The sequence below is a fragment of the Enterobacter sp. UPMP2052 genome, assembly GCF_053709675.1.
Genome location: NZ_JBSKJR010000016.1, coordinates 1 through 57,671 on the forward strand (window position 1 = coordinate 1; position 57,671 = coordinate 57,671).

The 57,671-nt window shown below is 47.3% G+C and carries 57 protein-coding genes, 1 other RNA gene, 1 pseudogene and 1 other annotated feature (1 of these 60 running past the window's edge); of the genes and pseudogenes, 29 read left to right on the forward strand and 30 right to left on the reverse strand.

Annotated features, from left to right (window positions below; translation table 11 throughout):
• Nucleotides 1-411: 411 nt before the first annotated feature.
• The 3 genes from clpB to rluD form a co-directional block, all read right to left on the reverse strand.
• Nucleotides 412-2,985 carry an ATP-dependent chaperone ClpB gene (gene clpB / locus ACWKX3_RS22335; RefSeq protein WP_058608431.1) on the reverse strand — a complete coding sequence of 858 codons (2,574 nt, stop codon included), beginning with the start codon at nt 2,983-2,985 and terminating at the stop codon, nt 412-414.
• Between the two features lie 129 nt (nt 2,986-3,114).
• On the reverse strand, nt 3,115-3,846 hold the full coding sequence (gene yfiH / locus ACWKX3_RS22340) for a purine nucleoside phosphorylase YfiH (RefSeq protein ID WP_454542496.1): 732 nt from the start codon (nt 3,844-3,846) through the stop codon (nt 3,115-3,117).
• Nucleotides 3,843-4,823 (reverse strand): 23S rRNA pseudouridine(1911/1915/1917) synthase RluD, encoded by a 981-nt coding sequence (gene rluD / locus ACWKX3_RS22345; protein WP_006178038.1) that lies wholly within the window; start codon nt 4,821-4,823, stop codon nt 3,843-3,845. The genes yfiH and rluD overlap by 4 nt, the downstream gene beginning before the upstream one ends.
• A 131-nt stretch (nt 4,824-4,954) precedes the next feature.
• On the opposite strand from rluD, the gene bamD reads away from it, so the two are divergent.
• The 4 genes from bamD (at nt 4,955) to pheA (ending at nt 7,721) form a co-directional block, all read left to right on the forward strand.
• On the forward strand, nt 4,955-5,692 hold the full coding sequence (gene bamD / locus ACWKX3_RS22350; RefSeq protein WP_006178039.1) for an outer membrane protein assembly factor BamD: 738 nt from the start codon (nt 4,955-4,957) through the stop codon (nt 5,690-5,692).
• 269 nt (nt 5,693-5,961) lie between these two features.
• Entirely contained in the window at nt 5,962-6,303 is a 342-nt protein-coding gene (gene raiA / locus ACWKX3_RS22355) for a ribosome-associated translation inhibitor RaiA (protein ID WP_042321693.1), read from the forward strand.
• 103 nt (nt 6,304-6,406) lie between these two features.
• Nucleotides 6,407-6,531, forward strand: a sequence feature (Phe leader region).
• Entirely contained in the window at nt 6,408-6,455 is a 48-nt protein-coding gene (gene pheL, locus ACWKX3_RS22360; protein WP_001386991.1) for a pheA operon leader peptide PheL, read from the forward strand. (Overlaps the previous feature by 48 nt.)
• 29 nt (nt 6,532-6,560) lie before the next feature.
• Nucleotides 6,561-7,721, forward strand: coding sequence for a bifunctional chorismate mutase/prephenate dehydratase (gene pheA, locus ACWKX3_RS22365; protein WP_006178041.1), 1,161 nt, complete (start codon nt 6,561-6,563; stop codon nt 7,719-7,721).
• On the opposite strand, the gene ACWKX3_RS22370 is transcribed toward pheA, so the two are convergent.
• The 3 genes from ACWKX3_RS22370 to aroF are packed head-to-tail and all read right to left on the reverse strand — an operon-like array spanning nt 7,718 to nt 10,853.
• The gene (locus ACWKX3_RS22370; RefSeq protein WP_454542497.1) at nt 7,718-8,590 is read right to left on the reverse strand and encodes an SMP-30/gluconolactonase/LRE family protein; all 873 of its coding nucleotides are present in this window, start codon (nt 8,588-8,590) and stop codon (nt 7,718-7,720) included. The genes pheA and ACWKX3_RS22370 overlap by 4 nt on opposite strands.
• Nucleotides 8,591-8,650: 60 nt before the next feature.
• Nucleotides 8,651-9,772, reverse strand: coding sequence for a bifunctional chorismate mutase/prephenate dehydrogenase (gene tyrA, locus ACWKX3_RS22375; protein WP_088209387.1), 1,122 nt, complete (start codon nt 9,770-9,772; stop codon nt 8,651-8,653).
• Between the two features lie 10 nt (nt 9,773-9,782).
• A complete protein-coding gene (gene aroF, locus ACWKX3_RS22380) occupies nt 9,783-10,853 on the reverse strand; it encodes a 3-deoxy-7-phosphoheptulonate synthase AroF (protein WP_042321696.1) in 1,071 nt (356 codons plus the stop codon).
• Nucleotides 10,854-11,065: 212 nt separating this feature from the next.
• Between aroF and ACWKX3_RS22385 the strand changes: the two genes are divergently transcribed.
• The 4 genes from ACWKX3_RS22385 (at nt 11,066) to ACWKX3_RS22400 (ending at nt 13,840) form a co-directional block, all read left to right on the forward strand.
• On the forward strand, nt 11,066-11,440 hold the full coding sequence (locus ACWKX3_RS22385; RefSeq protein ID WP_454542498.1) for a DUF2799 domain-containing protein: 375 nt from the start codon (nt 11,066-11,068) through the stop codon (nt 11,438-11,440).
• A gap of 148 nt (nt 11,441-11,588) precedes the next feature.
• Nucleotides 11,589-12,128, forward strand: coding sequence for a YfiR family protein (locus ACWKX3_RS22390; protein ID WP_058608436.1), 540 nt, complete (start codon nt 11,589-11,591; stop codon nt 12,126-12,128).
• Nucleotides 12,121-13,341: a diguanylate cyclase DgcN gene (gene dgcN, locus ACWKX3_RS22395; RefSeq protein WP_137273489.1), complete on the forward strand. Its 1,221-nt coding sequence runs from the start codon at nt 12,121-12,123 to the stop codon at nt 13,339-13,341. The genes ACWKX3_RS22390 and dgcN overlap by 8 nt, the downstream gene beginning before the upstream one ends.
• 13 nt (nt 13,342-13,354) lie before the next feature.
• Nucleotides 13,355-13,840: an OmpA family protein gene (locus ACWKX3_RS22400; protein WP_006178048.1), complete on the forward strand. Its 486-nt coding sequence runs from the start codon at nt 13,355-13,357 to the stop codon at nt 13,838-13,840.
• 2 nt (nt 13,841-13,842) lie between these two features.
• Here ACWKX3_RS22400 and ACWKX3_RS22405 read toward each other — a convergent pair whose 3' ends face one another.
• From ACWKX3_RS22405 to ffh, 7 genes are all read right to left on the reverse strand, one after another.
• Nucleotides 13,843-15,213: a PepSY-associated TM helix domain-containing protein gene (locus ACWKX3_RS22405; protein WP_454542499.1), complete on the reverse strand. Its 1,371-nt coding sequence runs from the start codon at nt 15,211-15,213 to the stop codon at nt 13,843-13,845.
• Between the two features lie 40 nt (nt 15,214-15,253).
• Nucleotides 15,254-15,658, reverse strand: a complete 405-nt coding sequence (locus ACWKX3_RS22410; RefSeq protein WP_088209391.1) for a DUF2946 domain-containing protein — start codon at nt 15,656-15,658, stop codon at nt 15,254-15,256.
• A gap of 130 nt (nt 15,659-15,788) precedes the next feature.
• Nucleotides 15,789-16,136, reverse strand: coding sequence for a 50S ribosomal protein L19 (gene rplS, locus ACWKX3_RS22415; RefSeq protein WP_006178051.1), 348 nt, complete (start codon nt 16,134-16,136; stop codon nt 15,789-15,791).
• A 43-nt stretch (nt 16,137-16,179) separates the two neighbouring features.
• Nucleotides 16,180-16,947 carry a tRNA (guanosine(37)-N1)-methyltransferase TrmD gene (trmD, locus tag ACWKX3_RS22420; protein ID WP_006178052.1) on the reverse strand — a complete coding sequence of 256 codons (768 nt, stop codon included), beginning with the start codon at nt 16,945-16,947 and terminating at the stop codon, nt 16,180-16,182.
• Between the two features lie 31 nt (nt 16,948-16,978).
• The gene (gene rimM, locus ACWKX3_RS22425) at nt 16,979-17,518 is read right to left on the reverse strand and encodes a ribosome maturation factor RimM (RefSeq protein WP_006178053.1); all 540 of its coding nucleotides are present in this window, start codon (nt 17,516-17,518) and stop codon (nt 16,979-16,981) included.
• A gap of 15 nt (nt 17,519-17,533) precedes the next feature.
• Nucleotides 17,534-17,782, reverse strand: a complete 249-nt coding sequence (gene rpsP / locus ACWKX3_RS22430) for a 30S ribosomal protein S16 (protein WP_003863133.1) — start codon at nt 17,780-17,782, stop codon at nt 17,534-17,536.
• A 254-nt stretch (nt 17,783-18,036) separates the two neighbouring features.
• Nucleotides 18,037-19,398 carry a signal recognition particle protein gene (gene ffh, locus ACWKX3_RS22435; RefSeq protein WP_006178054.1) on the reverse strand — a complete coding sequence of 454 codons (1,362 nt, stop codon included), beginning with the start codon at nt 19,396-19,398 and terminating at the stop codon, nt 18,037-18,039.
• 165 nt (nt 19,399-19,563) lie between these two features.
• On the opposite strand from ffh, the gene ACWKX3_RS22440 reads away from it, so the two are divergent.
• Nucleotides 19,564-20,355, forward strand: a complete 792-nt coding sequence (locus ACWKX3_RS22440) for a cytochrome C assembly family protein (protein ID WP_220710464.1) — start codon at nt 19,564-19,566, stop codon at nt 20,353-20,355.
• A gap of 18 nt (nt 20,356-20,373) precedes the next feature.
• Entirely contained in the window at nt 20,374-21,660 is a 1,287-nt protein-coding gene (locus ACWKX3_RS22445) for an HlyC/CorC family transporter (protein WP_042321706.1), read from the forward strand.
• A gap of 52 nt (nt 21,661-21,712) precedes the next feature.
• On the opposite strand, the gene grpE is transcribed toward ACWKX3_RS22445, so the two are convergent.
• The gene (gene grpE, locus ACWKX3_RS22450; protein WP_042321711.1) at nt 21,713-22,306 is read right to left on the reverse strand and encodes a nucleotide exchange factor GrpE; all 594 of its coding nucleotides are present in this window, start codon (nt 22,304-22,306) and stop codon (nt 21,713-21,715) included.
• A 122-nt stretch (nt 22,307-22,428) separates the two neighbouring features.
• On the opposite strand from grpE, the gene nadK reads away from it, so the two are divergent.
• From nadK to bamE, 3 genes are all read left to right on the forward strand, one after another.
• The gene (gene nadK / locus ACWKX3_RS22455; RefSeq protein ID WP_042321716.1) at nt 22,429-23,307 is read left to right on the forward strand and encodes an NAD(+) kinase; all 879 of its coding nucleotides are present in this window, start codon (nt 22,429-22,431) and stop codon (nt 23,305-23,307) included.
• Between the two features lie 85 nt (nt 23,308-23,392).
• A complete protein-coding gene (gene recN / locus ACWKX3_RS22460) occupies nt 23,393-25,054 on the forward strand; it encodes a DNA repair protein RecN (protein ID WP_368748049.1) in 1,662 nt (553 codons plus the stop codon).
• Between the two features lie 138 nt (nt 25,055-25,192).
• On the forward strand, nt 25,193-25,531 hold the full coding sequence (bamE, locus tag ACWKX3_RS22465; protein ID WP_006178060.1) for an outer membrane protein assembly factor BamE: 339 nt from the start codon (nt 25,193-25,195) through the stop codon (nt 25,529-25,531).
• 94 nt (nt 25,532-25,625) lie between these two features.
• Here bamE and ACWKX3_RS22470 read toward each other — a convergent pair whose 3' ends face one another.
• Nucleotides 25,626-25,913: an RnfH family protein gene (locus tag ACWKX3_RS22470; protein ID WP_006178061.1), complete on the reverse strand. Its 288-nt coding sequence runs from the start codon at nt 25,911-25,913 to the stop codon at nt 25,626-25,628.
• Nucleotides 25,903-26,340: a type II toxin-antitoxin system RatA family toxin gene (locus ACWKX3_RS22475; RefSeq protein ID WP_199559838.1), complete on the reverse strand. Its 438-nt coding sequence runs from the start codon at nt 26,338-26,340 to the stop codon at nt 25,903-25,905. Before ACWKX3_RS22475 ends, ACWKX3_RS22470 begins: the two co-directional genes overlap by 11 nt.
• A 156-nt stretch (nt 26,341-26,496) precedes the next feature.
• Between ACWKX3_RS22475 and smpB the strand changes: the two genes are divergently transcribed.
• The 13 genes from smpB to ACWKX3_RS22540 all read left to right on the forward strand — a co-directional run bounded on the left by smpB (nt 26,497) and on the right by ACWKX3_RS22540 (nt 38,319).
• Entirely contained in the window at nt 26,497-26,979 is a 483-nt protein-coding gene (gene smpB / locus ACWKX3_RS22480) for an SsrA-binding protein SmpB (RefSeq protein ID WP_006178063.1), read from the forward strand.
• A gap of 89 nt (nt 26,980-27,068) precedes the next feature.
• Nucleotides 27,069-27,431: a transfer-messenger RNA gene (gene ssrA / locus ACWKX3_RS22485) on the forward strand.
• 165 nt (nt 27,432-27,596) lie between these two features.
• Nucleotides 27,597-28,826 carry an integrase arm-type DNA-binding domain-containing protein gene (locus tag ACWKX3_RS22490; protein ID WP_454542500.1) on the forward strand — a complete coding sequence of 410 codons (1,230 nt, stop codon included), beginning with the start codon at nt 27,597-27,599 and terminating at the stop codon, nt 28,824-28,826.
• 227 nt (nt 28,827-29,053) lie between these two features.
• Complete coding sequence (locus tag ACWKX3_RS22495; RefSeq protein WP_454542501.1) at nt 29,054-29,854, forward strand: hypothetical protein; 801 nt, start codon at nt 29,054-29,056, stop codon at nt 29,852-29,854.
• A gap of 510 nt (nt 29,855-30,364) precedes the next feature.
• On the forward strand, nt 30,365-31,459 hold the full coding sequence (locus tag ACWKX3_RS22500; protein ID WP_454542502.1) for a nucleoid-associated protein: 1,095 nt from the start codon (nt 30,365-30,367) through the stop codon (nt 31,457-31,459).
• Entirely contained in the window at nt 31,452-32,711 is a 1,260-nt protein-coding gene (locus tag ACWKX3_RS22505) for a hypothetical protein (protein ID WP_454542503.1), read from the forward strand. The genes ACWKX3_RS22500 and ACWKX3_RS22505 overlap by 8 nt, the downstream gene beginning before the upstream one ends.
• Nucleotides 32,712-33,011: 300 nt before the next feature.
• Nucleotides 33,012-34,616: an AAA family ATPase gene (locus ACWKX3_RS22510; protein WP_454542504.1), complete on the forward strand. Its 1,605-nt coding sequence runs from the start codon at nt 33,012-33,014 to the stop codon at nt 34,614-34,616.
• A complete protein-coding gene (locus ACWKX3_RS22515; RefSeq protein ID WP_252016073.1) occupies nt 34,594-35,466 on the forward strand; it encodes an HNH endonuclease signature motif containing protein in 873 nt (290 codons plus the stop codon). Before ACWKX3_RS22510 ends, ACWKX3_RS22515 begins: the two co-directional genes overlap by 23 nt.
• A gap of 120 nt (nt 35,467-35,586) precedes the next feature.
• Nucleotides 35,587-35,955, forward strand: coding sequence for a hypothetical protein (locus tag ACWKX3_RS22520; protein WP_454542505.1), 369 nt, complete (start codon nt 35,587-35,589; stop codon nt 35,953-35,955).
• The gene (locus ACWKX3_RS22525; protein ID WP_454542506.1) at nt 35,924-37,111 is read left to right on the forward strand and encodes a relaxase/mobilization nuclease domain-containing protein; all 1,188 of its coding nucleotides are present in this window, start codon (nt 35,924-35,926) and stop codon (nt 37,109-37,111) included. The genes ACWKX3_RS22520 and ACWKX3_RS22525 overlap by 32 nt, the downstream gene beginning before the upstream one ends.
• 223 nt (nt 37,112-37,334) lie before the next feature.
• Nucleotides 37,335-37,613, forward strand: a complete 279-nt coding sequence (locus tag ACWKX3_RS22530) for a hypothetical protein (RefSeq protein ID WP_079987280.1) — start codon at nt 37,335-37,337, stop codon at nt 37,611-37,613.
• Between the two features lie 32 nt (nt 37,614-37,645).
• Nucleotides 37,646-38,032 (forward strand): hypothetical protein, encoded by a 387-nt coding sequence (locus tag ACWKX3_RS22535; protein ID WP_454542507.1) that lies wholly within the window; start codon nt 37,646-37,648, stop codon nt 38,030-38,032.
• Nucleotides 38,033-38,052: 20 nt separating this feature from the next.
• Complete coding sequence (locus ACWKX3_RS22540; RefSeq protein WP_009484054.1) at nt 38,053-38,319, forward strand: hypothetical protein; 267 nt, start codon at nt 38,053-38,055, stop codon at nt 38,317-38,319.
• 36 nt (nt 38,320-38,355) lie between these two features.
• Here the strand turns inward: ACWKX3_RS22540 and ACWKX3_RS22545 are convergent, their stop codons facing one another.
• The 8 genes from ACWKX3_RS22545 to ACWKX3_RS22580 all read right to left on the reverse strand — a co-directional run bounded on the left by ACWKX3_RS22545 (nt 38,356) and on the right by ACWKX3_RS22580 (nt 45,606).
• Nucleotides 38,356-38,793: a hypothetical protein gene (locus tag ACWKX3_RS22545; RefSeq protein ID WP_200025798.1), complete on the reverse strand. Its 438-nt coding sequence runs from the start codon at nt 38,791-38,793 to the stop codon at nt 38,356-38,358.
• An 87-nt stretch (nt 38,794-38,880) separates the two neighbouring features.
• Entirely contained in the window at nt 38,881-39,267 is a 387-nt protein-coding gene (locus tag ACWKX3_RS22550; RefSeq protein WP_047746555.1) for a hypothetical protein, read from the reverse strand.
• A gap of 14 nt (nt 39,268-39,281) precedes the next feature.
• Nucleotides 39,282-41,156: a DNA-binding protein gene (locus ACWKX3_RS22555; protein ID WP_454542508.1), complete on the reverse strand. Its 1,875-nt coding sequence runs from the start codon at nt 41,154-41,156 to the stop codon at nt 39,282-39,284.
• Nucleotides 41,153-42,463, reverse strand: a complete 1,311-nt coding sequence (locus ACWKX3_RS22560) for a tyrosine-type recombinase/integrase (RefSeq protein ID WP_454542509.1) — start codon at nt 42,461-42,463, stop codon at nt 41,153-41,155. Before ACWKX3_RS22560 ends, ACWKX3_RS22555 begins: the two co-directional genes overlap by 4 nt.
• Nucleotides 42,456-43,658, reverse strand: coding sequence for a tyrosine-type recombinase/integrase (locus tag ACWKX3_RS22565; RefSeq protein ID WP_454542510.1), 1,203 nt, complete (start codon nt 43,656-43,658; stop codon nt 42,456-42,458). The genes ACWKX3_RS22560 and ACWKX3_RS22565 overlap by 8 nt, the downstream gene beginning before the upstream one ends.
• 294 nt (nt 43,659-43,952) lie before the next feature.
• Nucleotides 43,953-44,252, reverse strand: coding sequence for a hypothetical protein (locus ACWKX3_RS22570; RefSeq protein WP_001019190.1), 300 nt, complete (start codon nt 44,250-44,252; stop codon nt 43,953-43,955).
• Nucleotides 44,253-44,272: 20 nt separating this feature from the next.
• Nucleotides 44,273-44,479 carry a helix-turn-helix transcriptional regulator gene (locus ACWKX3_RS22575; RefSeq protein ID WP_000795663.1) on the reverse strand — a complete coding sequence of 69 codons (207 nt, stop codon included), beginning with the start codon at nt 44,477-44,479 and terminating at the stop codon, nt 44,273-44,275.
• Between the two features lie 281 nt (nt 44,480-44,760).
• Complete coding sequence (locus ACWKX3_RS22580; RefSeq protein WP_454542511.1) at nt 44,761-45,606, reverse strand: DUF6387 family protein; 846 nt, start codon at nt 45,604-45,606, stop codon at nt 44,761-44,763.
• A 376-nt stretch (nt 45,607-45,982) separates the two neighbouring features.
• On the opposite strand from ACWKX3_RS22580, the pseudogene ACWKX3_RS22585 reads away from it, so the two are divergent.
• Nucleotides 45,983-46,598: pseudogene (locus tag ACWKX3_RS22585) on the forward strand (Gfo/Idh/MocA family protein); the annotation flags it as partial.
• Nucleotides 46,599-46,842: 244 nt separating this feature from the next.
• Complete coding sequence (locus tag ACWKX3_RS22590; protein WP_071599704.1) at nt 46,843-47,385, forward strand: DUF3916 domain-containing protein; 543 nt, start codon at nt 46,843-46,845, stop codon at nt 47,383-47,385.
• Nucleotides 47,386-47,564: 179 nt separating this feature from the next.
• Here the strand turns inward: ACWKX3_RS22590 and ACWKX3_RS22595 are convergent, their stop codons facing one another.
• Together ACWKX3_RS22595 and ACWKX3_RS22600 are read right to left on the reverse strand one after the other, a co-directional pair.
• Nucleotides 47,565-47,756: a DUF1272 domain-containing protein gene (locus ACWKX3_RS22595; protein WP_252077820.1), complete on the reverse strand. Its 192-nt coding sequence runs from the start codon at nt 47,754-47,756 to the stop codon at nt 47,565-47,567.
• A gap of 738 nt (nt 47,757-48,494) precedes the next feature.
• The gene (locus ACWKX3_RS22600; RefSeq protein WP_454542512.1) at nt 48,495-49,244 is read right to left on the reverse strand and encodes an SDR family NAD(P)-dependent oxidoreductase; all 750 of its coding nucleotides are present in this window, start codon (nt 49,242-49,244) and stop codon (nt 48,495-48,497) included.
• A 146-nt stretch (nt 49,245-49,390) separates the two neighbouring features.
• On the opposite strand from ACWKX3_RS22600, the gene ACWKX3_RS22605 reads away from it, so the two are divergent.
• A complete protein-coding gene (locus ACWKX3_RS22605) occupies nt 49,391-50,296 on the forward strand; it encodes a LysR substrate-binding domain-containing protein (RefSeq protein ID WP_141114291.1) in 906 nt (301 codons plus the stop codon).
• A gap of 415 nt (nt 50,297-50,711) precedes the next feature.
• On the opposite strand, the gene ACWKX3_RS22610 is transcribed toward ACWKX3_RS22605, so the two are convergent.
• The 4 genes from ACWKX3_RS22610 to hisD all read right to left on the reverse strand — a co-directional run.
• Nucleotides 50,712-54,593 carry an inverse autotransporter beta domain-containing protein gene (locus ACWKX3_RS22610; RefSeq protein ID WP_454542513.1) on the reverse strand — a complete coding sequence of 1,294 codons (3,882 nt, stop codon included), beginning with the start codon at nt 54,591-54,593 and terminating at the stop codon, nt 50,712-50,714.
• A gap of 188 nt (nt 54,594-54,781) precedes the next feature.
• Nucleotides 54,782-55,699 (reverse strand): bifunctional helix-turn-helix transcriptional regulator/GNAT family N-acetyltransferase, encoded by a 918-nt coding sequence (locus tag ACWKX3_RS22615; protein WP_088209442.1) that lies wholly within the window; start codon nt 55,697-55,699, stop codon nt 54,782-54,784.
• A 162-nt stretch (nt 55,700-55,861) separates the two neighbouring features.
• The gene (locus tag ACWKX3_RS22620) at nt 55,862-57,181 is read right to left on the reverse strand and encodes an amidase family protein (protein WP_368748096.1); all 1,320 of its coding nucleotides are present in this window, start codon (nt 57,179-57,181) and stop codon (nt 55,862-55,864) included.
• A gap of 62 nt (nt 57,182-57,243) precedes the next feature.
• A protein-coding gene (gene hisD / locus ACWKX3_RS22625; RefSeq protein WP_006178070.1) for a histidinol dehydrogenase crosses the window boundary here: on the reverse strand, nt 57,244-57,671 show its final stretch. The gene runs 868 nt beyond the window's last position; 428 of the gene's 1,296 nt are visible here — the last part of the coding sequence; the start codon falls outside the window, past its right edge; the stop codon is at nt 57,244-57,246.

Sequence of the window (57,671 nt, forward strand, 5' to 3'; positions counted from 1 at the left end):
AATTAAACTTCGTAATGAATTACGTATGTTCACTCAGAGACTTGGTATTCATTTATTGTCCGGAGACATTAAGAATCCATGTCACTTTGAGTGCCCACACAGATTGTCTGATAAATTGTTAAAGAGCAGTGCCGCTTCGCTTTTCTCAGCGGCGCGGGGTGTGCATATTACGCTTCCCCGCTTCAGAGTCAAGCGTTTAATTTGCTTTTCTCTGCTGACCCGGCGGCGTGTGTGCCGTTGTTCCGTGTCAGTGGAGGCGCATTATAGGGAGTTATTCTGAGGCTGCAAGTGCAAAGTGAAAATTATTTACTGACTGCTCACTTTCCAGGCAAAACACATCTCAGAACTTAATTCTTGCCTGGTTTTTAAACAAAAACGAGCCGCAAGCGGCCCGTTTTTGCGTTTTGTGACTTACTGCACTGCCACAATTCGGTCTTCGTTGGCTTCCAGGCGGATAGCTTTACCCGGAATCAACTCGCCTGACAGTATCTGCTGTGCCAGCGGGTTTTCAATCTGCTGCTGGATAGCACGTTTCAACGGACGCGCCCCGTATACCGGATCGTACCCGTTCTCGCTCAGCAGTTTCAGCGCATCGTCAGAGATGTGAATTTCATATCCACGCTCTTCCAGACGTTTGTACAGTCGCTGCAGCTGGATCTGCGCAATCGAAGCAATATGTTTCTCACCCAGAGGATGGAACACAACCACTTCATCGATACGGTTGATGAATTCCGGACGGAAGCTATGGCTCACCACGCCCATCACCAGTTCTTTCATATGACCGTAATCCAGTTCGCCAAAGCGTTCCTGAATCAAATCTGAACCCAGGTTCGAGGTCATGATGACAACCGTGTTGCGGAAATCGACCGTTCTCCCCTGCCCGTCCGTAAGACGACCATCGTCCAGAACCTGCAGCAGGATGTTGAAGACATCCGGGTGCGCTTTTTCCACTTCATCCAGCAGGATGACGGAGTAAGGACGACGACGCACCGCTTCCGTCAGATAGCCCCCTTCTTCATAACCCACGTATCCTGGAGGCGCACCGACCAGACGCGAGACGGAGTGTTTCTCCATAAACTCGGACATATCAATTCGAACCATCGCGTCATCGCTATCGAACATAAAGTTCGCCAGCGCCTTACACAGCTCGGTTTTACCCACACCGGTCGGCCCCAGGAACAGGAACGAGCCGATTGGACGATTCGGATCGGATAACCCCGCGCGGCTACGACGAATGGCATTAGAGACCGCTTCAACCGCCTCGTTTTGACCAATAACGCGATGATGCAGATCCTGTTCCATACGGAGCAGTTTTTCGCGTTCGCTCTCCAGCATGCGAGCGACCGGAATACCCGTCCAGCGCGCAAGCACTTCGGCAATCTCCGCATCCGTCACTTTATTACGTAACAGACGCATCGTTTTGCCTTCGGACTGCGTAGCAATCTCGAGCTGTTTTTCAAGCTCAGGGATTTTGCCGTACTGCAGTTCAGACATCCGCGCAAGATCGCCAACGCGTCGCGCCTGCTCAATAGCGATTTTCGCCTGTTCCAGTTCCGCCTTTATTGTCTGCGTCCCGGAGAGTGAGGCTTTCTCCGCCTTCCACTCTTCTTCTAACTCTGAATACTGGCGTTCTTTCTCGTCCAGCTCCTCGTTGAGCATATCCAGGCGTTTCTTGCTGGCCTCATCAGACTCTTTTTTCAGCGCCTGCTGTTCCAGCTTGAGCTGAATAATTCGGCGATCGAGTCGGTCCAGTTCTTCCGGTTTCGAGTCGATCTGCATACGGATGCTGGACGCCGCTTCATCGATAAGGTCGATCGCTTTATCCGGCAACTGACGGTCAGCAATATAACGATGCGAAAGCGTCGCCGCCGCCACGATGGCCGGGTCAGTGATCTGCACATGGTGGTGCAGCTCATAACGCTCTTTCAGGCCACGCAGGATCGCTATGGTATCTTCGACGCTTGGTTCGGCCACAAATACTTTCTGGAAGCGACGTTCCAGCGCGGCATCTTTCTCAATGTACTGGCGATACTCATCAAGCGTGGTCGCGCCCACACAGTGAAGTTCACCGCGCGCCAGCGCAGGTTTCAGCATGTTCCCGGCATCCATCGCACCGTCGGCCTTACCGGCACCCACCATAGTATGCAGTTCGTCGATAAACAGAATGACGTTACCTTCCTGCTTCGCCAGATCGTTGAGCACGCCTTTCAGGCGTTCTTCGAACTCCCCGCGGTACTTCGCACCGGCCACCAGCGCGCCCATATCCAGCGCCAGTACGCGGCGGCCCTTCAGCCCTTCCGGCACTTCGCCATTCACGATACGCTGCGCCAGCCCTTCAACGATGGCGGTTTTACCGACACCCGGCTCACCGATCAGCACCGGGTTGTTTTTGGTACGGCGCTGCAGAACCTGGATGGTACGGCGAATTTCTTCATCACGGCCGATAACCGGGTCCAGTTTGCCCTGCTCAGCACGCTCGGTCAGATCGACCGTAAATTTTTTCAAAGCCTGACGTTGGTCTTCGGCTCCCTGATCGTTCACGCTTTCACCTCCGCGCATTGTCTCAATCGCCTGAGTCACGTTGGCGGTGGTTGCGCCGGCAGATTTCAACAGGTCGGTCAACGTCCCGCGTGATTCAAGCGCCGCCAGAACAAACAGCTCTGACGAAATAAAGTTGTCCCCACGTTTTTGCGCCAGCTTGTCGCAAAGGTTCAGCACGCGTACCAGATCCTGCGAAGGCTGTACGTCACCACCGGTCCCTTCGACCTGCGGTAAACGGCTCAACGCCTGATCAATTGCCGTGCGTAACTGGCCAGCGTTAATGCCAGCAGAGGTTAATAATGGACGTACCGATCCCCCTTCCTGATTCAGTAAGGCGCTCATTAAATGAAGAGGTTCGATGAATTGGTTGTCGTGCCCGAGTGCGAGAGACTGGGCATCGGCGAGAGCAAGCTGGAATTTATTAGTAAGACGATCCAGACGCATAACTCCTCCCATAACAGGTCAAATTTGCTACTGGAGATTAAATGAGGTCATCCCTCAATTATTCAAGGTTAATGACCTGAATTATGCGAAAAGAAAACGGCGCGTACCGGATCGTCTTGATTCTTTAGGTTATATCAGCCAAATGAAACTTGCCATACGCCCTGTCGTCTTGTCGCGACGCCAGGAGAAAAAATCACCCGTTTCGGTGACCGTACAGCGATCGCCGCCGAAGGTCTGCGTCACCCCGATATTATTGAGGCGCTGGCGTGCAAGCTGATAAATATCGGCCAGATATTTATCGCCCACGGGCGTAAACGCCTCGACCGCCTGCGGATCTTTCTCCATAAATGCTTCGCGAACTTCAGGCCCGACTTCAAACGCGCGTGGGCCGATTGCCGGACCGAGCCAGGCAAGGATATTGGCAGGGTTATCTTCGAAACAGGCGACGGTCTCTTCCAGCACGCCCTGACACAGGCCACGCCAGCCCGCATGCGCAGCCGCGACCTCTGTACCCGCACGGTTACAAAACAGAACGGGCAGGCAATCGGCCGTCATAACGGCACAGACTGTTCCCGGAGTATTGCTGTAAGAGGCATCGGCGCGTTTTGAAGCATAAGGTTCCCCTGTTAACTTCAGAACGCCCGTACCGTGAACCTGCTCCAGCCAGACCGGTTTTGAAGGCAAATTCCCCGCAGCAAACAGACGACGGCGGTTCTCTTCGACATGCTCCGGGCTGTCGCCACAATGGGCACCGAGGTTCAACGACGCCCAAGGCCCCTGGCTGACGCCACCGATACGGGTCGAACTACAGGCAGCCACGCCTTCAGGCAACGGCCACTCCGGAACAATCAGTTTGGTCATAACCAGTCCACGTGATCCTTATGTTCTTCAAAATCGGCACGCATCGCGTCGATAAGTTCCACCATATCCTGTGGGATAGGCGCATGCCACTCCATTTGAATACCGGTGACAGGATGGTAAAGACGCAGCATTGTGGCGTGCAGCGCCTGGCGGTCAAATTTACGCAGTACGCTGATAAACTCCTCGGATGCGCCCTTTGGCGGACGCGGGCGACCACCGTAGACCGGATCACCCACCAGCGGATGAGTAATGTGCGCCATATGGACACGGATCTGGTGCGTACGCCCCGTTTCCAGACGCAGACGCAGGCGCGTATGAATGCGGAAATGTTCCATGATGCGGTAATGCGTTACCGCCGGTTTACCCATGGGATGAACGGACATATGGGTGCGCTTTGTTGGGTGACGGCTAATCGGCTCGTCAACCGTGCCGCCAGACGTCATATGACCAATCGCTACCGCTTCATATTCGCGCGTGATTTCGCGCAGCTGCAGGGATTCAACCAGATGGGTCTGGGCCGGGATGGTTTTTGCCACCACCATTAATCCGGTGGTGTCCTTATCCAGACGGTGAACAATCCCGGCGCGAGGAACGTCGATGATTGGCGGATAATAATGGAGAAGCGCATTAAGCACCGTACCGTCAGGGTTGCCAGCACCCGGATGAACAACCAGCCCACGCGGCTTATTGATCACCAGAATATCGTCATCTTCATAGACGATGTCCAGCGGGATATCCTGCGGTTCGAAGCGGACGTCTTCTTCAATTTCAACGTTGATGGCGACAGCTTCTCCACCAAACACTTTCTCTTTTGGCTTGTCCCAGATCTTGCCGTTTACCAGCACGCGCTGGTCAAGGATCCATTCTTTTATGCGTGAACGCGAATAATCAGGGAACAATTCGGCCAAAGCTTGATCTAAGCGTTGACCGAGCTGATTTTCGGAGACTGTTGCGGTGAGTTCTACTCGTTGTGCCATAAACTGCTTCTTCGTTTAACGTTGGGTTTTACGGCTTTGCCGTTTAATATAGTGTGCTATTGTAGCTGGTCTTAATCGGGAGCAGGAACAGAGATTCTCCCGGACAAACATTTGAGGAAAGTCAAAACGTCATGACGCGCATGAAATATCTGGTGGCAGCGGCCACGTTGAGCCTGGCTTTGGTGGGCTGCTCCGGTTCAAATGAACAGGTCCCTGACAATCCGCCGAATGAAATCTATGCGACTGCACAACAAAAACTGCAGGACGGTAACTGGAAACAGGCGATAACGCAACTGGAAGCGCTGGATAATCGCTATCCGTTTGGCCCGTATTCGCAGCAGGTACAGTTAGATCTCATCTACGCCTATTACAAAAATGCCGATCTGCCGCTGGCTCAGGCCACCATCGATCGCTTCATGCGTTTGAATCCAACTCATCCTAACATCGATTATGTCATGTACATGCGTGGCCTGACTAATATGGCGCTGGATGACAGTGCATTGCAGGGCTTCTTCGGCGTGGATCGCTCTGACCGTGACCCGCAGCACGCGCGTGACGCCTTCAACGACTTCTCAAAACTGGTGCGCGGTTATCCGAACAGTCAGTACATCACTGACGCCACCAAACGTCTGGTGTTCCTGAAAGACCGTCTGGCTAAATACGAATACTCTGTGGCGGAATACTACACTCGCCGTGGCGCCTGGGTTGCGGTGGTTAACCGTGTCGAAGGCATGCTGCGCGACTATCCGGACACGCAGGCTACACGTGATGGCCTGAAGCTGATGGAGAACGCTTACCGTCAGATGCAAATGACCGGGCAGGCTGAAAAAGTGGCTAAAATCATCGCCGCAAACAGCAGCAATACCTGATACAGGTTCAAACGCAAAACGGCAGCCCTGGGGCTGCCGTTTTTTTATTCATTTTCGTTTACGTCTGAAGCGCGTTGGACTCAACACAACCCGTCAACTATGACCGCAATTCCTGACTTCGACAAGGTAAATCTCACCTCTTCCTGCCCTGCCTCACAAAATAATACGGTTGACAAAAAGTGACAAAAATACGTGATTTAGATCACACAATTTGACATTCGAAGAGGTATGCTGGAATCACCAAGACGGAAAGACAAGAGGTAAAATTTATGCCAATGAACATTACCAGTAAACAAATGGAAATTACTCCGGCAATTCGCCAGCACGTCGCAGACCGTCTCGCCAAACTGGATAAATGGCAAACACATTTGATTAACCCACATATCATTCTGTCTAAGGAGCCGCAGGGTTTCATCGCTGACGCAACTATCAATACTCCAAACGGCCATCTGGTCGCCAGCGCGAAGCATGAGGATATGTACACCGCTATCAACGATTTGATCAACAAGCTGGAACGGCAGCTCAATAAAGTGCAACACAAAGGTGAAGCCCGTCGCGCCACAACATCGGTGAAAGACGCCAGCTTCGCGGAAGAAGTTGAAGAAGAGTAATCCTTTAAATTGAGTGTACCGCCAACGCGCCTTCGGGCGCGTTTTTTATTGACAGGATGAAAACAGTACGGGTACTTTAACGGTATCAATTTCAGGATGACCCTATGAAACATACGCCGTTTTTCTTCGCATTCTTTTTTACCTTCCCCTGATTGGGAGGCGTTTCGTCGTGTGATAAAGAATGCGAAGACGAACAATAAGGCCTCCCAACCGGGAGGCCTTTTTTATTGATAACGATAAATGAGACAGACAACACTATGACACCGGAAAACCCGTTACTGGACCTGCGCGTAAAGATCAGCGCGCTGGACGAAAAATTACTGGCCCTGCTGGCCGAGCGACGCACTCTGGCAGTGGAAGTTGGCAAAGCCAAGCTGGATTCACACCGCCCCGTGCGCGATATCGACCGCGAGCGCGATCTGCTTGAACGTCTGATCCACCTCGGCAAAGCGCATCATCTGGATGCGCATTACATTACCCGGCTGTTCCAGCTCATCATTGAAGATTCTGTTCTGACCCAGCAGGCGCTGCTGCAACAGCATCTGAACAAGACCAATCCACACTCCGCGCGTATCGCGTTTCTGGGGCCAAAAGGCTCTTACTCACATCTGGCGGCACGTCAGTATGCGGCCCGCCATTTCGAAGAGTTTATCGAAAGCGGCTGCGCGAAGTTTGCCGACATTTTCAATCAGGTTGAAACCGGCCAGGCGGATTACGCCGTCGTCCCCATAGAGAACACCAGCTCCGGCGCGATTAACGACGTGTACGACCTGCTGCAACACACCACCCTGTCTCTGGTTGGCGAGCTGACGATCCCAATTGACCACTGCGTGCTGGTCTCCGGCTCGACGGATTTGAATAAAATTGAGACGGTCTACAGCCATCCGCAACCTTTCCAGCAGTGCAGCCAGTTCCTGAACCGCTATCCACACTGGAAAATCGAGTATACCGAAAGCACATCAGCAGCGATGGAAAAGGTCGCTCAGGCCAATTCCCCGTCCGTTGCCGCCCTCGGCAGTGAAGCGGGCGGTGCGCTGTATGGCCTCCAGGTGCTGGAGCGAAATCTGGCTAACCAGACGCAAAATATCACTCGCTTCGTGGTGCTGGCTCGCAAGGCGATCGATGTGTCAGATCAGGTCCCCGCTAAAACCACCCTGCTGATGGCGACCGGTCAACAGGCAGGTGCGCTGGTTGAAGCCCTGCTGGTTCTGCGTAATCACAATCTGATCATGACCCGGCTGGAGTCCCGCCCGATTAACGGCAACCCGTGGGAAGAGATGTTTTATCTTGATATCCAGGCCAACCTGGAGTCTGCATCCATGCAGAAAGCCCTGCGTGAGCTTGGCAAGATCACGCGTTCTATGAAAGTCCTGGGCTGCTATCCGAGCGAAAACGTAGTGCCGGTCGACCCGGCTTAACGTTCGATAAACCGGCTTTTCTTCACACCTGCCACGCTGACGGGCAGGGTGAAGATCGCCCCTGAGAGCGGATAGTTCGCCAGCTCTTCCTCATCCATATTTTCCCGCGTGGTGGTGATAAACAGCGTTTTCATATCCTCTCCACCAAAACAGACCATCGTCGGGCAGCGCACCGGCAGCCGATACTCTTCAAGCTGCTCGCCCTGCGGCGAAAACCGCGCGATACGCCAGCCGTCAAACAACGCGCTCCAGTAACAGCCTTCAATGTCCGTCGCCGCACCATCAGGTATGCCCTCACCCTCTTTAAAGCGGCGAAATACTTCACGTTGACCCAGCTCACCCTGCTCGTCCAGCGGCGTTCGGTAAATCACGCCGTTTGGCGTGTCGGAGGTAAACATCCATTTTTTATCCTGAGTAAACGCCAGGCCGTTGTGTCCCTGGATGTCCCACTGGATGACTTTAGGCGTCAGGTCGTTAGCAATGCGCATCAGCATGGCACCGTTGTAGTCGCCTGGCCCCCAAAAGGTGCCCGCGTAAAAACGCCCTGCACTGTCGGTGCCCCCATCATTAAAACGCGCCAACTGCGGGTTAGAGGGGTTATCGCAGACCTTTTGCCGGAGCAGACCATGCTTGTCGGTCAGCCAGATGGCGTTACGCATCGCGACAATGAAACCGCCGTTTTCACGCAGGGCAAAACAGCCCACCTCTTCGTGAAACGAAAGTACGGTATGTTCCGCAGTGGCGATATGAAAGCGGTGGATCTCGCCTTCGAGAATATCCGCCCAGTAGAGCGCCTGCTCTTCCTCGCTCCACGTCGGGCATTCCGGCAGGTGGCCGGAGTAATTTAACAGCAGCTGTGGTTCGGACATGACAGTTCCCCAAAATGAAAAAAGCCAGCATTGCTGGCTTTCAGTATATACATCATCGCATTACTGGCGACTGTCATTTGCCTGTCGCAACAGCGTGCGGCTTTCGCTCTGGAACCGCGTCGCATAATCACCGAACCAGTGCTCAACCTTACGGAAGCTGTCGATGAACGCCTGCTTATCGCCGTGCTCCAGCAAGGTGATGGCTTCACCAAAACGCCGGTAGTAGCGTTTGATCAGCGCGAGGTTATTCTCCGATGACATAATAATGTCGGCATACAGTTGCGGATCCTGCGCAAACAGCCGCCCGACCATCGCAAGCTCCAGACGATAGATCGGCGAAGAGAGCGCAAGCAGTTGTTCAAGCTGAACGTTCTCTTCTGCCAGGTGCAGCCCGTAGGCAAAGGTCGCAAAGTGGCGCAGCGCCTGGATAAACGCCATGTTCTGGTCGTGCTCCACGGCGCTGATGCGATGCAAACGCGCGCCCCACACCTGAATCTGTTCCAGGAACCACTGATAGGCTTCTGGCTGGCGGCCATCGCAGTACACCACCACCTGTTTTGCCAGGCTGCCACTGTCCGGGCCAAACATCGGGTGCAGCCCAAGAACAGGGCCACTGTGCGCTGCCAGCATCGCCTGTAGCGGACCATTTTTGACCGAGGCCAGATCGACCAGGATACAGTCGTCCGGCAACGGAGGAAGTTTCCCAACGATCTGCTCCGTTACGTGGATAGGCACGCTAACGATAACCATCCCCGCATCGGCGGTCAGCTCCGGCGCGCGCGCCCAGTCTTCTTTTTCCAGAATGCGCACCTGATAGCCCGACAGCGTCAGCATCTTCTCAAACAGTCGGCCCATCTGCCCGCCGCCGCCCACAATCACCACCGGTCGTAGCGACGGGCAGAGCGTCTTGAAGCCTTTGTCGTTTTCGCTGGAATAGGATTCGCGCATAACGCGGCGCAGAACGTCTTCAATTAAATCCGGCGAGACGCCCAACGCCTGTGCTTCTTTACGGCGGGAGGCCAGCATTGACGCTTCGCGCTCCGGGACATAAATCGGCAAGCCGTACTGGCTTTTAACTTCACCTACCTCGGCAACCAGCGCCATACGGCGCGCCAGCAGTTCCAGCAGCGCCTTGTCCACTTCATCTATTTGATCGCGTAACGCGGTCAATTCAGCAACCATAACTAACCTCTTAAACCAGACGCGTCGACAGCTGGCCGCTTAAATCTTTATGGATCTCACGCAGCAGCGCATCGGTGGTTTCCCAGCTGATGCAGGCATCCGTCACGGATACGCCATGCTTCATTGCGCTGCGCGGTTGTTCTGATGACTGATTACCTTCATGAATATTACTTTCAATCATCAGACCGATAATAGAACGGTTGCCATCTTTGATCTGCGCGACCACAGACTCCGCCACCGCAGGCTGTCGACGGTAATCTTTATTGGAATTACCATGGCTGCAATCTACCATCAGAGCCGGGCGCAGTCCCGCCTGTTCCATCTCTTTTTCACACTGTGCCACGTCCGCAGGGCTGTAGTTCGGTGCTTTACCGCCGCGCAGGATCACATGTCCATCCGGGTTGCCCTGTGTTTGCAGCAGACAAACCTGCCCTGCCTGGTTGATTCCAACAAAGCGGTGTGGCATCGCAGCGGCGCGCATTGCGTTGATTGCCGTCGCCAGGCTGCCGTCGGTACCGTTTTTAAAGCCAACCGGCATAGAGAGGCCAGAGGCCATCTCACGATGAGTTTGTGATTCCGTGGTGCGTGCACCAATCGCAGACCAGCTAAACAGATCGCCAAGGTATTGCGGGCTGTTCGGATCCAGCGCTTCGGTTGCCAGCGGCAGCCCCATGCTGACCAGCTCTACCAGCAGGCTACGCGCTATCTTCAGGCCTGCTTCCACGTCAAACGAGCCATCCATGTGTGGGTCGTTGATCAACCCTTTCCAGCCAACGGTCGTACGTGGCTTTTCAAAATAGACGCGCATTACCAGATAGAGGCTATCGCTGACCTCCTCCGCTAATGTTTTAAACCGACGAGCGTACTCAATGGCGGCTTCAGGATCGTGAATAGAGCAAGGGCCACATACCACCAGCAGGCGCGGATCGCGTCCGGCAATGATGTCAGAAATGGTCTGGCGAGAGTGCTCAATTTGAGCCTCTTGTGCCGCGCTCAGCGGAAACTCCGCTTTCAGCTGATCCGGAGTAATCAAAATCTGTTCGTCGGTAATGTGTACGTTATTCAGCGCGTCTTTTTGCATGATGGCAGTCCTGTAAAGCTCGTTTGCGATAGTGGTTTCCTCTAAGAGGTAAAGCAACGATACCACAATAAGTAAAGATTTCAATCCATAATACGTACAGATATGTTTACAAAAGCCATTTATTAGCAAAATTCAGGCGTCAAAATCGTAAACTTAAAATTACACCCTTGATGAGTTTGTCACGCTATGCTGATAAGAAAAGGAGAATTACTATGCGTGCAATCGCGTCTGCACTATTGATGCTATGTCTGGCAGGCTGCCAGATTGACCCGTACACCTTTCAACCAGACTGGACAAGTCCTGACTGGTTTACCGCAGGGAAAGAGGACGCGATGAACGGCCTGCCTGTTAAAGATAACGCGATGCTGGCCGATAACCTTAACGACAGGCATGTCGATCGACATGCCTATCTGCGCGGCTACGCCGATGGTCAAAAAAGAGTCTGCGAAGAAGAATTTATTCACGCCAGGGGATTAGCGGGTAAATCATTTCCGGCCAGTTGTGAAGGCACAGAAAAAGCCCTGAAGCTGCACGAGGCGTGGCAAAAGGGAATGGATGAAAGCATCAAAAGCAGTCGGCTTAATTGATTATTCCGCATTCACAAGAAATGCGACTGTAAGATTTTACCTACAGCACAGCAGGAATTTTCTGACATAATGACGGCTATATTAAACGACGTTATTCTGCCATCACGTTGTTAAGGCATCTGGCCCCTGAGCGATATGGCGGATTCTGATGAGAAAATCATTCTTGATCTCTTTATCACGGCTCACTCTGGCGCTCCTGTTGCTTCTTTTTATGGGTCAGGCAGCCGCAGTCGCCCTAACAGAAACGGATAAATCGGTTCGTTCTATTGTATCGGGTATCGTCAGTTACACCCGCTGGCCATCCCTCGCAGGCCAGCCTGTGCTCTGTATTTACACCTCTTCGCGCTATAGCCAGGCGCTCAGCGCCCGGAATGAGGGGCAGAGCATTTTGCCTTATACACCCGTCATTGTACGCAACGATCAAGAAGCACTCTCAGCAACTTGCGACGCCATTTATTTCGGCTCGGAATCACCGGCAAAGCAGCTTGAATTAATAAGCCAGTATCAGGGCCGGGCATTGCTGTTACTCTCAGAGCAGAACCCGGAATGCATTATTGGCAGCGCCTTTTGTCTGATATTTGAAGGTGGCCGGGTTAGGTTTTCCGTCAATCTGGATGCGCTTTCACGCAGTGGCGTAAGAGTCAATCCGGATGTATTAATGCTTGCACGGAATACAAAGCATGAATAAGGATTTCACTTCAGCACCACGTCCGACGTTTAAAAGAACACTGAGGCGTATCAATATGATAAGCGTAATAGTAACAATGACGTTTATATGGTTGTTACTCAGCTTTGCTTCCGTCGTGACATTAAAGGAATACGCCCAAAAGAATCTCGAATTAACGGGGGCGACCATGAGTCACAATCTGGAAGCGTCCCTGGTCTTCAACGATTCGCTGGCGGCAAATGAAACCCTCACCACCCTTGGCAAGCAGGGGCAGTTCGCCGCAGCGGAAGTGCTCAACGTTCATGAGAAACGCTTCGCATACTGGTCCTGGAACCCGCAGGATAATAGCGACACCCTGGGCACGCTGGTCAGCCGCTGGCTGTTTCCCAATCCGGTTTCACAGCCGATTATGCACAACGGAAGCAGGATCGGCGAAATTCGCCTGACCGCACGCGACAGCCTGATCGGCCATTTCCTCTGGATGTCGTTTGCGGTTCTCACCGGCTGCATTCTTTTAGCCTCTGCCGTTGCCCTTACCCTGACGCGCTCGTTACACCATGGCATGGTCATCGCCATGCAAAACATTACCGATGTCGTTCATGATGTGCGCACCAACCGCAATTTCTCGCGGCGTGTAAAGGAAGGGCGTATCGAAGAGTTTCACCAGTTCGGTGAAGATTTCAACAGCCTGCTGGATGAGATGGAAGAGTGGCAGCTTAAGCTTCAGGCAAAGAATGCCCAGCTTCTGCGTACCGCCATGCACGATCCCCTGACAGGCCTTGCAAACCGGGCGGCATTTCGTAACAGCATTGCCGCCCTGATGAATGACGCGTCCGCTAAGGCACATTCCGCCCTGCTGTTCCTGGATGGCGACAATTTCAAATATATCAACGACACCTGGGGCCATGCCGCAGGCGATGGCGTATTAATTGATGTCGCCGAAAGAATGGTCGAGTTCGGACAAAAGCATCACCGATCTTACCGTCTTGGCGGGGACGAATTTGCGATGATCCTGTACGGCGTCCATTCAGAAAACGAGGTTCAGCATATTTGCGCTGCCCTGGCGCAACGATTCATCCGTCCGTTTGATGTCCATAACGGGCACACGGCATCAATGTCACTCAGCATTGGCTATGCACTGGCGTGGGAAAATGCCTCCGTGGAGGCATTACTGGAGCAGGCCGACCGCAACATGTACCTGGTGAAAAACCAGCGAACCAAAACACTCTCTTAGAAAGGAATACGGTATGTTAAAGCGATACCTCGCGCCCCTGTTTATGGCATCACTTGTCCTGGCAGGCTGTCAGGCCCCGCCAAAAGGGAAATTCACCGCCGAGCAAATCGCCGCCATGCAGTCCTACGGTTTCAATGAATTGAACGGGGACTGGTCTCTGGGCCTGTCAGATAAGATCCTGTTTGATAAAAACGATGCCAGACTACGCCCGGAAAGCGAAACGCAAATCCGGACTATGGCTTCCCGCCTTGCGGCAACCGGTTTAAACCATGCGCGAATGGACGGACATACGGATAACTACGGAGAAGAGAGCTACAACGAAGCACTTTCGTTAAAGCGCGCTAATGCCGTTGCCGACGCCTGGGCGAAAGGGGCAAATATCCCCCGTGGCAATCTCACCACGCAGGGACTCGGCAAAAAATATCCCGTTGCCAGCAACAGTACCCCACAAGGGCGTGCTGAAAACCGCCGGGTTGCGGTGGTCATCAGCACGCCATAGGGTTATTTAACGGATGATTCAGCGAGCGACACGCCTGATGCCGCTCGCCAGCGCAGCCAGTCGATGACGATAAAGATTGCCAGACTCACGCCCATCACCGGCAGCGCCAGCCCCAGCAGGACGCTTATCGTCACCGTCACTCCCCTTCCCCATCCCGACAATGCCAGCCAGCTCTGACAGAGCGTTTGCACCGGGTTCACCGCGGAGTTTGCCGGACGGCGCATCCACCACATCCGGTATCCCCAGAGGATGAGTACGCACAGCGCAGTACCAAACGCGATAAGCAGTAGCTGATTCACCAGGCCAAACAGAATGCCCATGTGGAAATCCACTCCCCAGCGGGTGAGTTTTGCCATTAGCGGGAAGTCAGCGAAGCGGGTGCTGTCCGTAACCTGCATTGAGTGCGGATCAACGGCAACGGCGTCCACCTGGGTCGGCCAGCGGCGATCGATTTCAGTCACCGTCCAGGCCCGATCGGCCATTTTTGCCGGGCGGATCTCCAGCTTACTGGCGTCGATCCCGGCCTTGCGGGCAGAGTTCAAAACGCTATCAAACAGCGTCAGATCCAGCGCCATTTCAGGCATCTTCATTCCGGCATGGTGTCCGTGGTGCTCAGCATGTTCCTCGTGTACTTCCGGTATGCCCGTGAGGGTGGTGTTCACCTGCGGCGTAAGCCAGTTCATCCCAGCGCGCAGCTTATCCACATTGCCCCCGGCCAGTTGCGACCATGTCAGACCGGTAGCCGAAAAAAGCAACATCCCGCCCAGCAGGATCCAGCCTAATGTGACATGTAAACGCCGACGATTCTGGAAGCGGTTGTTAATGCGCCGCTTAGGGCGAGTGAAAAACCACAGGGCGATACCGCCGAGCGCGGCGATCCACATCCACGAGGCAGCCAGCTCGCTGTATAGACGCCCCACATCACCCAGCATCAGCGAAGTATGCAGATAATCAATGGTCTGACGCAGCGGCAAAATCCCGCTGGTGCCGTACACCGTCATATCGCCCAGCACCGCCAGGCTAACCGGATCGATAAAGACAGCCCGGTTTTCAGATGGCCCAAGCGTTGGGTCGGCAAACATCACCCGGGTAGTGTCGCCATCGGCCAGCCCCGGGCGAACGGCGTGCAAACGCAACTCTTTACCCACGACGTTTTCCGCCACGGCAATTTGTGCCGCCAGTGGCTGAGGTTCACCCACGTTATCCGTGTGCAGCGCATGTCGGTAGAGCGCATTTTCCAGCTGCGGTGTCGCCACGTAAAGCGTGCCGGTCAGCGCGGCGAAGAAGATAAACGGACCAACAAATAGCCCGACATAGAAATGAAGTCGACGCAGCAGGTTTCCCCATGCCGCGCGCGGAGTGCAGGTTGTCATACTTTTCCTTTTTCAGGCAAAAAGTTATCGATTTTGTTTTTTAAAGGGAAAAAGCAGACCAACGCGGCGGCGCGCGGGTATCAGGATAGAGCCAGGGGAAAAAGTGCCAGTGGCTAACCGCCTGCCGCGGCGGCCTCACGCGAAGCCGTTGCACTATCGCAACGAGCAGGACGATCAGCGCCAGCATCATGCCCGGCACATGCGCCAGCAGCACGCAATAGCCACACGCTTCGGCATGATCGACGGGGAGCGAGTGCTGCATATCGCCGTGATGCTCATCCATCGACATCATGCTCATATCATGATGCATGCCCGGCATGGCGCTCATGGGATCTTTTTGCAGCGCAACGGAGATAAGCGGTGCCACGACGATCAGCAGGATCGCGAACAGCGCGGTCAATGCCGCTGTGCGTTTCCAGGTATGCTGATGCAGTACGTTATTCACTTACCCTCCGTTAAAGAGGCAGGCATTGTAAACGATTTATCACAAAAGAGTTAACGCGAGGAGTGCGATGAAATAAAAAAGGGCCAGCCTTTCGGCCAGCCCCTTTAACAGGATGTCGCTTAAGCGAATCTTAGTTCAGACGCTCTTTAATACGAGCAGACTTACCAGTACGCTCACGCAGGTAGTACAGTTTAGCTTTACGTACAGCACCACGACGTTTAACAGCAATGCTGTCAACTACCGGAGAGTGAGTCTGGAAGACACGCTCAACGCCTTCGCCGTTGGAAATTTTACGAACAGTGAATGCAGAGTGCAGACCGCGGTTACGAATAGCGATAACCACGCCCTCGAATGCCTGCAGACGTTTTTTGGAACCTTCAACAACCCATACTTTCACTTCCACGGTGTCACCCGGACGGAAGGAAGGTACGTCCTGCTTCATCTGCTCTTGTTCAATTTGCTTAATAATGTTGCTCATAATTTAATCTCTTATCCTGGGTAAACTGATATTCGGGAGCGTATTACGCCTTCCCATCATGTTCATGTTGCTGGTGCGCGTGTTCGGTTTTGAACTCGGCCAGCAACTTTGCTTGCTCTTCAGTCAGAGCCAGGTTTTCCAGAAGTTCAGGTCTTCTAAGCCAGGTTCGGCCCAGCGACTGCTTCAAGCGCCAGCGACGTATCTCGGCATGGTTTCCGGACAGTAACACTGCCGGGACGTCCATCCCTTCTAACACTTCAGGACGAGTATAGTGTGGACAGTCCAGTAATCCATCGGCAAACGAATCTTCCGTTGCCGATGCTTCATGGCCCAGTACACCCGGAATGAACCGGGCAACGGAGTCAATCAGCGTCATTGCTGGTAACTCACCACCGCTGAGAACGTAATCGCCGATAGACCATTCTTCGTCAATCTCGGTTTGAATTACGCGCTCATCTATCCCTTCGTAGCGACCACAGACCAGAATCAGCTTTTGATTCGTCGCCAGTTCGCTCACGCCCGCTTGATCAAGCTTGCGTCCCTGAGGTGACAGATAAATCACCTTTGCGCCTTCACCCGCCGCGGCTTTTGCTGTGTGAATGGCGTCCCGTAAGGGTTGCACCATCATCAGCATCCCCGGTCCGCCGCCGTAAGGACGATCGTCCACGGTACGGTGCCGGTCATGCGTGAAGTCACGAGGACTCCAGCTCTGGATGCTCAGCAGGCCATTCTTTACTGCCCGGCCAGTTACCCCGTAATCAGTAATCGCGCGGAACATTTCAGGAAACAGGCTAATTATGCCAATCCACATAGCGCCGTCTTTTACCGTTTATCCGGAGAATTTAAAAACCAGGATCCCAATCTACTTCAATCGTCTGAGTAGTGAGATCGACTTTCTTGATAACCTGTCCATCGAGAAACGGAACCAACCGCTCCTTGATGCCAAATGCATCTTTCAGGTTTGCCTTAATGACGAGAACGTCATTTGACCCGGTTTCCATCATATCGATGACTTTCCCCAGGCTGTAGCCTTCAGTAGTGACCACCTGGCAACCCATAAGGTCTTTCCAGTAGTAGTCGCCCTCTTCCAGCTGTGGCAACTGCGACGAATCCACGACAATTTCACAATTAGTCAGCGCATTCGCGGCATCACGATCGTCAACGCCTTTCAGCTTGATGATGATGTCCTGATTGTGGTGACGCCAGCTTTCCAGCTCGACCTCTTCCCACTTACCGGCCTTCTGAATAAACCAGGGCTGGTAATTAAAAATGCTATCAGCGTCTTCAGTGGAGGAAAACACTCTGAGCCAACCACGGATACCGTAGCAAGAACCCATTTTTCCCAATACGATCGGTTCAACAGGTGCTTTATTGCTCATCATGACCACCGTGACAGATTAAGCTGCTTTGTTTGCTGCTTTGATCAGCGTAGCAACGCGATCGGAAACGGTAGCGCCCTGGCCAACCCAGTGAGCGATACGATCCAGATCCAGACGAGTTTCTTCTTCTGCGCCAGCGGCCAGTGGGTTGAAGAAACCAACGCGCTCGATGAAGCGACCGTTGCGTGCATTACGGCTGTCGGTTACAACAACCTGGTAGAACGGACGCTTTTTAGCGCCGTGACGAGCTAAACGAATAGTTACCATAACATCCTCTTGTGTGAATAAAACAACCGGGCCCCATCGAGGAACGGAGCCCGGGTGTCATATTAAAAGCCCGAAAATTTTACTGATTTCTGGGGAAATTGCAATCAGCAGTTCATATTCTGCTGTAAAAGGCCGTCGGCGGTGCAGTCAGTTTGGTGCCGGCGTGCGCGCAGTCACCGCAGCGTACACGCAGTACGTGAGGATGACGAGCACACCCCGGTGCCAAAATGGCTAACAAGCCAGGCCAGAATCGATTAGCGGCCAGGGAATCCTGGGGGCATCATCCCCTTCATCCCGCGCATCATCTTCGCCATGCCGCCTTTCTTCATTTTCTTCATCATGCGCTGCATGTCGTCGAATTGTTTCAGAAGACGGTTTACGTCCTGCACCTGCATACCGCAACCTGCGGCGATACGGCGTTTACGCGAACCTTTGATGATTTCTGGCTTCGCACGTTCTTTCAGCGTCATTGAGTTAATGATCGCCTCCATACGCACCAGCACCTTGTCATCCATCTGCGACTTCACGTTGTCCGGGATCTGGCCCATGCCTGGCAGTTTGCCCATCAGGCTCGCCATGCCGCCCATGTTTTTCATCTGGCGCAGCTGCTCAAGGAAGTCGGTGAGGTCAAACCCATCGCCTTTTTTCAGCTTGCTGGCCAGCTTCTCGGCCTGCGCGCGGTCAACTTTGCTCTCGATATCTTCAATCAGCGACAGCACGTCGCCCATGCCGAGGATACGGGAGGCAATACGATCCGGGTGGAACGGCTCCAGCGCGTCGGTTTTTTCACCAACACCGAGGAATTTGATCGGCTTACCGGTGATATGACGAATAGAGAGCGCCGCACCGCCGCGGGCGTCACCGTCCACTTTGGTCAGCACCACACCGGTTAACGGCAGCGCTTCGTTGAAGGCTTTCGCGGTATTTGCCGCATCCTGACCGGTCATGGCATCGACAACAAACAGGGTCTCTACCGGATTGATAGAGGCATGAACCTGCTTGATTTCGTCCATCATCGCTTCGTCAACGTGCAGACGGCCAGCGGTATCCACCAGCAGCACGTCGTAGAACTTCAGCTTCGCTTCTTTCAGCGCCGCGTTCACGATGTCGACAGGTTTCTGAGCGACGTCAGACGGGAAGAAATCCACGCCAACCTGCTCAGCCAGCGTTTCCAGCTGTTTGATCGCCGCCGGGCGATAAACGTCCGCGGAGACCACCAGCACTTTCTTCTTGTGCTTCTCGCGCAGGAATTTACCCAGCTTACCGACGCTGGTTGTTTTACCCGCACCCTGCAGACCCGCCATCAGCACCACGGCCGGTGGCTGAGCGGCCAGGTTAAGCACCTGGTTTTCTTCGCCCATCGCCGCAACCAGTTCGTTACGGACAATTTTGACGAACTCCTGACCCGGGGTCAGGCTTTTGTTAACTTCATGCCCAACCGCTTTCTCTTTCACGCGGTTGATGAAATCACGCACGACCGGCAGCGCCACGTCGGCTTCGAGCAGCGCCATGCGGACTTCGCGCAGCGTCTCTTTAACATTTTCTTCAGTAAGGCGTCCGCGGCCGCTGATGTTGCGCAGCGTGCGCGACAAACGATCGGTTAAATTATCAAACATTGTCTCTCGCCTGGGTAGAAACGTTGGGTCGCATAAGCGACACATACACAGAATTTTGCCGGAGTATAACATGAAGGCAGCTTTGTTGTTATGCAACGGTTGGAGCAGGCGTCACGTAACGTTATACTGCTTCTCTTTCTTATTAAGACAACTGTCGACGCCTATATGCCCGTTTTCGCACTGATCGCCCTTGTTGCCTACTCTGTCAGCCTCGCGCTGATTATTCCCGGCCTGCTGCAAAAAAACAGCGGCTGGCGGCGCATGGCCATTCTTTCGGCGGTGATCGCACTGATTAGCCACGCCTTTGCGCTGGAATCACGTATCCTGCCCGGCGATGGCAGCGTGCAAAATCTGAGCGTGCTGAACGTGGGCTCGCTGGTAAGCCTGATGATCTGTACGGTGATGACCATCGTGGCGTCCAAAAATCGCGGCTGGCTGCTGCTGCCGATAATCTACGCCTTTGCGCTGATCAATCTGGCCTTAGCCACTTTTATGCCCAACGAGTTTATTACTCATCTGGAAGCCACGCCGGGAATGCTGGTGCATATCGGCCTGTCGCTGTTCTCGTATGCCACCCTGATTATTGCCGCGCTCTATGCCATGCAGCTGGCCTGGATTGATTACCAGCTGAAAAACAAAAAGCTGGCCTTTAATCATGAAATGCCGCCGCTGATGGTGATTGAGCGTAAGATGTTCCATATCACGCAGGTGGGCGTTGTTCTGCTCACGCTCACGCTCTGTACCGGCCTGTTTTATATGAAAAACCTGTTCAACGTGGAGAATATTGATAAAGCCGTTCTCTCCATCATCGCGTGGTTTGTCTATATTGTCCTGTTATGGGGCCATTATCATGAAGGCTGGCGCGGTCGCCGCGTGGTCTGGTTCAACGTTGCGGGTGCAGGCATTCTTACTCTTGCCTATTTTGGCAGCCGCTTCATACAGCAATTTGCTGGTTAAGTCATAAAGGAGTTCCCCCTGGAACACATCTCTACCACCGCGCTGATCGTCACGCTGATCGTCATGGTGGTCATCTCCGCCTATTTCTCTGGCTCGGAAACCGGCATGATGACGCTAAACCGTTATCGGTTACGTCATCGCGCGAAGCAAGGTAACCGTGCCGCACGTCGTGTGGAAAAGCTGCTGCGTAAACCTGACCGCCTGATTAGCCTGGTGCTTATCGGCAATAACCTGGTCAATATTCTCGCCTCCGCGCTCGGCACCATCGTCGGGATGCGCCTTTACGGCAACGCGGGCGTCGCCATTGCGACCGGCGTACTGACGTTTGTGGTGCTGGTGTTTGCCGAAGTGCTACCCAAAACCGTCGCCGCGCTCTATCCCGAAAAAGTCGCCTACCCGAGCAGCTTCCTGCTGGCACCGCTGCTGATCCTGATGATGCCGCTGGTCTGGCTGCTCAATATGGTCACCCGGCTGCTGATGCGTATGGTGGGCATAAAAGCGGATGTCACCATCAGCAGCGCGCTCAGCAAAGACGAACTGCGCACCATCGTGAATGAATCCCGCTCGCAAATTTCGCGCCGCAACCAGGACATGCTCCTGTCGGTGTTAGATCTGGAAAAGGTCAGCGTCGACGACATCATGGTGCCGCGCAACGAAATTGTCGGAATCGATATCAACGACGACTGGAAAGCCATCGTCCGCCAGCTGACGCACTCTCCGCATGGCCGCATCGTGCTTTATCGCGACTCGCTGGACGACGCCATCAGCATGCTGCGCGTACGTGAGGCCTATCGCCTGATGACCGAGAAAAAAGAGTTCACCAAAGAGGTGCTCCTGCGCGCCGCCGACGAAATTTACTACGTACCGGAAGGCACGCCGCTCAGCACGCAGCTGGTGAAGTTTCAGCGTAACAAGAAGAAAGTGGGTCTGGTGGTCGATGAATATGGCGACATTCAGGGTCTGGTGACGGTTGAAGATATTCTGGAAGAGATCGTTGGGGACTTTACGACCTCCATGTCACCTTCTCTCGCAGAGGAAGTCACTCCACAAAACGACGGCTCGGTTCTGATTGATGGCAGCGCGAACATTCGCGAGCTTAATAAAGCCTTTAACTGGCAGCTGCCGGAAGATGAAGCACGCACCATGAACGGGATGATTCTGGAAGCACTGGAGGAGATCCCGGCGGCGGGCACGCGGGTGCGCATCGATCAATACGATATTGATATTCTGGACGTACAGGACAACATGATTAAGCAGGTGAAGGTCCTGCCCGTTAAGCCTTTACGCGAAAGTATCGCCGAGTAATGTTGTAGGCCGGGTAAGGCGAAGCCGCCACCCGGCACTACGGGTCGGCAAATTACGCTTTCGCTTTCGCCACGGTCACCATCGCTGCGCGAATGGTACGGCCGTTCAGGGTATAGCCTTTCTGCATCACGCCAAGCACGTTACCGGCCTGAACGTCGTCAGATTCCACCATAGCAATCGCCTGGTGAACGTTTGGATCCAGCGCGACGTTGGTCTCGGCAATCACTTCCACGCCGAACTTGCGAACCACATCCAGCATGGATTTCAGCGTCAGTTCGATACCTTCGATCATCGCCGTGTTGTCCGGGTTAGCCTTGTCAGCCACTTCCAGGGCACGATCGAGACTGTCGATCACCGGCAGCAGTTCGTTGACAAACTTCTCCAGCGCGAACTTATGCGCTTTCTCAACGTCCAGCTCGGTACGACGACGCAGGTTTTCCATTTCCGCTTTGATGCGCAGTACAGCTTCGCGTTCGCGATTCTGCGCTTCTGCCAGCTGAGTTTCCAGGTTGGCAATTTTTTCATCGCGCGGGTCCACCTGATCAGCAGACGCGTCTGACTCTACGGCCTCAACCTCGTCGTGCTGTTCCGTGATAATTTCTTCCGGGGCTTGCCCCTCAGGCGTTTTCTGTTCTTTACTACTCATGAATTTCTCCGCGTTTTTCTGCATTCATCTCGCTAACTTCGCTTATTATGGGGATCAGTTTCCGGGATTCAAGGGAACAAGACAGATTGTCATCATTCATCAGGCACAAGGACCTCCAGAAAATGAATAATCATTTCAGGTGTATTGGGATCGTCGGGCACCCGCGTCACCCCACCGCATTGACGACACATGAAATGTTGTATCGCTGGCTGAGTGGCAAGGGCTATGACGTGATGGTTGAGCAGCAAATCGCCCAGGAGCTGCAGCTCAAAGGTGTCAAAACCGGCACGCTGGCAGAGATTGGTCAACAGGCCGATCTGGCGGTAGTGGTAGGCGGCGATGGCAATATGCTTGGTGCGGCCCGCACCCTGGCCCGCTATGACATCAAGGTTATCGGAGTCAACCGAGGCAATCTGGGTTTTTTAACTGACCTTGACCCGGACAACGCCCAACAGCAGCTTGCCGACGTACTGGAAGGCCACTACATCAGCGAAAAACGCTTTTTGCTGGAAGCTCAGGTGTGCCAGCAGGATTGCCAGAAACGCATCAGCACCGCCATTAACGAAGTGGTTCTCCACCCCGGAAAAGTGGCGCACATGATTGAATTCGAAGTCTATATTGACGAGATTTTCGCGTTCTCCCAGCGTTCTGACGGCCTGATTATTTCTACCCCGACAGGCTCCACGGCCTACTCACTCTCGGCCGGAGGCCCGATCCTCACTCCCTCGCTGGATGCCATAACGCTGGTGCCGATGTTCCCACATACGCTCTCTGCGCGCCCGCTGGTCATCAACGGCGACAGCACTATCCGCCTGCGGTTCTCACACCGCCGGAGCGACCTGGAGATCAGCTGCGACAGCCAGATTGCACTGCCGATACAGGAGGGTGAAGACGTGCTCATTCGCCGCTGCGATTATCACCTGAACCTGATCCATCCAAAAGACTACAGCTATTTCAACACATTAAGCTCGAAGCTAGGCTGGTCAAAAAAATTGTTCTGATTTTGCATCCAGCACTTTACTGTATAAAAAACCAGTTTATACTGTATGAAAACACAGTTATGGTTTTTCATACAGGAAAACAATTATGCTGGCACAACTGACCATCAGTAACTTTGCCATTGTTCGTGAGCTTGAGATCGATTTTCATAGCGGCATGACGGCGATCACCGGCGAAACCGGTGCAGGTAAATCCATTGCCATTGATGCCCTCGGCCTGTGCCTCGGCAGCCGTGCCGAAGGTGATATGGTTCGCACAGGTGCAAACCGTGCCGATCTCTGCGCGCGCTTTTCCCTGAAGGACACCCCGGCGGCGCTCCGCTGGTTGGAAGCAAACCAGCTTGAAGACGGACGTGAGTGTTTACTTCGCCGCGTAATAAGCAGCGATGGTCGCTCACGCGGCTTCATCAACGGTACGGCGGTCCCCCTTTCTCAGCTTCGCGAACTCGGCCAGTTGCTCATCCAGATCCACGGTCAGCACGCTCACCAGCAGCTTATCAAACCTGAGCAACAAAAAGCCCTGCTGGATGGTTATGCAGGTGAGTACGCACTTACTCAGCTGATGGCCGATCACTATCGTCAGTGGCACCAGAGCTGCCGGGAACTTGCGCAGCATCAGCAGCAAAGCCAGGAACGCGCCGCGCGTGCCGAGCTGCTGGAGTACCAGCTGAAAGAGCTGAACGAATTCAACCCGCAGCCGGGCGAGTTTGAGCAAATCGACGAAGAGTACAAGCGTCTGGCCAACAGCGGGCACCTGCTCTCAACCAGTCAAAACGCGCTCAACATGCTGGCAGATGGCGAAGACGTCAACCTGCAGAGCCAATTGTATAATGTGCGCCAGCTGCTGACAGAACTGGCAGGCATGGATAGCAAGCTCGGCGGCGTACTGGATATGCTGGAAGAAGCGGCCATTCAGATCTCTGAAGCCAGTGATGAGCTGCGCCATTACTGCGAGCGCCTGGAACTCGATCCGAATCGCCTGTTCGAGCTTGAGCAGCGCATTTCCCGTCAGATCTCGCTGGCGCGCAAACATCATGTCTCTGCGGAAGAGTTACCTAATTACTATCAGTCTCTGCTCGAAGAGCAACAGCAGCTTGACGATCAGGCCGACTCTCTGGAGACCTTATCCCTGGCGGTGAACCTGCACCATCAGCAGGCGCTGGCAACGGCTAAGCAGCTGCATGACGTTCGGCAGCACTATGCACAGGAGTTGAGCCAGCACATCACCGACAGCATGCGCACGCTGGCAATGCCGCACGGTGTGTTCGCTATTGACGTTCGCTTCGAAGAGACACACTTAACGGCTGAAGGTGCCGATCGCATTGAATTCCGCGTGACCACGAACCCTGGACAGCCTTTACAGGCTATTTCGAAAGTTGCCTCCGGCGGTGAGCTGTCGCGCATCGCGCTCGCCATCCAGGTGATTACCGCGCGTAAGATGGACACCCCGGCGCTGATTTTCGATGAAGTGGACGTAGGGATCAGTGGCCCGACGGCTGCCGTCGTGGGCAAACTGTTACGTCAACTGGGCGAATCAACGCAGGTGATGTGCGTTACCCACCTGCCGCAGGTTGCGGGTTGTGGTCATCATCACTTTATCGTCAGTAAAGAAACCGATGGTGAAATGACTGAAACGCACATGAAACCTCTCGACAAACGCGCGCGTTTACAAGAGCTGGCGCGCCTGCTGGGCGGGAGTGAGGTCACCCGTAACACCCTCGCTAACGCGAAAGAACTGCTGGCAGCATAAACTTTTTCAGGATCTCAGGGTCATACAGAACAATAAAAACGCCGCTAGACCGGTTTCAAAGTGGGGCAAGGTCTATTATCATCGGCATATTACATATGAGCCGCGTACTGCTCGGGCCCGAAAAGGAATCAAATCACTATGCGCTGTAAAACGCTGACCGCTGCCGCTGCGGTTCTTCTGATGTTGACCGCAGGCTGTTCCACTCTGGAGAAAGTGGTTTACCGTCCTGACATCAACCAGGGGAACTACCTTACCCCTAACGATGTGTCTAAAATCCGTGTAGGGATGACACAACAGCAGGTCGCTTATGCACTGGGAACCCCGATGATGTCCGATCCATTCGGTACAAACACCTGGTTCTATGTGTTCCGTCAGCAGCCTGGTCACGAAAACGTGACCCAGCAGACCCTGACCCTTACCTTCAGCAGCGCCGGTGTGTTGACCAATATCGACAACAAGCCAGCCCTGACCAAGTAATCAGGCTACTGAATTGCAAAAAGGTGCTCAATGAGCACCTTTTTTGTATTTATCACCTCACCCGCCTGGGGAGAGAACAAGGCTGTTGGGATAATTACTTGCCGGATTTTTCCGCACGTTGACGACGCAGCTCTTTAGGGTCGGCAATCAGAGGGCGATAAATCTCAACCCTATCGCCATCCTTCAGCACATCAGCCAGTTTCACCGGACGGCTATAAATACCCACCTTATTTTTCGCCAGATCGATATCACTGCGAAGTTCAAGCAAGCCCGAAGCACGAATGGCGTCTTCCACCGTCGCACCCTCTTCCAGCGTTACGCGCTGTAAATATTGCTTCTCTGGCAGCGCATACACCACTTCCACAGCAACCTTAAGCGACACTGTAAACCTCTTTGGCGCGGGTGGTGAACGCCTGAACCATATTTGAGGCCAGTTCTTTGAAGATACGGCCAAACGCCAGTTCGATCAGCTTATTGGTAAATTCAAAGTCCAGATGGAACTCAATGCGACAGGCATCCGCGCTCAGGGGCGTAAACTTCCAGCCCCCCATCAGGGACTTGAAGGGACCGTCCACCAGATGCATCAAAATACTCTGATTATTGGTCAACGTATTGCGCGTGGTGAACGTCTTGCTAATCCCCGCTTTGGACACATCCACTGCCGCCGTCATCTGGGTAGGACCGGATTCCAGCACCCGACTGCCGGTGCACCCCGGGATAAACTGCGGGTAAGACTTCACGTCGTTCACTAACTGATACATTTGTTCCGCGCTGTAAGGAACAAGCGCAGTACGGCTAATCTGAGGCATAGCATTTTCCATGGTCACACAACGGACAAATAATAGCATTTATCACCTGTTAAAAAAACGCTAAGCCTTATCTCGTGCTAATATAGCGCGTTAGACCTCACGGGACGCAATGAGGTGACTTTTTGAAATCAGATTACCGACGGCTTTACGACACTTATGACGAAGAAAAAAGCACATAAACCAGGCTCGGCGACCATTGCGCAGAACAAGCGTGCTCGCCACGAGTATTTCATCGAAGAAGAATTCGAAGCTGGCCTTGCGCTGCAGGGCTGGGAAGTAAAATCGCTGCGCGCGGGTAAAGCGAACATTGGCGATAGTTACGTGATCCTGAAAGACGGCGAGGCCTTCCTGTTCGGCGCAAACTTCACGCCACTGACGGTCGCCTCTTCACACTACGTGTGTGACCCCACGCGTACCCGTAAGCTGCTGCTGAACAAGCGCGAGCTGGAGTCCCTGTACGGACGTATCAACCGTGAAGGCTTCACCGTGGTGGCGCTCTCTATGTACTGGAAAAATGCCTGGTGCAAAGTGAAAATTGGCGTCGCGAAAGGTAAGAAACAACATGACAAACGTACTGATCTGAAAGAGCGCGAATGGCAGCTGGATAAAGCACGTATCATGAAAAACGCAGGACGTTGATTTCGAGCGCTTATTGTACAATTCAATAAGTTAGCTTTCCGGGCTGGTATCCTGAACGAGAAGTCTGGTATACTGTGCCTAACACTATTGGGGCTGATTCTGGATTCGACGGGATTTGCGAAACCCAAGGTGCATGCCGAGGGGCGGTTTGCCTCGTAAAAAGCCGCAAAAAAATAGTCGCAAACGACGAAAACTACGCTTTAGCAGCTTAATAACCTGCTAAGAGCCCTCTCTCCCTAGCTTCCGCTCTTAAGACGGGGATCAAGAGAGGTCAAACCCAAAAGAGATCGCGCGGATGCCCTGCCTGGGGTTGAAGTGCTAAAACTAATCAGGCTAGTTCGTTAGTGGCGTGTCTGTCCGCAGCTGGCGTGCGAATGTAAAGACAAACTAAGCATGTAGTACCGAGGATGTAGAAATTTCGGACGCGGGTTCAACTCCCGCCAGCTCCACCACTTTTTAGTTGTTTGAAGTATACTGAAGTCTACTAAGCCCGCATGGAACCAGCCTTGCGGGCTTTTTTACGTCTATTGTAGTCTAGTGAGAATTGCTGAGAACTATCACTTATGGCACCCTGAATGGGACCCACAACGAAGGGTCCAAAAATCGAGGGTCCCAAAATGGCAAAAATCGCTAAGAAGCTCACTGACACTGAAATCAAAAGCACGAAGCCAGCCGATAAAGAAATCAACTTGTTTGACGGTGATGGTTTGATCCTGCGAATCGCTCCTCTCACAAAAGGAGGGAAGAAGAATTGGTATTTCAGATATGCGGTCCCAGTGAGTAAGAAAAGAACCAAAATGAGCCTTGGGACCTATCCTCACCTTACACTGGCAAGAGCCAGAACCTTACGAGATGAATACCTTTCCTTGCTTGCCAATGGCATTGATCCCCAAGTCCATAACAGCAATAAAGCTAATGCCTTAAAGAATGCTACTGAACACACTCTCCAAGCCGTGGCAAGGAAATGGTTAGATGAGAAGGTAAAGACCTCAGGTATCTCACAAGACCATGCAGAAGACATCTGGCGAAGCCTAGAGAGAAATATCTTTCCAGGATTGGGTAATGTTCCTGTCAATGAGATCCGACCCAAACTCTTAAAGCAACACCTTGACCCTATTGAGCAACGGGGAGTCCTCGAAACCTTACGGCGAATCATTTCCCGATTAAATGAAATTTTCCGCTATGCCGCAACAGAAGAACTCATAGAATTCAATCCTGCTGACAACCTTGGTCAACGGTTCAGTAGGCCTAAAAAACAGAATATGCCAGCATTACCCCCTTCCGAACTCCCCCGCTTCCTGGTTGCTCTAATCAATGCTTCTATCCGTTTAGAAACAAGGCTACTGATTGAGTGGCAACTTCTCACATGGGTTCGCCCTGGTGAAGCTGTTCGCACAAGATGGGCTGATATAGATATCGATAATTCAATGTGGAACATCCCGGCTGAGTTTATGAAAATGAAGAAGCCTCACAAAGTTCCACTAAGCAAAGAAGCTTTGAGAGTCCTGGAGTCAATGAAAGGGATTAGTGGGCATCGTGGATGGGTGTTTCCAAGCATAAAGGCTCCTCTTAACCATATGCATGAACAAACAGCTAATGCGGCCATAATCCGTATGGGCTTCGGAGGTGAGCTTGTAGCTCATGGAATGAGATCTATTGCACGAACGGCCGCAGAGGAGTCGGGTAAGTTCAGGACAGATGTCCTAGAAGCGGCCCTTGCACACTCGAAGACAGATGAAATAATTGCAGCCTATAACCGAGCAGAATACATAGTAGAACGAGTGGCTCTCATGCAGTGGTGGGGTAATTATGTCCAAGCTCAAAGGCTAAAAGTCATTGCTGCTTGATAAACAACTATCAACGCAGTTATTTTATATAACCATCTCAATTCATTAACTTTATTTCTGGAAGAAAGAATGAAACAAAACAAATACAAAAGGGTAATTGATCATTTAGCATCAAAAATTGCTCCGAAGAGGATATCATTATTAATTTAGAATTATTTAATTTAACCATGTAATTTTAAACCCATGATAAAAGCCCACTACAGAATTGGACTATAAAGGAAATTATTATGCAGCATGATACAACAGAAATCATAAAAAAACATTTTAAGAACAAAGAAAAATTTATAGATATTAAGAAAGTTAGTACACGAACGGAAACTTTCTTTGGTAAAGAGTTCACTACAATCATTATGCAAAAAAATGAATTAGGAAAGGAAAAATCTAAAAACAACGGACCTTACGTCTGTATAGTTGAAAACGAAAGCGGAATAGTTCATTCTTCAAGGAAGATTTATGTACGCCAATTAATAAACAAAAAAATATTTAATATTTTCTTTATTCCCTTTTTGCTAATTTTATTTTTGATATGCCTTGGGTATTACAGCATTGTCTTTTTTGCAATATTATCATATCTTTTACCCATATTATTTGGATATATGATTTATTCTATGACATATGACCAAATGGGTGATTACTTAAAGAAAATGGCTGACTTTGTTGTAATATTTACAGGAGCCATTGGCGCAACCGTATTGATTCTAGAATTTATTGATATAAATGTATTTAAAGAAAATGTTTTTATTTTTGAAGTAATAACCTTCTCCCAAGCAAAAATAAATCACCTAAAAGCTTTCCGTGTACTTGCCGTTGAAATATTTATTTTCTTCTACACAATAAAATTATTTATTTCCTTCACTGAATTTAGAATTGCAAGGAAAGAGTGGATTTCAAAAGGAACTATAAATTCAATTTTTGTAACAAACTCTCCAAAAAAAATTTTGCGTTCCAAACTCAAAACCCTAGTAAAGAAAGCCACTTACAAGATTATAAATTTATATCTAGAAGTTAAACATAAAATTTTTCAGTAAGATTTTCTTGTCATAACGTATATTAATGGTGAGAGAAGTATGCTGCCTGAAATGGTAAAAAAGGCAGCATAATAAAGATACTCACCTAATAATGTTTTAGGCTCCTCAATAATTATAAGAACCAAAAGACTTAGTGCATTGAAAAAAAGCATTTTACGCATAATCATTCCTTACAATATCATTTGCACTAATAAAGCACATAAAAATTTAAAGTCAACAGCATACTAAATATTATATTGATTATTTAGTGCTGTCATGCGAATATTACTTTATTTTGTATAGAAATGATATTAAAGTAATTAATCCGTATTTTTTATTAATAGAATAAATAGTAATTTTCGATATTTTTTTGCTACATAATTGATGTTTCCTCTACTTGATGAAATCCATTTGACCAAGATCATAAATTCCCAATCGGTTATGTTGTGCAGATTCGCCAATGTGCTAAAATGTTATGCAAGGGTACATTTTAAAAAATGTCGATAAATAACAATGCATTAGGGGTTAACATTGACTTCTTTACAGGTTTTGAATGCTATCGCTGTTAGGATTACACCTCCAAAGAACGAACAGAAAGATTGGTCCTATACCTTAGGTGCTCTCTGGCCCACCGATCAGCAGGAAGTCATCACATTTACAACGAAAGTAGATGCAAGATTTCATAAGAGCAGTAAATCTCATGCGAAGTTTCAAAAACCTTATCCAGGAAGCTCTTTCCCTTCAAAGCTGTCAAAATTTTTAGAAAAAGAAACTTCATTCGAAGTCTTCGTAGATGATTTTATCCAGAAAAAGTTAATTACATCTGCAAGACAATCCAGAGCAAGTAATGGTGCAATATTGGTTTTTACTCATTACCAACTGCAACATGAAAAGGAAGATGGTTCTGTTCATAAAGATTTCGAGCGACTTCTTGTTTTAATGCTTAAAAACACCGATGCACTAAGATTCAAAGAAAACCTACAACTAAATCCCGTTGATATAATTGACTTAGATAAATTCTTGCAGGGAGCAAGAATTGATATAACCAGATTTATGTCTGAGGAGGTAGAAGATGAAGACAAAAATAATTTATGCTTCATCCGTGGAACTGGTGATGTAAGAAAATATTTTACCGAATCAATTGGTGCCGAAGATATTATCTCCAATAAAACCAGTAGTGAACAATGTATTAAAGCTTTGGAACAATTCTCTCATCAAAAAGAATTTGGTCGTGCTTTGAGAGAAAAAATCGAATCCAAGGTTCAGGAACTATTTAATAATTGTAAGCGTGGACAGTCCATAACCTTAGAAAAGATTCAAACACAAATCGATGCTATTATACCTGTTGATTTAGCAGAGCATAAAAATACATTCGTAGATTTTGTAAACGAAAATGGATTTGAAGTTAATGAAGAATTCGAAGTATCTGCAAGTGATAAAAGACAATATGAATGGTTAGATTTTGAAACCAATATTGCAAAAATGAGTGTAAGAAAACATCAGATTGGTTTGCCTGGTTCTGATAGACCAATTATCTTTGACACAGAAACAAACGAAGTAAAGCTAACTCAGAAGATTAATGATCCAATAATTATTGCTCGGCTGAAAGAGCTTGCAAATGAATAATAGAGAAATACTTAGTCTCTTGCTAAAAATAAAGCAAGAAGCTAAAAATATCGAATATGATGACCCATATCAGGTATGGGTCTTCGACAATTCCTCTTATGTAGCAATAGAGGACGATATTTCTCGTCTAAAAGAAGTTGATGATCTAAAGTTAGAAGCAATAAAAAAAGAAAGTATCGTAAAGGTATCACTTTTATTAACATCAGATATCAATTGGTTTTCTACCACAATTGAATATTTTAAAACTCTTAGGGTAAGAATAAAGAGCAGTAAAGAAGCAATCGATGATTTCTACATTGAAAATTTAAGTTCAGAAGAAATAGAAACCATATCTAATTCTTCAAAAGCATATATACAATGGTGTGAAATACTCTCAAAAATTGCAGACCACGTAGAATACGATGATTCAAATTTTTGGCCAAATTATATTTTTGTTATGGAAGGTGGTAAATCAAAGAAAATCACCACTTACAATTTACCATTAAAAAATGTTGATGAGAATTTTCTAAATTCGGTTGATATTAGCCCGTGTGATGTGTCTACTTTGACAAATGTTGACCTGCACTCCTATGAGCGAAAACTTGTATTAAGATCATCGTTAATTGAGTTATATAACGATTCTAATGAGAAAAATACGTTCCTTAGCTCAGTGTTAAATTCACCGAAAAAATTGTGGGATTTATTTTCCATTAACTATGAAATATACATCAACAAATATTCCATAAATAAAGTAATACACGAGGTTGAAACTCAGAAATTAGATTTCTTATCAAAGCTTAATTCTTTGATTCAAGAACATCAGACCAAATCACTTTCTATACCTGCTGTTCTGGTAAGTACAGCCATAATAAAGGGCTGGTCTCCATCTGGTTTACTGCTTATATTTGTAGCTATGCTACTTACGTGCTCTGTAGTTATATTGGGCATCCATAATGCCAAAAAATCATTATCAGATATTATTGAATCATCTAATAAGACGATGATTTTATTCACGAAAGAGAATGCCAATGATGATGACGAAGCATTAACCAACCGTATTAATCTGATCACAACCGAAGCTTTAACCAAACTCAGTAATAAAAAAGTCGATGCTGAAAAAACCTTGAATAAGCTCCAATGGTTGATTTTCATTGGTGTATCAGTCTGGTCTATGTTTGTTTTATATCAATTCAAAGATAACATAATCCCAGTTATTGAATTAGCCTATCAGCATATAAAGAGTTTCATTACTTATTTATTAAGCAAGAGCTAATGAATAGAAGCTCTGCTTCTATTCATTGCCTTGCTTTTTATTCCCTATGGTCTAAAAAGTAAAAAAATATATTTCAAAAACCCGCATGAATTTTATTAGCATTAATGTTGGTAAAGTTGAGTTGTACGATAATTGATTAAAACTTTCATAACAAAAAAAACAAAAACCCTGTTCCACTTGAATTCCTATTGTTTTAAGGAGTATGATGTTGTTTAGTAATATGAATGATTTTTATGTGCATTTGCCATAGATAGCGAAATAAGCTGTACTCCTTTTTATATATTGTATGGAGTAAGAAGTATGAAGATCTATTTAACTATAAATGAATCGTTTAAAAAGTATCTTAAACCTGGAAATGATAGGACATTCTTTCTCAAGATACCTGATGCCATCCCATCTCTATTTGAAGGATTAGAATGCGACTTAGTCATAGTGGGTGGGAGTGATTATATATGCATTAATGATTTCTCACGCATTTTAATTGATAAAAATAGTAACTTCTATAATGATATCACTGAACAACTATCTAAAAGTGGAACGATAGAGATCTCTAAATTATTAACTGCTAAAAATAACAAAAGTTTCTTTAGCCAGGTTATGTCAGATAATTCATATTATCAGATAAAAGATATTCTAAAAACCAACTCAAAAAGATTCCTTCTAAAAATAAGAGATATAGGAGCACTTTCAGAATATAAAGGCGATGTAAAACCCAACAGATATATATTAGACAGGTTACTTGTTACAAACAAGCAGAAATATGCTTATTCTAAAGGAATAAAATATATTTCATCCCGCAGTGACAAAGCTTACATATCAAAAACTGCCGTCGATAATTTGAGCTGCGAAATACAGCACCCTATTGAAAACTATACTATCGCTCTTAATTTTAATAACAATGCACTAGGCAGAACCCCAATAAATGTTTTCATTGGGAAAAATGCAACAGGAAAAAGTTATGCACTAAAAAGTATTTCACATGAATTTATTACAGGCTATCGTCATTCAGAAGTTATAAACAAAGTTATAGTTATTTCTAATACAATTCAAGATCAATATGTTAAAAATAGAAAACAATTCGAAAAAGTAAGTAAGGGTATTCCAGTTGACTATGAATACTATTCGGCAATAAGCAATAAATCTTTTAATCAAGAAGACGGAGTTTCATCTCCTAAACTACTAAATTTAATAAACAAAATAATTGATAGATCAAACAATGAAAAATTACCATTTGATCCGTTGAAAGTTTTAGACTCACATATCAAAAAAGTACTTAATCAATTAGATTCCAGATTTACTCTCGACAGTGGAGTTTCTCTATCTTCTTTGTGGGATCTGAAAACATTTACATTAAATCAAACTATTAGACTTGAGGATGTTTGGTTTATTGAAAAAATAAATGGCCTCAGAGAAATCACTTATAGCTCAGGTCAATATTATGCACTGCTTCTGATGGCTTTTATATTATCTTCTATCCAGAATAACAGCATTATTCTTATAGATGAAATTGAAAACTTCCTGCATCCCAATCTAATTATTTCATTAATATCAAGTTTATCTGATTTATTGATTAGCACTAATTCTATCTGCTTGATTGCGACACATTCTCTGTATGTAGCACGAGAAATACCTCGCTCTGGTGTCCACATTTTTGAAAAGGACATTGATAATTCAATTTATACTTTCAACCCAAATATTGAAACTTATGGTGAGGACTTACAAAAGCTGAGTGCATATGTATTCTTCAGCAAGGATAGAGAGACAAAATATAATGAAAAAATCAGAAACATTGCCAAGAAATATAAAACCAAAAAAGATTTAGTTGATGAACTTCATGGCGACCTTTCTTATAGCCTATTAAGCAGGATAGCGGATAAAATCGATGAAAATAAAAAAACCAAATGATTTTTTTGTTGAGAATACAACCCAAAGAGCACTTCTTGAAGCAGTATGCTCGAACAGAAGTGGTAAATTAAAAACTTTCTTTTCACAAAATAAAGACATCTTCCTCGACGACAATGATAGATTTTATACAGAGTTTTTCAATTCTAATTTTTACAGAAACAGCCAATTAGATTATAGAACAGTACAAAAATCACTTAACAATTTATATAAAAGTGCAGCAGGTGATAACGAGCGTGCATATATAGGAATGATGAGAAGGCTTCATCGTCAATTGTTATGCCCATATTGCTTACGTTCAAATTGTAGAACACTAGACCATTACTTTGACAAAGTTTCCTATTCAGAACTATCCCTCAATATATGGAATTTAGTTCCTACATGTGGTGATTGTAACTTTAAGAAGCTAAGTACTCGTGTTACTAGTTCTTCTCAAAGATTTATCCATCCTTATTTTGATGAATTTTACGATAGAAATGAAAGCTATTTTTTAAAATTAATAACCACTGAAACTGAAAATGCGATTTTGGTTAACTTTGACTTTACTGCCAATCCGAACTTGGCTAACGAAAGTATTAGCAGTGTAATAAACTGGCACATTCAGGAACTTGAAATAACCATTGATAATGCAGATATGTTTAGAAAAGATTTTGAATATTACATTAATAAAACAAGACAAAAAGGGTTGCAAGACAGTACAGATATTGAACATTTTATCAATGAAGAACTTAGTTATGAACGAGAATTTTCATGGCGAGGAGTTATGCTAAATTCACTAAGCAGTGACAATGAAAACTTTCTAATTTTCATCGAGCTAGTTCATAGTCAAAAATACATTTTAAATGTTGAGTGATCGTATTGCAGAGACAAAAGGGTTTTGTATCGTATATTATCAATTGCTTATTCCGTATTAATTGACAAGGATGTTTAAATGTATTATTAGTTCTAAGATGACATATAAAAAGGAGTTTATATGATTAAACCAAAGAATTTATTAAGGAATTACTGTGTCAGTGTTCGTCTTAACGATAATGAATTGACCAAACTTAACTCTTTGAGGGGAAATTATTCAAAAGGCGAATGGCTTCGCATGGCCGCTCTTCAAAAATTACCTTCTGTAATACCAGCGATTAATACCGAAGCATGGAAAGCTTTATCAGATATATCGCAAAAGCTAAATCGCATTGCGGCCCACATAGATGGTAAGAGCAAAGATAGCCAGCTTACTCATACAGAGCTTTTCGCTGTGAAGCGACAACTGCAAGAGCTTCGCCAGCACCTGCTAAATGCTGACATATGGAGCAAACCCTATGAAGGGTATGCAGAAGATAAAAAGGGGTAAGAGCTTCGCTGGTGTTGTTCGTTATGTATTGCAACCGGGAGCACATCATAAAAGCGATCCAGTCGTAATTGGCGGGAACATGTTAAGTGGCTCTGCTCTTGAATTGATTTCCGAATTCAATGGCACAAAACAGCTTCGGCCAGATGTCCAGAAACCGGTGTGGCACAACTCACTTCGCCTGACTAGTGGAGAATCCCTAACGGCTGAACAATGGTCCAGCATAGCTAACGACTACATGAAGAGGTTAGGGTTCAGTGATACTCATCTTCGTTGTTATGTGCTTCATGACGATCCGGCTGGTCAGCACATACACATTATCGCAAGTCGCATAGATCTCAATGGTGGGAAGCTCTACTTGGGTAGGAATGAAAATCTCATCAGCACACAAATCATCAGTAAACTCGAAGTCGCTCATGGCCTGACCGTGACCAAGACAGCACCTTCCATTGCACCAAAGCAACCGAAGCGAAGAAAGGTTTCCCGCAATGAACAGATGCTTTCAGAACGGACTGGCCTTCCCTCCCCTAAAGAAGACCTAGAACAGATACTTGATAAAAGTTTGGCAGATTCACCGGACCTTTTAACTTTTATCAGGAGGCTGGAAGAAGCTGAAGTATCCTGGAAGGCCAATATTGCCTCTACCGGTAAAATGAACGGCTTCTCATTCTCTTACCGCGATATAGCTTTCAAAGCTTCGCAGTTAGGTAAGGGTTACTCCTGGGCAAATCTTAGTAACCGTCTTAACTATAACCCCGGCCACTTAGAAGCTCTGCGAATCGACATACCTGCAAAGGAAGTTTCTCAAGCTCCCATGCCAATACCTGCTCCTGCTCCTGCTCCTGCTCCTGCTCCTGCTCCTGCTCCTGCAACAATTTTGGAAACCAGGGAGCAAAAGGAAAGTATCAGTGAAAAAATTGCTGAACTCGAACTGCGACTCAGAAAAGACAGACGAAACGAGATCGTTGAGAAGATTCTCCAAAAGAATGCGGTTAACCAGCAAAAGCATCTCAGGCTTATCGGCTGGCTTCCATTTCTTAGAAGGCTTGCAGAGCTTCTCCGAAGCTATGGTAAGAGCATTCTTCACAAGCCCCTCCCTGGATTCTCAAATCTCTATGTAACCCGACCCTTACATAAAGAAAGGAAAATTCATTTATAAACAAAATCTTACCGCTTATCCCTGACAGCAATATCGTTTGGGTAGTGGTCAATTTAGGATAAGTCAACAATAAATTGATCGTTATTACAGATCAATAAACTAGTTATGATAGCTTTTACCTATCATGATTCAAACATCGATCGGTACAAGTGATTTTACTTTAGCCAGCCAGCCATCGAGAATCCCTACAAACACGCAGTAAATCTTCCACCCTGGGGTTGCTATGAAAAACGAAACAATTAAGTGCCCGTTCTGCTTTCAGGAGAGTCCGTTTGGTGTCCGTGTCTGCACCGGTTGTCATTCAACCATCAAATATGGAGCCGTTTCAGCCTGGTTAGCTTTACTGATAGGAATGGTACTGTTAGCGATTGCTTTCTTCATATTCGCTATCAGTCAAAGCTTTATATTAACTGTCGTTATCTATTTTGCCTCAGCAATTTCATTAAGATTTTATTTACGTAAGAAATTTGCACACAGAGCCGTTTTCACACATAAAAGCTAACTCGCCACTTTAAATATAATATGGATCATTAAATGAATAAAATTATAGTTATCTCCTTTTTCATTGCAATATTTTCAATTTCTGGGTGTTCAACATCAGGGAACCAGAACCTTAAAAACGAAACACCTCAAAGCCTCCAATCAAAGATCATTAAAAACAAAACAACTAAGACGGAATTACTCACTAAATTAGGTGAGCCTGATACAAGAACCACACTCGATGACGGAAATGAGCAGTGGAGATACTTTATGTATAACAATCAGTTCAATGCAACAACTTTCATTCCAGTTGTAGGGCTGTTTACTGGCGGTTCGCAGACTCAGTCTAAAACTCTTGAAATAGATTTTAAAGGTGAAATTGTCAGCAAATGGACGTTCTCCACTGACAATAACAATACCAAAACGGGCGTTCTTAACTGATTATTCCTGGAAAAATAAAAATGAAAACATACTCAATCCTTACCGTTATTCTTACAGCATTTCTTCTAACCGCATGTAACAGCGAACCCTCAGAAAAAGATATTTATACAGCTTTAAGTAAATGGACGGGAAGCCATCTTACATCAGTGAAAAAAGTTGATTGCACAAAAGAATCTGATAAAAGTTATAAGTGTAATGTCGTAACGGTAATTGATGGTAATCTCAAGCAAGCAGCATCTATTAAACTCCTAAAAACAGATGACGGCTGGCAGTTTGTAGGTAATTAAAATTGATTACTGAAATGAAGCTCCCGTAGGGAGCTTTTATAATCTAACATTTCTTACTCTGACTACTTCATGGGTTAACTCTTTCTCGATAACCTTCACTTCATACTGTGTTCTTACAACCGTATAAATTCCTTCTGCTTTTTCTTGATTGTTGTCAATATAGTTCACGAGAGAGTTTAGCTCTCTGATAACAGCCTCCTTATTGTTCAATCGCTGCAACAAAGTACTTGTAAGGCATTTGTATACAGAACTGAACATCGTCATAATGTTGTCTATGTTACGATTAGAGCGAGTGTATAGCTGTCTTGGGTAGAAATACTTTAAATGATAGCCAACAAAAAGCAGGTATAGCTGGTATGAGAAACTTTTATCGCCTGGCTGGTATCTTTTTGAGATATACTTATCGATGATAATGATAAGTTGCTCTTCCAGAGTAAATTCTGGATTGATGTTGCTTTTGTCCATAAAATGCATCCTTGCATAATTTAAATAGTCTTCCTGACCATATGTTTATATTTATCGCATTTATTTAATTTGTCAATAGGTGTAACCTATCAACTATTATTTTTTATTAAATGGCCTATTCAATTGTTCCATAGTGAGACCATGTCTATAAGCATTATACTGCCAATAGCTAAACTGCTCTTTGTATCTATTGTTCTGTTTTTTCAACATTTCATTTTCGGCTTTAAGATTTATTATTTGTTGTGCCGCAATCGTTAAATTAGCTGGCTTTTTAAGGCCAGATTTTTTCAAATTAGACAAATTTTTCTTTGTTCTATATGCTTCAACAACTTCATCATGAGCACTTAAAGATTGCCTTGTGATAGTTCTGTTTAAATTCTTATAAACTGATTCACATAAATCACTCCATGTGATTTTGCCGTCCCAAGTCAATATAATGTGTGTAATTGCCTTTATTTCACTCCTGTTCAAATGTTTTGCCATAAGTATCTCCTATTTTAATTATTCAAAAGCTTATTAATTCTTTCCAGGTTTTTTTCATGGTGTTGCAGCCATTTGTCTGCACCATAATCACCATTTTCATAAGCGGTCTGCGTTATACTCTTCAGTTTTGTTACTTTTTCTCGGATAGATTCAAGTCTAATTCTATCTATTGATTTCATTTCCAGGGTTTCATTATTATATTCTATAAATTCATTGATTTTAGTACAAGGACGAACTAAATAGTTATGCACACAGTAGCCAAATTCTGTTAAGTGAATTGCTCCTTGATTCAGGTTATCAAAATCAACTGTCAATTCATTTGTGGGTATGGACTTCCTTTGACAATAATTTTTCATGCTCAATTTAATAGTTTTGATTTTATCTAACATATCTTCTTCTGACACATGATTATAAACTCTGTTCTGATTCACATTGACACGACCAGACCATTTAGCTATATCCAGTTCAGACATTTCACCATAATGGGCTATTGTGTTTAAAAGATGTCTTGGTTGGTGTGAGCGAATAAGTAGTGGTTGACCTTCAATATCATAATACCCGTGTCGGGCGAAAATATTTTTAAATCCATGCTCATGACGTTTTTTATTTTGTATATCATTAAAAAAGAATCCTTTAGTTGGCTTATGAAATGAGTATATATCAATCATTTGGGATGAAGTAAATTGGCGAGGATTTAATAAACATAATGCATTGCTAAATCTTATGGATTTTTCTTCATCATACCAAGGATAGTCTTTACTGAAACCAGAGATAATCATTACCCATAACTCACTCAATGAATAGTTATAATCATTGGGGTTTAAGAAACTTTTCCCACCATCCAAACTTGTCTTTTTAATTTTTAGAACGCAAGATTTGTGATCATGTAAAGGGTAGCCAAGTGCATGACAAACCTGTATAACTGTCAACTTTGATTTTTCATCAACTTTTGGGCAAAGTTCATGTTGGTAAAATTTATCAGGATATTTTTCGCACCATTGAGCAAACGCCCTTGCATTTTGTGATAAGGAAAGCAATCTTCTAATCGCTTTTTTCGCAACTGGTATCATAACCTGTGGAATCCACTTGATATTAGGGCCATACCCCTTAACCGAATAGAATCTCAGACCATATCTTTCGATACCCTTCTCATCTTTTTGTGTAATCTCACAATCAGCAGGTAAGGCTAAAATCTCAGAAATTCGGCTCGGACAACAAAGCAGAAGTGCAAATACTGCACTGGTGAATTTATCCCTTGGACTCAGTAGCTCATCATTTTTAGAAAAAATATCAGCAATAGCAAGTAATGCCGTTTCATCTGGTAACTTATCGTTTCTGTGATAGTCCTCAATCTCAGGAAGATAGTTGTTTTTGACCTTCTTCTTCACATGGTTTTTCCAGGATATGTATCCTGATTTCACAAGGTTATGTTCACATAGAAATTTTGATATTTTTTCAAGCTGTATCCCACATTGTGCGAGAACATTACCTTCAAAATATTTACTTCCGATTTGCATTGCCTCATCAAAAACAACGGCTGTAACATTATAAATGAGACCACTGTACAGAACTTGCAAAAGAGCCTGTTCGAGACATCTCAAAGCCATCATTGTAGCCCCATAATTTTTCGAGGGTTTCAATGAGTGTTGATATCTGATATATGCTTTTGCAAAATCGAGAAAATCTTCATGCATTGCATCTTTGGAGTTAAATGCTTTATGTCCAACCCCTATCTTTCTAAAGGTTACATACCCTTTCCAGACATATTGTTCCCAATCCTGATTTTGGGTGAGCCCTGAAAGTTGATAGCGGCAAAAATTTATGAATTCATTATAATTGTTTTCTGCTGTAATTTGTTTTTTAGATTTAAATAAAATAATATTACTCATCGGGGATTTACCTCGTCAATATCAACTGGCATAAAGAAAGCACATTCTTCACAAGGAAAATTTACATTTAAATTCTGACTTTGGCATTTTCTCGAAGAGCAAAACTTGAAATTCATCATCTCTTTTGACTTTATTCCATTCATAAAAACTTCAGCGACAAATGATAATTGTTCTGAAACAGCGGAATCAATCCTTTCAACACTCTCAGCAAGATTTTTAATATAAACCCCCGTACTTGAAGTAGAAGAATGATCCAACAATTCAGCTATAGTATTGGCATTATGACCATCCTTAGCCAGCATAGTTGCTATTGTATAACGAAGCCTGCGAGGAGTAGCATTGAGTGGAGATGCTGTACGGTTTGAAATTAACTTCTCAGTATTAACAATATTCTTCAAAGCTCTATTAGCAATTGTTGGTTTTGCGTATATTTTACTAGCCTCCAGGAAGTTAAAATCTATTATGGCTAAATCAAGAAGTTTTTTCTCGTTCAAGAAAACTGGAACATTGCTTTTGGCATGATCATCAAGGGTTTTGCCAAGGGTTTGCTCAACAAGCCTCACGGAATGATTAGCTTGAAGTTGAACAATTGATGCAACCTCTGAGATTATTGGCAGTTCTCGATATTGTAGTTGTTTACCCCTTTGTTTAACTCGTGGTACTGAAATTAAATATTCTACTTTACCATTATCTAAGTTCTTTTGAAGAAGGTCTTTATATTTCAACATAACTAACTGCTGAGGTCTTCTACCGGTAAGACTTATTAATAGCGATATCGCATAATCTGACAATGACAGTTCACCTATGCTATATGCGTGACTCATAGCCTTGATCAAGGAAGTGTGTTCCTCTTTAGTCAGTGGCCCCACAGTTGGATCATCTTGTAATATAGGTTGACCAGATTTTTTTATTCTTAGGTCAAAATGCTTTGCTATTTCAACAGCACTTTCATCTATTCCAGGGTATCCTGATTCAAACCATTTAGTAAAAAATGGTCGTAAAACACGAAATGATGCTGGGGCTTTTGATAATTGCTTATTTTGATATTCAATTAGAACCTTATCATCAATGTAATTAGGAGAAACATTGTTAATAAAATCCTTCATATTTTTAACTATTGTTTTTACATGCAAATGGCTTTTACTACAAAAATAATACTGTAATGTATTCACAAATCCACAAACCAAACTTTTGTTCATAACACATATCAAGTCTCTAATATTGATTCCATGGCTCTCAATCAAAGTGACGATTTTTTGTTCATGAATTGACATTTTATCAGAGTTTTGTTTAATTAAATTATTCATCAAATCCCCCTTTGAATAGTTGCTCTTGCTGCTCAAGTGCAGTTTTTTTCGATAGCTCGAAAATATGCCTGCGATTATAGATTATTGAAGTGTCTGAACCTGGTAGCCATCCCATTAGATAAGAACGGATTTGTTGCTCTTTTTCGTCGGATATGTCCTTAGCCTTATCTATTGTTTTCGAGAACTCATAATTCCATGTGTGTCGTAATTTATGGCCTGTTAATCCACTTAGAAGCGAGGATGATTGACGAACAACACTCACTATCTTATGGTATGAAGAAAATGACAGCGGTTGCCCTTGAGTCTTCCCTTCCTTATAGGTAATAAACAGAAAGTCATGCTTATTAGCATTTTTAACTTTCCTACGATCATTCAAGATATAATCTGAAATTTCATATATAAGGTTCGCATCAGCAATTAATTTCCTCTCACAAGTTTTCACTAATGGCTGATAAACTCGTGGATCTTTTTTATCATTTGCTCTCCTCCTTATTGCTATTGTTGATTCTGCAAAATCTATGTCACCAATTCGCAGATTCAAAAGTTCACCGGCTCTCATGCCAAAGCAATGTAATAACAGGAATATTAAGTTATTTCTTTTTTGTACTGTTTCCGTAAACGGATTCAAGTTACTTCCTGGAGAAAGAATGCCAAACAAAGAATCCAGTTGAGCTTTGTCTAAGCTCTTTTCGATATCCATAACATATTTATCATTGTTTTTTGGTTTCTTTCTTTTTATGTTGTTAATGAAAACAAGTATCTCTTTTATTGTATCTTTCTGACCTGTATGAGAAAGAAGTATATTACATAGCCATTCCAGATAGTTAGCTATTGTTGTAATCCGAAAATACTTAGTTGGTTTTTTGACATTTGAAAAGCAAAAATCATTATCTACGCCATTTTTAAAATTGAATGAAGTAAACTCAATCAAATCATCAATTTCATGAGGAGCCAGAAATATCTTTTTCTGAATTCTTTCATCAATATTGATCTCTTTCCTCATAAAGAATCGATATAACAATGAAATGCTACCGGCAATAACTTTCATTGTCGATATAGACTCTGACCGATTTCTGACTTGTGTTGTTATATACAAATTCGGATAATACAATGGCTCACCAGTTTTTTTATTTACGACATGACAATACCTCTCACCATTTTCCAACATAAACGAATCTACACAAATACTGCTCATATTTTCCTCCTAACTTTACAAAAAGTATAATTCCAATATATTAATAATAAGCATTTTGTAGATTTACAAATTTAATTGAATCATTAGTGTTATTTATTTAAATTAAAACAGTGAGATAGACGATTATTCCTGTCAAATTATCATCTGGTAGATCTAGTATTATTTATGTACACCTAATACTTCGAAAACTATCTCACTGCCTTGCTAATAAACGACAACCAAAATAATGTAATTTATTCTGTAAAGTTTTAAGGTAAATTATGCAGCCAAACTTTACACTTTCATAAAAAGCTCTTAATCCATTAGATATAAAATTATCCGCTTCGCTAGGAGTTTCAATTCATCAGGACATTTAATTAGAGATAACCAAGTCTCGTAAACATATATCTGTTTGCAAGCATTAAGCTCAGAGATCGAGTCTAAAGGTTCTCTCAGATTTCCTACAAGGTACTGACTGAGCCAGTAAATGATTTCTTTATTAAACTCGTTATTAGGTAAGTCATAAATCACTTCTTGGTCAAAGATCTTGTAAAAAAGATCTCCGCATAAATTGCACATATGGTTTTCTTCGCTTACAAATTCTTCGATATTCATAAAACCGCTCCTATGTTCAATTAAGCAACATTATTTCGACTTGTTTCGATAACAGACTGAATCCAGGTATCAATCTCACTTTCAACGAAAGCTACTGCACGACTTCCAATTTTGACAGGAGCAGGAAACTTACCATCGTTGATCAGACGATATATCCAGGCTTTTCCGTAGCCAGTTCGTTCGAGAACTTCTGGTAATCGTATTAGGCGGGTTGCTTGATTTTTCATTTCGTTATCCCTTGTCGTTGCGGTGAAGTCACTATACGAGCAGTTGGGAAAAGAAAAGAGCGAAGCTCCTGAAGCGGAGGTTCTTCGTAGCTATGCAGGATGGTTTTCTCGAAGTTGGTGCCGTACAGAAAAGGGGAACTTGAGAGTAGCTGAAATTCCCCCGTTTTATAGCAAGTGTCAAAATGCCCGGTTTAAAGTAAAAATCGCAAAAAAAAAGCACCATTCACAATGATGCCTTTAGTTAATTTTCACAATTAAAACAAATAGTTATAAATGTAATTCTAATCCGATAGTTTCATTACATCAGAGACTTTCATTTGCTTCAAATGGCTATTTTTGTTCATGAAGTAATGGAATTGTCGGATAAAGTCAGTTGTGCAGGATTTAAGAGCCAAAGGCCTGTCGGTATCTTTGATTTGGCTAGACTGCCTCATTTCGCTTTCTTCGTCATCGTCTGTATATAGCAGTCTGGATAACCTGTCGTCAGAGACACGGATTTTTTTAACGGCTGCCCACACCAGGATATCCAGCATAGGTATCACACGATAACTGATGAGTTTCTTGATAGTTCCATACCCAAAGCGAACTGATTCTAAAGGATCTGGTTCGATACCTTTGATTTTACGCCACTGCGGTAATGCAGCTTTAAGCGACTCTGCAATCTCTTCGTCTGTGCCACTTGCCAAATCAATCTCGAACATGACTGTTCGTGAAAACTGATCTGGCATAATATCTGAAAGTGATTCTTCCCGAAGATCTCTGTTTATTGAATAATTGTCATCACCATCCCAAACAAAACCTCCGCGTTGCATAGCAATGATGCTCGTTTCAGCAAGGCGATCAAGAGTTGTTAGAAAAAAATGGGGAGGCTGAAAAAGTTTGTTGGCAGGAGTCATGTATCCCATTTGCCTTTCTTCAATTAAAAAAGGATTGCCACTGAAAATTTTTGAGAAGTAACCCATAAGAGTTCTGCTCTCAAACTCTTCCCGATACTCCTTAAAGAACAAGTTACGAGCCCATATCTCATGGTAAAACTGGAGCAATGAGAGGTCTTCAAATTTGCGATATGTATCAATCTTAAACCAACTCTTGATGTCTTTTGTGTGCTCTGGTGACCAGTTGTTCAAAATCCATTCTCCACCTATGCTGGTACTGCCCTACGGATAGAATTCAGTTTTGCTGAAAAACTACCGCATTCACTAATCGGTGAACAGCAGATCCTGCTTGCGCAGTTCAGCTACCAGCAGGGAGTTGAACTGAAGAATTTGTTTCCTTTTGATACAATTCTCCAATCCGCTAATCGTGAGAACCCATACCATTACGATTTATGGTTCCTTTTTAGAACCACACATAAAATTCAAAGTTTAAATAATATTAAAAATCAATGGAATGAATAGCTAATTACAGGGACGCCAGCCACCAAACATTCATTCATGATGCATCATGAACCTTCAAAAAGCCTGTAACTTTAATTAGTTACAGGCTTTTATTTTGTTTAAAAATGTCGATGTGGTCTCCGTAGTAACACCTAACCCGTACCACACCGAATCCATCCTCACCGCCCTGCGCCACGGCAAACATGTGCTGGCAGAGAAACCGCTCGCCACTTCGGTACGCGAGTGTGAACTCATCGTGGAGATGGCGCAGCAGCGGGACCTGCTGGTCGGCGTCGATTTCCACAAGCGCTGGGACCCTGCGGTGATGCGCATTAAGGCTGAACTGGAGAAACCGGAAGCCGGACGCATCCTGCGCGGGCATATCAGCATGGACGATGTCATCAGCGTGCCGACGGAGTGGCTGGACTGGGCGGGCGCAAGCTCCCCGGTGTGGTTTCTCGGCTCACACTGCTTTGACCTGGTACGCCACCCCTCCGGCCAAGAAGTGGTGTCGGTGTACGCCACCGGGCATGACGCTCACGCCCAACAGCTATTTCATCAACTACCGCAACGGCGTCGCCAGCGGCTTTGGCATCGATCCGATTAATAATTTTGTCCGTGCGGTCAGGAACAGGTCACCGTACCCGGTCACCGCAGTGGACGGACTGGCGGTCAGCCGGATTTGTGAGGCTGTGCACCGCAGCCTGGTGAGTGGTAAGCCTGAACGCACGATAATGCCATAACTTCAAGGGCTGTATCTTTCTGCTACGCCAGATTGGTAAAGCCCTTAGTCCTGCAAGCCGGATAAAGCGCAGGCATTATTAGAAAGCATGGTCAGCTTTGAGCGAGGAGCCGACATAATTTCTCGCAAGCCGATTGCGGGGCGATAGATTACATGCATAACGATAAGTTGAACAAATTAGGATAGAATGTTCTTGTGTAGGGACACAATTCGAACTGTTTTACGAGCTAAAAAGTAAATTATTCATGAGTAGACGACTTAACAGAGACTATCGAACCAAAATCAGAAATATTCCCCGACGCATCAAAGCTCTTAACCGTTGGGCTAGTACTTTTCACAACCCTGAACGTAGCATTTTCTCAGAAGATGAGCATTACTGGAATTTTAAAATTCCAGTAGACATTAATATCGTTGAGGGGAAATGCAGCACGCTTAAAACCAAAGCGGCTTGTGCGCAAGCTTTGATTAATGCGTGTTCAAACCTCATAACGGCTACTGCTGGTATGAATTACAGCCCTCGAATTACCGCTGTCGTATGTCTTCCTGATATGTTTACAAGTGAGGTCTGTCTTTATCGATCTGAAGAATATTTTCAAGGCTTTATAGCTGAAGATCGTTCTGAAAATGGTGCTTCGGCTTTGATCAAAGATCGTAGCCTGGCAGCTGAGTGGGGGCTCGTTCTTCCTACTAACATACAGGAAATCGGTATCACTCTCGAATATTATGGAAGTGAGGACCGCGATGAGTGGTTTACGGGAGAACGCTGGTATTATGGTCAGGTGACTTGAGGGGGTTGCTTTCATTTGATTAAAAATAAGGCACTTACAAAAAGGGACACTACTTTTGTCTAACGTCCGCCCTTGGCACTATGCAGACGGCTAGCAGAATCACGAAGGTCGTTATGAGCAAGGAGTGAACATAGTTTTCATCTCTACTGTTTATGGTGACGCTGACTGGATGCAGGGTGTCACAGGAGGGATGCTTCGGGGCGTATTGGACGTCGCACCAGTTCCCCTCCACAGTTCGGGCACTGGCCATTAAGCCGTTGGGTCACGCAATCAACACAAAATGTGCATTCAAATGAACAGATGAATGCCTCTTTTGATTCAGGTAGCAGATCTTTATCACAGCATTCGCAATTAGGACGGAGTTCAAGCATGGTGCTCTCTTATTGTTTAAGGGACATCATTGGCTATACCAAAGGCCATCTACCCGTATCACCTTATGCGATAGATGACGCTATTGTTTTTCGCGTGTATTAAATGAGCATGGTCTACAGTCTGGAAAATTCAAGAGAGTGAATTATCCGACAGAAACGCTCACTTCCGGAAACGAACGACAAGCCTATAGCGTCCACCAGAACTTAAACCAGCACGGAAAATCCCGGTCCCAACAATCAACTTAAAAATCAAACAGATAAAAAAATCTCTTCCATATCAACATCATCACCACTCTTTTTTGCGCCTTCCCTTACTCGCAAAAAATCAAAATCTCCAACAAACTCAACCACCTCCCCCACCAATTACAAGGACGCCAGCACCAAAATTCTCCGTCGGTGATTACCAGAGTCATCCGATGAAGTCCTAAGAGCCCGCATGGCGCAAGCCCTGCGGGCTTTTTTGTACCCTAAATTTGTCCCGCGAAGTCCGAAGATAACTAATTAAATCCGAACCTTTTAGGCACCCCATAAAGCTTTATTGTTGTTGAGATACCTAAAACGATGGAAACCCAGCACGAAGTGATTTGCAATCTGCCGTTATGTTTTGTGAGTTGATAAAACCCGTCTGGAATGGCTGGAGCCGTATTGTGCGCTGTCACCCTGTGACGTTAAAACTGCGTGACGCCAGCCGTCCATTGAAAACCGTCGCCTCGGGGGATTTGACGGTTGATATCAGCTTTAAATCTGCGCCATACCGCCATCAACAAACAGCTCTATGGCATTAATAAAACTGGCGGCATCAGACGCCAGAAACGCAACGGCTTTGCCGACCTCCGCTGGCTCACCAATCCGGCCCAACGGAACCTGCGCCGCCAGTGCTTCAAACAGGCCCTGACGCTGTTCCTCGGCAACCAGCCCCCCTAATCCTGGCGTTTTGACCGGTCCCGGACTCACAACATTCACGCGAATACCACGCCCCTGCAAGTCCAGCGCCCACGAGCGAGCAAAGTTTCTCACCGCGGCTTTACTGGCGCTATATACGCTAAAGTTAGCCGTCCCTTTTACCGAAACGGTGGAGCCGGTGAGGATAATGGATGAACCAGCGCCAAGAAGTGGCAGTGCTTTCTGGACGGTGAATAATACCCCACGAACATTAGTCCCGAAAATTCGGTCAAAATGCTCTTCGGATATGGCACCCAGCGGCAGCATATCTCCGCCACCGGCATTAGCAAACAAAATGTCCAGACGTCCCGACTCTTCTGCAATTTGCGCGTAAACCGTATCCAGATCGTCAAGACGTGAGACATCGGCCCGAATCCCCTTCGCCGATGTGCCGATCAACGCGATGGCGGCATCCAGTTCCTGCTGACGACGTCCGGTGATGTAGACTTTTGCCCCCTGCGCCGCCAGTTCCTGAGCACTGGCAAGACCGATTCCTGTGCTGCCACCCGTGACCAGGGCAATTTTGTTTGAAAGTGGTTTACTCATTTTCCATATCCTCGTGTTGTTTCGAATTGGCCATTGTTCAGCCGGTGAACACACTTTAGTCACAGAGGGATTATTGATAAATTAGCAAAAATGGAAAACACTCTTTCTTAATGTGAATAATCAGACATCTCACGGAGAAACAGAACGTGGATCAGTTAATGGCTATGCGCGCGTTTACGCGAGTGGTGGAAACCGGCAATTTTACACGGGCGGCGGATTCACTGAACCTGCCGAATGCCACATTAAGTAAGCTGGTTAAATCACTGGAGGCCCATCTCGGCGTGCGTCTTTTGCATCGTACGACCAGGCGCGTCGTCGCAACACCAGAAGGTCAGGACTATTATGAAAAAGCCTCGCGGGTGCTAATTGATATTGAGGAGATAGACACTTCGTTTAGCGCCTTGCAGAGCAGACCTAAAGGGTATCTGCGTATTGATGTCGGCGGCTCTACCGCACGTGAAGTCCTGATCCCAGCGTTACCGGATTTTTTGCAGCGCTATCCGGAAATCAGAATCGATTTAGGCGTGTCCGATAGGCCGGTGGATCTTATTAGCGGAAATGTGGACTGTGTCATCCGTGGTGGCACTCTCGATGACTCATCGTTGATCGCCCGTCATATTGGTGATGCCCCGATGGTGACCTGCGCTACGCCGGGTTATCTGAAAGCAGCTGGCGTACCTGCGTATCCGGATGAATTAAGAAATGGACATAAGCTGGTGAGCTATTTATCTCCGCTGACGGGAAGAGCCTTTCCTTTTCGCTTTATCGTAGAGGGTGAAATGCGGGAGCTGAAGACGCAGCATCACATCGGGATTAACGAAAGTAATGCGCATTTGGCTGCGGCCATGGCCGGGATGGGAATTATCCAGACCTTTTACTATGCGGCGAAAGATGAACTGAACAACGGCACACTGGTTGAGATCCTACAAGCATGGCGTCCCGCGAGTTATCCTTTTTATGTCGTTTATCCCCAGAACAGGCACATGACGCACCGGTTACGCGTGTTTATTGACTGGATAACCGAGGTGTTCCCTGTGGCACTGCGCAGTTAACGATAAAATATATGAAGAACCTCGACCAATACGCAAAATCCCGCCCCTATCAATTACAAGAACGCCAGCACCAAAATTCTCCATCGGTGATTACCAGAGTCATCCGAGAAAGTTCGAATCTGCTCACTACGTCGGACGTACCCGGCAGAGACACTGTATTTTTATCGCTTCAAAAGCCTGAGTGAGGCGCAGGAAATTACAGCGTGCTGTAACAGCCTCACGAATAGTCATGTACTGTGAGTAGCACTACACATCAAGTTGAGAGGGAAAATGTTTTCCCCAGTCACCACATTCAGGATAAAAAACACAGGGGATTTTCCCCTGTGCTTTTATCTTTAACTCAGCGCTGTGTCTTTTTCCCCCATAATCGCGACGTACCTGTACCCGCGCTGGTGAGAATGTCACTGCCTGACGGTTAATTTACAGCCGAACAGTTAATGCTCTGGCTGTAACTTAGCCAGTCAATCACGCACTGGTTATTACCCTTTTCTAGATAGTTAAACTTCACGCTGAATTTATTGGTCGCCAGTATAGATTCAACAGTGGGAACCCAGGTGCCATATTCTCCCGCTACTGCATACTGGGTTCCATTCTTCCAGGGCTGACTGAACCAATTATCGGTCACGGTAATAGGCCCCCTCGATGGCTGACCACGCACGCCAATTGAGGATCGATTGCTGGTGCCGTAGCGGCCATAGTCAAACCAGTTTTGCGTGACTTCCATAAACGCGCCGGCCCCTTCAGACTGATATTTATGCATGTCAAACTGATGATAAGCGCCGCGCCCGCCACCATTTAATACCAAATTGTGATGCGCCGCATATCCTTCTCCAGCCTTGCCGCTTCCGGCAATCGAATGTCTGTTGCTGTTAAAAAGATTGCATGCAACTTCCGCCGTGGCATTACCGTTTTGAACAACAACGCCATAACCGAGTTCAGATTTGATATTGTCATGGATATAGCTGTGATGTACTCGCACATTTGTTGATTTTTTCACACTCACGGCTGCCCATGGCCATCCCCAGAGCTCCATATTATCCACCTCAACATTATGGCTGCCTTCCACCGTCTGGATACCAATAGTGGTATTTTTAGTCAGCGTACCTTTATAGGGTCCCTCATAGCGAATGCCAGACATTCGCGTATTGCTGTCCATAACGATAATCGGGAACTGATTATTTTGTTCGCTCAAATAGGGAATGCTGAGGCGAGCTCCCTCGCTACCGTCAGAACCGCGGTCGCTGAAAATAGTCGTTCCGCTTTTAATAAAGAGTGCATTTTTCGTGACCGGTAATTCAATTTCAACATCGCCCGGGATATAGATATAGGGCGTTCCGGCATCAACCAACGCCTTCAGCGTCGTATAATCGGTCGCTTCCTGATAATTCACACTCTCTTTATCAATCTGGTTCGCATAACCCTCGCCCCCACCCACAACAGAGCACTGGCCGCTCGCATCCAGAAGTCGTGTTGTAACAACGATGTTCAAATCCAGCGGTGAGGATACCCGGCCTCTCTTATCGACGGCCCGTATCGTTACTGGGTATCGGTTTTCCCCACCCACGACAAAGCCCGGCAGGGTCAACTTAAAGCTTCCCTCTTTCTCCATGATAGTGCCCCCGGCGGCTTTGAAGGCGGAAGCGTCAATCTTGTAATTCGCCACACCGTACAGACTCTGAACCTCCGGCGTCACCTCGGTTGTACTGCCCTCAAAGCCCGTGACGGCAGTATCCGCAGTGATGACGAACGGAGCCTGACTGACGGCGATATCTATCTTCGTCGGTTCACTGATATTGCCGTGCGCGTCCTTTCCGGTAACCGTGATGCTGTAGTGGTTGCTTCCCGTTGCCTGCCATGCGGGCATGACAAAATGATAGTCAGGCAGTGTGCCGGTAATTTTACCGCCTGCGGCAAGGAAATCCTCCGCGCTGAACTGGACGTCACTTACGGTAGTTCCTTCTGACACCACGTTCAGGGTGGCATCCACCGTCTCCTGCTCGGTTCCTGTCAGCGTGCCGGGCGCCGAAACGGCAATGTTGACAGGCTGCACCTCTAGCGTCAGGGTGACCGGTGTCGATGAACGGCCAGACTTATCCCATGCGACAGCGCGCACAGAATAGCGGTTGGTCCCCTCTTTTTTCCATAAAGGCAGGGTGAACCGCCAGGCATTCGTGCCGTCCTGCGTGATTTTCCCGCCAGCGCTGAAAAATGCCTCACCCTGCCACTCGATGCGATCGATGCCGGACTGGGCGCTGGCCTGCGGCGTAACGACAAGTTCCTCACCTGATTTACCCGTCATATTTTCATCAAGAACAAGGTTAACGGTCGCTGAAGCCACTGAAACAGTGGCGGTTACCGGCGCGGAACGGTGATTCTGATCGTCACCTGCGGTAAGGGTAATGGCATACTGGTTGGAGCCCACGTCCGACCACGCAGGCAGTTCCAGCCAGACTTTTTCTTTTTCCACGCTGACTTTACCCCCACGGGCAATAAACTCGGGCGCCTCCCAGTCGAGCCGGATCACGGGAGTTCCTGCATCAATCGTCAGCGGCAGCGCAATACGCTCCCCCTCATTACCCGCTACCTCTGGCGGAACGGTGAGCACAATAGAGCGAGGCTCAACCACGATTCGGGCTGAAGCGGTGTTAGAAATGTTCCCCTCGCTGTCACTCACCGTCACTTCAATGGGATAACTGTTTTCACCACCAGCCTTATAAGGAGGCAGAACGGCGCTATAGTTCAGGCTCAGGCTGTCTGCTTTTGCAGCACGCGTCTGGATAAATTTGCCCCCGGCAGCAAGAAATTCAGGCGCCTTCCAGTCAACTTTGCCAATGGCGCCGGTAGTGCGAACATTGAGGCCGATCGCCAGCGTTTGTCCCTCTTCGCCCTTCAGATCGCCCGCAAGCGAGATTTTGACATCCATCGGCAGAACATCCACCTCGACGCGGAACGGCGCTGAAAGATTGCCTTTTTCATCAATGGCGCGTCCTTCCAGCTGGTAATGATTACTTCCGGTTGTTTGCCATTCGGGCAGAGCCATAACGTAGGCGCCGTTTACATAGGTAATATCACCACCGGCGGCGAAGAACGCCTCGCCCTGCCAGCCAATCCCGGTCACGGCATAGCGCGAAGAAATGTCCAGGTTTAGCGCGAGCTGGCTGCTTTCAACGCCCGAAACCTTGTGATGCGGAGCCACGTTAAACAGGCGATCCTTTTTATATTCCAGAACAATAACGTTGTTTCTGTCCACCAGGTCATAGCGGGAGCCCGCCAGCGTGCGGTTAAAACGAACGCGGTCCGGGTCAAGCTGCGTTTTGAGCGGCAAGCCAAACTGCCAGGAGAAGTTCAGCCCTACGGAAAATTCGTCTCCCCCGCCACGCGTGTTAACCGTTTTTTGCAGTGAAATGCCCGCCAGGGGTACAGGTGTGTAATTCAGACCGAGGGTCAGTACCTGAGGATCTTTCTGAAGATCATCCGGACCAAAAATGCCGACCCGATCGCCATAATATCGCGCCCAGGTGATTTTTCCGCCCAACTGCGGCAAACGAGGAAGCCAGGCCTCTGTCCGAATATCAAAGCCATTAGCGACGCGTTCGTGATAGTCCGTGAGATCGCGCGAGCGTTTCCAGTCGCTGAGCCGGTAATAGCCATTCGCAGAAACACGAAAGAAATCGCGCGCATACTCAAGACCAGTGCCAAGGCGCTTATGCTGGCGACTGACGTCGTAATCGTAAAACATATTGGCGCCGAACATGGCGGTGTCAGAAGGCCAGAATCGATAACCCATACCGAGATTCGCCATGGTCCTGTCGTCAATCCGTCTTATTCCCGTCTGGGAAAAAAACAGATGGCTGCGGTTTTCATAAAGGGGCAGTAAAAAATCAAATTCACTGCCTTCAAGATGTGCGCTGCTTAAATTCAGCTTTACTCTTGCTGTACCAAAAGAAGAAAGACTTTGCTGTACGGCTGAGCTGAAGAGTCCGGAGGCCATGCTTCCCCCTACGGCGCTGATGCGTTGGGCGGAAGCGTCCTGCCCTAACACCTGTGCGAGTTTTGCGCCTGCACCCGCTCTTGTCCGTGCGAGAGTTTCTTCACGGCTATTTTGCCCTTCATGTAACGCGCGATATATACTTTCTCTGGCATTCATGGTTTGTTCATTTATATTGACTTCACTTCCGGTAGCCAGTCCGGGCTGCATAAAAAGTACAATATAAAGTCCATGTTTACGTTTAAGAGAAGGTAGACAGCTGACCACCATATTGATAATTGCTCCATAATTTAAATAGTCGCTCTCCATAAATGAGATGAAAATTCATCTTCACTGGCGACGGTATTGCCATGTAAAACGCAGTTAATCTGACTGTAGTTATATGTTGTTCATACCCTTAAGGCGTCACTACACGTACTGGTACCAAATTAAGGAAACTGGTACCAGATGGTATTCATCTTTGGTTTATACAAAACAGAAATACAAGAAGACGATTGCTACATTTTTTTCAACATGTATATGTCACAGCTGTCATGGCCGGTATTGCCAAGTCGTGCAATATGCTTGAATCCAAAAGCTTCGTAGAGATGCACGGCATGCTTCAGCTCTTTAAGTGTTTCAAGATAACAGGCGTGGTATCCCATGACTGAAGCCTGAGAAAGAATAAAAGCGATCATTCGTCTGCCCAGCCCCATCCCTTGTACTTCGCTTTTGAAAAATAACTTCTGCATTTCGCAAATGCCAGTTTCTCCGTCCAGTGACGAGAGTCCCGCTCCCCCAACAATCATTCCATTTGCTTCAGCAACCCAATATCCGGAACCGGGATGCTTATAGGCTTCACTTAAGGAATCGAGTTCTGGATCATGGAGACTTACGCCTTCAAGATGATCGATTTTATTCTCACGAAAGCTATTACGGATAATTTCTGCGATTGCGGCGTTATCTTGTGGCTCCAGACGCCTGATAACGATATTTGATTCACGCTGGCGACGTGCATTACGCAAACTACCTGAAAAGTGCAGTAAGGATTTACGTAAAACCTGAATTTCTTCCTCAGATGATGATGCGAGAGCGTCCACAACAAATCTGTCGGCGTTTTCTTCAAGCTTAGACAGGAGTTGCTTTCCGGAGTCGCTTAATCTGTACAGAGAGGCTCTGCCATCCTGGGCGTCATTTTCTTTAAGCAGGTATCCCTCATCACTAAGATTCTTTAGTGTGCGGCTCATACTTGCTTTCTCAACGCAAAGCTTCGAGGCGAGTTCGGTACACCCCTCAGGACGATTGCTGAGTTCAATCAATATATGACTCTGGAGAGGGGATAACTCGGTTCCACTTGCTTTACGGCTGAGCATACCCAGTTCTCTGACCATTTCACGCAATGTTGCGCGGAAAGAACGAATTTCTGACTGTTCCATAGTCCGGGACCTTCAATGATGTGAAGGCGTATGATACATAACATAGTTAACGGTGTTAACTATGTTGTCCGTTTTTCCAAAATTCTCGATCTGTGATGATCAGAATTATCCGAAGACCTCCTGAGAGCCTGCACTGCACAAGCCCTACGAAATGTGTGCACCCTAACCCTTCCACCACTTCCCACCCAACACCTCCTCACAACCCCGCGCCAGCGCCAACAACCCCGTCTCCTCCGCCTGCACCGATAAAATCTCCATGCCTACTGGCAGCCCACTGCGGCTCACGCCACAGGGCAAGGTTATTGCAGGCAGACCGCTTATCGCGGACAACTCAGGCGCGCAGCCGGGCGGCATTTTCGCCATGCTGTCCGGCAACCGCTGTACCGTGGGATACACAAATCCATCCAGCCGCAGCTCCTCCGCTACATGGCACAGGTTCTGGCGCAGCTGGCGCTGAAAACGCCGCCCCGCCAGCCAGAGCGGGGTTTTGAGCGTGTTATACGTCAGCATCTGCCTGAGAAAGGGGGCGAACTCAGGCAAAAATGCGCCGGAGTCGATAATGTGCTTCAGCCCGGCAGGTGCATCAGGCTGTTTTGTCAGCCAGTGATCGATCGCCACGCGAAATTCAGACAGGCTCAGGCAGGTCGCCTGTCTGACTTCATCCATAAAAGGTAATGCTATCTCAACCAGCGTCGCCCCTGCCCGACTCAACGCATGCAGCGCCAGGTTCCAGACCGCCAGCTGCACGTCATCGCTTCCCTGCAACGAGGTTATCATGCCGAAGCGCACACCTTTCAGCGAACGTGGCGGCAGCGGAATCGGCGGCAGACCGTGGATGATGGCGTGCAACATGGCCGCATCTTCCACGCTGTGAACCATGGGCCCAACGGTATCTTTACTGGGAGAGAGCGGCGCCACACCGTCCAGCTGCGCGCGGCGATAGGCTGGGCGCAGCCCTACCAGCCCGGTATAGCTACAGGGAATACGAATAGAGCCGCCGGTGTCAGTTCCCAGCGCACCATCGGCCATGCCAGCGGCCACCGCGGCGGCGCATCCTCCGCTGGAACCGCCGGCGGTCACCGACGGGAGAAGCGGGTTTGCCACATCACCGCCCAGCGAGCTTCGGGACCGCACGTCAAATGCAAACTCGGACATATTGGCCCTCGCGAGAACAATGGCGCCGGCCCGATGCAAACGCTGTATCACCCGCGCGTCTGAGGACGCCCTGAGCGAGGCCAGCGCCCGGCAGCCAAGGGTAATGGGCAGCGGCGCGCAGGCAATATTATCCTTGATAATCAACGGCACCCCGTGCAAAGGCCCGATACGCTCTCCGCGTTGACGCTGCTGCTGGCACCGCTCCGCCAGTAGCATGGCGTCGGGGTTAACGCCGAGGATGGCGTTTAGCGCAGGTTGCTGTTTTATTGCCTCAAGCCGTCGGGCGATTTCATCCGGGCAATCCTCCGGTGGTATCAGGCGCATCATGGTCATGCGTGAGAATTCCTGTGCTAAAAGCCGGGCGCATGTCGCCCGGCGCCGTCTTTGATTTAGTCCCGCATGCCTGAGGTGATTGCATCGATGTCCTGCGCACGCAATCGGATCTCCGCCGCCCGCCGGTGCCCCTGCATCCCTTCAGTACGGCTCTGGCGGATCGCCGGTTCCGCAATTGCCGGGATGCCCTGCTCATCAATCCACTGATGGGTGCAGATTTTGACATACGCCCCCACCCACAAGCCGCCGGTATAGCGCGCCGCCGCCATGGTTGGCAACGTGTGGTTGGTCCCGCAGCATTTATCGGAGAACACCACGCTGGCGTTCTGCCCAATAAACAGCGAGCCGTAGTTGCGGATCTTCGCCGCGGTGGCGTGCGGATCGCGAGTATGCACCTGCAGATGTTCCGTCGCCATATGGTCAGCAAAAGCGATGAGTTGCGCTTCGTCTTCGCAAAGTACAATCTCCCCCTGTCGACGCCACG

Bases quoted from the DNA above. Each gene is read 5' to 3' on its own strand.
- clpB (WP_058608431.1), bottom strand. From the start codon at position 2,985: ATGCGTCTGGATCGTCTTACTAATAAATTCCAGCTTGCTCTCGCCGAT.
- yfiH (WP_454542496.1), bottom strand. From the start codon at position 3,846: ATGACCAAACTGATTGTTCCGGAGTGGCCGTTGCCTGAAGGCGTGGCT.
- rluD (WP_006178038.1), bottom strand. From the start codon at position 4,823: ATGGCACAACGAGTAGAACTCACCGCAACAGTCTCCGAAAATCAGCTC.
- bamD (WP_006178039.1), top strand. From the start codon at position 4,955: ATGACGCGCATGAAATATCTGGTGGCAGCGGCCACGTTGAGCCTGGCT.
- raiA (WP_042321693.1), top strand. From the start codon at position 5,962: ATGCCAATGAACATTACCAGTAAACAAATGGAAATTACTCCGGCAATT.
- pheA (WP_006178041.1), top strand. From the start codon at position 6,561: ATGACACCGGAAAACCCGTTACTGGACCTGCGCGTAAAGATCAGCGCG.
- ACWKX3_RS22370 (WP_454542497.1), bottom strand. From the start codon at position 8,590: ATGTCCGAACCACAGCTGCTGTTAAATTACTCCGGCCACCTGCCGGAA.
- tyrA (WP_088209387.1), bottom strand. From the start codon at position 9,772: ATGGTTGCTGAATTGACCGCGTTACGCGATCAAATAGATGAAGTGGAC.
- aroF (WP_042321696.1), bottom strand. From the start codon at position 10,853: ATGCAAAAAGACGCGCTGAATAACGTACACATTACCGACGAACAGATT.
- ACWKX3_RS22385 (WP_454542498.1), top strand. From the start codon at position 11,066: ATGCGTGCAATCGCGTCTGCACTATTGATGCTATGTCTGGCAGGCTGC.
- ACWKX3_RS22390 (WP_058608436.1), top strand. From the start codon at position 11,589: ATGAGAAAATCATTCTTGATCTCTTTATCACGGCTCACTCTGGCGCTC.
- dgcN (WP_137273489.1), top strand. From the start codon at position 12,121: ATGAATAAGGATTTCACTTCAGCACCACGTCCGACGTTTAAAAGAACA.
- ACWKX3_RS22400 (WP_006178048.1), top strand. From the start codon at position 13,355: ATGTTAAAGCGATACCTCGCGCCCCTGTTTATGGCATCACTTGTCCTG.
- ACWKX3_RS22405 (WP_454542499.1), bottom strand. From the start codon at position 15,213: ATGACAACCTGCACTCCGCGCGCGGCATGGGGAAACCTGCTGCGTCGA.
- rplS (WP_006178051.1), bottom strand. From the start codon at position 16,136: ATGAGCAACATTATTAAGCAAATTGAACAAGAGCAGATGAAGCAGGAC.
- trmD (WP_006178052.1), bottom strand. From the start codon at position 16,947: ATGTGGATTGGCATAATTAGCCTGTTTCCTGAAATGTTCCGCGCGATT.
- rimM (WP_006178053.1), bottom strand. From the start codon at position 17,518: ATGATGAGCAATAAAGCACCTGTTGAACCGATCGTATTGGGAAAAATG.
- rpsP (WP_003863133.1), bottom strand. From the start codon at position 17,782: ATGGTAACTATTCGTTTAGCTCGTCACGGCGCTAAAAAGCGTCCGTTC.
- ffh (WP_006178054.1), bottom strand. From the start codon at position 19,398: ATGTTTGATAATTTAACCGATCGTTTGTCGCGCACGCTGCGCAACATC.
- ACWKX3_RS22440 (WP_220710464.1), top strand. From the start codon at position 19,564: ATGCCCGTTTTCGCACTGATCGCCCTTGTTGCCTACTCTGTCAGCCTC.
- grpE (WP_042321711.1), bottom strand. From the start codon at position 22,306: ATGAGTAGTAAAGAACAGAAAACGCCTGAGGGGCAAGCCCCGGAAGAA.
- nadK (WP_042321716.1), top strand. From the start codon at position 22,429: ATGAATAATCATTTCAGGTGTATTGGGATCGTCGGGCACCCGCGTCAC.
- recN (WP_368748049.1), top strand. From the start codon at position 23,393: ATGCTGGCACAACTGACCATCAGTAACTTTGCCATTGTTCGTGAGCTT.
- bamE (WP_006178060.1), top strand. From the start codon at position 25,193: ATGCGCTGTAAAACGCTGACCGCTGCCGCTGCGGTTCTTCTGATGTTG.
- ACWKX3_RS22475 (WP_199559838.1), bottom strand. From the start codon at position 26,340: ATGCCTCAGATTAGCCGTACTGCGCTTGTTCCTTACAGCGCGGAACAA.
- smpB (WP_006178063.1), top strand. From the start codon at position 26,497: ATGACGAAGAAAAAAGCACATAAACCAGGCTCGGCGACCATTGCGCAG.
- ACWKX3_RS22490 (WP_454542500.1), top strand. From the start codon at position 27,597: ATGGCAAAAATCGCTAAGAAGCTCACTGACACTGAAATCAAAAGCACG.
- ACWKX3_RS22495 (WP_454542501.1), top strand. From the start codon at position 29,054: ATGCAGCATGATACAACAGAAATCATAAAAAAACATTTTAAGAACAAA.
- ACWKX3_RS22505 (WP_454542503.1), top strand. From the start codon at position 31,452: ATGAATAATAGAGAAATACTTAGTCTCTTGCTAAAAATAAAGCAAGAA.
- ACWKX3_RS22510 (WP_454542504.1), top strand. From the start codon at position 33,012: ATGAAGATCTATTTAACTATAAATGAATCGTTTAAAAAGTATCTTAAA.
- ACWKX3_RS22515 (WP_252016073.1), top strand. From the start codon at position 34,594: ATGAAAATAAAAAAACCAAATGATTTTTTTGTTGAGAATACAACCCAA.
- ACWKX3_RS22520 (WP_454542505.1), top strand. From the start codon at position 35,587: ATGATTAAACCAAAGAATTTATTAAGGAATTACTGTGTCAGTGTTCGT.
- ACWKX3_RS22525 (WP_454542506.1), top strand. From the start codon at position 35,924: ATGAAGGGTATGCAGAAGATAAAAAGGGGTAAGAGCTTCGCTGGTGTT.
- ACWKX3_RS22530 (WP_079987280.1), top strand. From the start codon at position 37,335: ATGAAAAACGAAACAATTAAGTGCCCGTTCTGCTTTCAGGAGAGTCCG.
- ACWKX3_RS22535 (WP_454542507.1), top strand. From the start codon at position 37,646: ATGAATAAAATTATAGTTATCTCCTTTTTCATTGCAATATTTTCAATT.
- ACWKX3_RS22540 (WP_009484054.1), top strand. From the start codon at position 38,053: ATGAAAACATACTCAATCCTTACCGTTATTCTTACAGCATTTCTTCTA.
- ACWKX3_RS22545 (WP_200025798.1), bottom strand. From the start codon at position 38,793: ATGCATTTTATGGACAAAAGCAACATCAATCCAGAATTTACTCTGGAA.
- ACWKX3_RS22550 (WP_047746555.1), bottom strand. From the start codon at position 39,267: ATGGCAAAACATTTGAACAGGAGTGAAATAAAGGCAATTACACACATT.
- ACWKX3_RS22555 (WP_454542508.1), bottom strand. From the start codon at position 41,156: ATGAGTAATATTATTTTATTTAAATCTAAAAAACAAATTACAGCAGAA.
- ACWKX3_RS22560 (WP_454542509.1), bottom strand. From the start codon at position 42,463: ATGAATAATTTAATTAAACAAAACTCTGATAAAATGTCAATTCATGAA.
- ACWKX3_RS22565 (WP_454542510.1), bottom strand. From the start codon at position 43,658: ATGAGCAGTATTTGTGTAGATTCGTTTATGTTGGAAAATGGTGAGAGG.
- ACWKX3_RS22570 (WP_001019190.1), bottom strand. From the start codon at position 44,252: ATGAATATCGAAGAATTTGTAAGCGAAGAAAACCATATGTGCAATTTA.
- ACWKX3_RS22575 (WP_000795663.1), bottom strand. From the start codon at position 44,479: ATGAAAAATCAAGCAACCCGCCTAATACGATTACCAGAAGTTCTCGAA.
- ACWKX3_RS22590 (WP_071599704.1), top strand. From the start codon at position 46,843: ATGAGTAGACGACTTAACAGAGACTATCGAACCAAAATCAGAAATATT.
- ACWKX3_RS22595 (WP_252077820.1), bottom strand. From the start codon at position 47,756: ATGCTTGAACTCCGTCCTAATTGCGAATGCTGTGATAAAGATCTGCTA.
- ACWKX3_RS22600 (WP_454542512.1), bottom strand. From the start codon at position 49,244: ATGAGTAAACCACTTTCAAACAAAATTGCCCTGGTCACGGGTGGCAGC.
- ACWKX3_RS22610 (WP_454542513.1), bottom strand. From the start codon at position 54,593: ATGGAGAGCGACTATTTAAATTATGGAGCAATTATCAATATGGTGGTC.
- ACWKX3_RS22615 (WP_088209442.1), bottom strand. From the start codon at position 55,699: ATGGAACAGTCAGAAATTCGTTCTTTCCGCGCAACATTGCGTGAAATG.
- ACWKX3_RS22620 (WP_368748096.1), bottom strand. From the start codon at position 57,181: ATGATGCGCCTGATACCACCGGAGGATTGCCCGGATGAAATCGCCCGA.